Source organism: Clavibacter sp. VKM Ac-2873, from assembly GCF_015351075.1.
In the GTDB taxonomy this organism is placed as follows: domain Bacteria; phylum Actinomycetota; class Actinomycetes; order Actinomycetales; family Microbacteriaceae; genus Clavibacter.
This window is the reverse complement of sequence record NZ_JADKRS010000004.1, coordinates 168,395-225,182: the sequence shown is the minus strand read 5'-3', so window position 1 is coordinate 225,182 and position 56,788 is coordinate 168,395. Positions and strand designations below refer to the sequence as shown.

The window sequence follows — 56,788 nt, the reverse complement described above, 5'->3', positions numbered from 1 at the left end:
CTCACGGTCGAGGCGGCCTCCGCATGAGCGTCGACACGCGACCGGCCAGCGGCGCGCGCGCCGCCACCCGCCCCGCCCGCGCCCCGCGCTCGGGCGTCACGAAGGGCCAGCTGAAGAAGTCGCAGACCATCGCGCCGTGGGTCATGCTCGCGCCGTTCCTCGCGGTGTTCCTGCTGACCTTCGTCCTCCCGATCCTCTACGCGGTGTTCCAGTCGTTCACGACCGTGCGGCGGGAGGGCCTGTTCGGCGAGCAGGGCGTCACGACCGTGTTCGCCGGGTTCGAGAACTACGCGCTGGCGCTCGCGAACGACGCGTTCACGGCGTCCATCGGCCGGGTGCTGCTGTTCGGCGTGGTGCAGGTGCCGGTGATGATCATCCTCTGCACGATCCTCGCGCTCCTGCTCGAGTCGGCGTCGGCGAAGTGGCCCCAGTTCTTCCGGGCCGCGTACTTCATGCCGTACGGCGTCCCGGGCGTCATCGCGACGATCCTGTGGGGCTTCCTCTACATCCCGGGCCTGTCGCCCATCATCGACATCGGCCAGATGTTCGGGATCCAGCTCGACTTCCTCGGGGCGGGCACCGTGCTCTGGTCCATCGCGAACATCGTGACCTGGACCTACACGGGCTACAACATGCTCATCATCATCGCCCAGCTCAAGTCGATCCCCGGGGACGTCTACGAGGCCGCGCGCATCGACGGCGCGGGCGCGTGGCGCACGGCGCTGTCGATCCAGCTGCCGCTGATCCGGCCGGCGCTCGTGCTCGCGACCGTGTTCTCGATCATCGGGACGCTGCAGCTGTTCGCGGAACCGCAGGTGCTCGCCACCTCGGCCCCCGCGATCGACTCGCAGTACACGCCGAACCTGTCGGCGTACACCACGGCGTTCGCGTACAACGACTACGGCGTCGCCGCGGCCCAGGCGGTCATCATCGCCCTGGCCGCGTTCATCCTGTCGTTCGTCTTCCTCGCGATCACCAACAGGAAGCCCAAGGAGGAGCGGGAAGCCGCCGCAGCGAGGAAGAAGGGGGCGCGCGCATGACCGCCACAGAGATCCGACCCACCACGGACGAGTCCACCGCCGACAAGGCGGAGCAGAAGCGCGCGGCGCAGGCGGCCGAGGCGAAGGTGAGCCGGCCGTCGAAGGCCGGGAGCACACCGGGAGCGGGCGCGAAGCCCGCCACCCGCATCATCGTCACCGCGATCCTCGTGGTCGTCGCGCTCTACTTCCTCGTCCCCGTCTACTACATCGTCGTCGCGGCGACGAAGACGACGGCCGACCTGTTCAGCACCAACGGGTTCCTGTTCGCGAACATGAACCTCTGGCAGAACCTCACGCTGGTGTTCACGTACGACGACGGCATATTCGTGCGCTGGTTCCTCAACTCGGTGCTCTACGCCGGGGTGGGCGCGCTCATCGCGACGTACTTCGCCGCCGCCGGCGGATACGCGCTCGCCAAGTACAAGTTCCGGGGATCGAACATCGTGTTCGGCACCATCCTCGGCGGCGTGCTCGTGCCGGGCACCGCCACGGCGCTGCCGCTGTTCCTGCTGTTCAGCGCCATGGGCATCGCCAACACGTACTGGTCGGTGCTCATCCCGTCGCTCGTCTCGCCGTTCGGCCTGTTCCTCTGCCGGATCTACGCGCAGGCGTCGGTGGAGGACGCGGTGATCGAGTCGGGCCGGATCGACGGGGCGAGCGAGCTGCGCATCTTCCACACGCTGGCGCTCCGCTCCATGACGCCCGCACTCGTGACGGTGTTCCTCTTCCAGCTCGTCGGCATCTGGAACAACTACTTCCTGCCGCTGATCATGCTGGCCGACACGAAGCTGTACCCGATCACGCTCGGCCTCAACAACTGGCGGAGCCAGGTCGACCGGCTGCCGGAGTTCTACCAGCTGACCACCGGCGGCGTCCTCGTCTCGATCATCCCGCTCATCGCGGCGATGATCGTGCTGCAGCGCTTCTGGCGGGGCGGCCTGACCGACGGAGCCGTCAAGGGCTGATCCCCCGACGCGACCGATCGCGGACGGCCGGGCGGGGCGACCTGCCCGGCCGTCCGCGCATTCGGCGCGTCGCCCCCCGACCCACGATGATGGATGCGCGGCACGTCGCCGCCCCCGCCCACGCGCAAGGAAGCCCATGACGCACGCCCTCCCCTACTTCGAGGACTTCGCCCCCACCACGGGCGCGGCCCGCCGTCCCCGTTCCTGCCTGCACTCGGATGCCCCGCGCATCGTGCTGAACGGCGACTGGCGGTTCCGCCTCTCCCCCACGCCCCGCGGCCTCTCCGAGGAGATGGCCGACCCGGCGTTCGACGACTCCGGCTGGGACGAGATCCCCGTGCCGAGCCACTGGGTGCTCGGCCAGGACGGCCGCTTCGGCCTGCCCGCCTACACGAACGTGCAGTACCCCTTCCCCGTCGAGCCGCCGTTCGTGCCGGACGAGAACCCCACGGGCGACTACCGCGTCGAGATCGACGTGCCCACGGACTGGCAGTCGCTCGAGCGCGTCGTGCTCCGCTTCGAGGGCGTCGAGTCGGCCTTCAAGGTGTGGCTGAACGGCGACGAGGTCGGCACCGCGATGGGATCCCGCCTCTCGCACGAGTTCGACGTCACCGCGTCGCTGCGCCCCGGATCCAACGTGCTCGCCGTGCGCGTGCACCAGTGGTCGATCGCCAGCTACCTCGAGGACCAGGACCAGTGGTGGATGCCCGGCATCTTCCGCGACGTCACCCTCCTCGGGCGTCCCACGGGCGGCATCGACGACGCGTGGACGCGCGCCGAGTACGACCACGAGACGGGCGCCGGCACGGTGCACGTCGAGGTCGACGCCGAGCCCAGCGCGTTCCCCGTCACGTTCGAGGTCGAGGATCTCGGCATCCACGTCACGTGGGACACCCCGGCCGACGTCGCGCCCGTGCACGTGGACCGCGTCGAGCCGTGGAGCGCCGAGAGCCCCAGGCAGTACCAGGGCTTCCTGCGCACCAACGTCGAGGCGCTCTCCATCCGCCTGGGCTTCCGCACCGTGCGCATCGAGGGCGACCGGTTCCTCGTCAACGGCCGCCGCGTGGTCTTCCACGGCGTCAACCGGCACGAGGCCCACCCGGAGCGCGGCCGCGTCTTCGACGAGGAGCACGCGCGCGCCGACATGCTGCTCATGAAGCAGCACAACGTCAACGCGATCCGCACCAGCCACTACCCGCCGCACCCGCGCGTGCTCGACCTCGCCGACGAGCTCGGCTTCTGGGTCATCGACGAGTGCGACCTCGAGACCCACGGCTTCGAGTTCGGCGGCTGGGTCGGCAACCCCAGCGACGATCCCCGCTTCGCCGACGCCTACCTCGACCGCATCGAGCGCACCATCGAGCGCGACAAGAACCACCCGTCCATCGTCATGTGGTCGCTCGGCAACGAGTCCGGCACGGGACGCAACCTCGCCGCCATGTCGGCGTGGGTCCACCGCCGCGACCCGGGACGCCCCGTGCACTACGAGGGCGACTACACGGGCGAGTACACCGACGTCTACTCGCGCATGTACTCGAACCTGCAGGAGACCGAGTCCATCGGCAGCGACGCGATCCCGGGCGACCTGCTCGGCTGCACGCCCGGCGAGGGCATGCGCCAGCGCACGAAGCCCTTCATCCTGTGCGAGTACGTGCACGCGATGGGCAACGGCCCGGGCCAGATCGGCGAGTACGAGGACCTCGTGCTCCGCTACCCGCGCCTCCACGGCGGCTTCGTGTGGGAGTGGCGCGACCACGGAATCCTCACCGAGACCGCGGACGGCGAGGCGTTCTACGCCTACGGCGGCGACTTCGGCGAGGTCGTGCACGACGGCAACTTCGTGATGGACGGCCTGGTGCTGCCCGACGACACCCCCACGCCCGGCCTCGCCGAGTACAAGGCCGTCGTGCAGCCGATCGCGTTCGCGCTCGAACGCGACGGCGGATCCGCGTCGCTCGTGGTCGAGAACCGGTACCACTCGATCTCCACCGCGCACGCGAGCCTCGTCTGGGTGCTCGCGGTCGACGGCGACGACGTGGCGACCGGGGTCCTCGACGCCGATGCCGTGGCCGCCGGCGAGACCGTACGGATCCCGCTGCCCGCCGACGCGCTCGACGCGGGCGAGCTCGCGGGCGACGGCGCCGAGGGCTCCGCGCCCGAGGTCTGGCTGACCGTGCAGGCGATCCTCCGCGACGACGAGCCGTGGGCCGAGGCCGGCCACGTGGTCGCCGTCCAGCAGTTCGACCTCACGCCCGCGCCCCGCCCGGCCGTGCCCGCGCGCTGGGTCGACGCCGACGAGGAGACCTACCCCGCATCCGGCGCCACGCGCCTCACGCTCGGCGACGGCGAGTTCGACCTCGCCACCGGGCGCCTCGTGCGCCTCGGCTCGCTCGAGGTCGACGGACCACGCCTGGAGCTGTGGCGCGCGCCCACCGACAACGACCGCAGCGACAGCAGCGGCTCGTACGAGCTGGCGGATCCGCGCCTCACCTTCGGGAAGGGCGTCCCCGGCCCGTCGAGCGAGGCGCGCTGGCGCGGGGCGGGCCTCGACCGGCTGACCCACCGGGTCCGCTCGGTGAAGGTCGGCTCGGGTTCGCTCACGGTCGTCGTGCGCACGAGCGCGGCGCAGTCCTTCGACTCGGTCGACACCACGTACTGCTGGACCGAGGGGGCCGACGGCGCGCTGGACGTGCGCGTCGACATCGTGCCGAGCGCCGGGTGGGCCATCACCTGGCCGCGCGTCGGGATCCGCATCGACCTGCCCGCGAGCGTCACCAACGCGGAGTGGTTCGGCACCGGGCCGTTCGAGTCGTATCCCGACTCACGCCGCGCGGCGCTCGTCGGCCGGTTCTCGTCGCTCGTCGACGACCTGGGCGCCGTGTACTCGATGCCCCAGGAGACCGGCCACCGCAGCGACCTCCGGGAGCTGGAGCTCGGCACGTTCGACGGCGAGGGCGGCATCGTGATCCGGGCCCGGCCCGACACCGCAGGCCGCCGCCCCGGCTTCACGGCCTCGCGGCACACGCCGCAGGAGCTCGACCGCGCGACGCACCCGCACGAGCTGCCCGCGAGCGAGGCGGTGCACCTGTACGTCGACGCCGCGCAGCACGGGCTCGGCTCCCGCGCGTGCGGCCTCGACGTGCTGCCCGAGCATCAGCTCTGGCCCGCGCAGCGCACGCTGGAGCTCAGCATCCGCAGCCGCTGACGGACCGGCGGCGGGCCTCCCGGGGCCCGCCGCCGCGCCCCGCGCGCATCGACCGCACGACATCGCTCGCCCTCCGACCGGAGGGCGGGCAAGCTGGAGACGACGGCGTCCGATGGCGGGCGCGAGGAGGACGCATGACCGACACCATCGAGCAGGGCACCGCGGGCACCAACTGGGCCGGCAACTACGCGTACCGGGCGAGCGGGGTCCGCACGCCGACGAGCGTCGAGGAGCTGCGGGGCATCGTCCGCGACGCGACGCGCATCCGCGTCCTCGGATCCCGCCACTCGTTCAACGACATCGCCGACTCCGACGTGCTGGTCTCGCTCGCCGAGCTGCCGGCCGACCTCGTGATCGACCGCGACGCCAGCACCGCCACCTTCTCCGCGGGCCTCGCCTACGGGAAGCTCGCCGAGCTCCTCGGCGAGGAGGGCCTCGCGATCCACAACCTCGCGTCGCTGCCGCACATCTCGGTCGGCGGCGCCATCGCGACGGCGACCCACGGATCCGGGATCGGCAACGGCAACCTCGGCACGGCCGTCGCGGCGCTCGAGCTGATCACGGCCGACGGCGAGACCGTCACGTACCGCCGCGGGGACGACGACTTCGACGGCGTCGTGGTGGGCCTCGGCGCGCTCGGCGTCGTCACGCGCGTGACGCTCGACGTCGAGCCCGCCTACCTCGTGCGCCAGCGCGTCTTCGAGGGCCTCTCCTGGGACGCGTTCGACGCGAACCTCGAGGACGTCTTCGGCGGCGCGTACAGCGTCAGCGTCTTCACGCGCTTCGGCGAGGCCACCGACCAGGTGTGGCTGAAGAGCCGCGTGCCGCTCGACGTCGACGGCCAGCCCGAGGACGAGGTGATCGTGGCCGACTACTTCGGGGCGCCGGCCGCCACCGAGGAACGCCACCCGATCCTCGGCATCGATCCGGTGAACAGCACCTCGCAGCTCGGCGTCGTCGGCCTCTGGTCCGACCGCCTCTCGCACTTCAAGATGGGCTTCACGCCGAGCGACGGCGAGGAGATCCAGTCGGAGTTCCACGTGCCGCTCGACCGGGCCGTCGAGGCCGTGCGGGCGCTGCGCGAGATGGGCGACCGGATCCGCCCGATCCTCCTCGTCTGCGAGCTGCGCGCCGTGGCCGAGGACCGCCTGTGGCTGAGCCCCCAGTTCGGGCAGACGACCATCGGCCTGCACTTCACGTGGAAGCGCGACCAGGCGGCCGTCGAGGCGGTGCTCGCCGAGCTCGAGGCCGCGATCCGGCCGTTCGGCGCGCGTCCGCACTGGGGCAAGGTCTTCACCGCCCAGGCGGCGGACATCGCCCCGCTGTACCCGCGATCGGGCGACTTCCTGGCCCTCGCCGAGCGCCTCGATCCGACGCACAAGTTCCGCAACGCGTGGTTCGCGCGCTCGATCCTCGGCTGATCCGCATCCGCCGCTGACCGGGACCGCACCCGGGGATCCGCGACGCGCCGAGCACCCGCTCGCGCGCCGCGGATCCCGGGTCGGCGTCCAGAACGGCGCGTAGGGTGAGCACCATGGCGCCCGAGACCTCCTCCTACGTACCTGCCCCCGGGCGGATCACGATGTTCTCCACCACCTGGTGCGGCTACTGCCGCCGGCTGAAGTCGCAGCTCGACAGGGCCGGCATCGGCTACGACGAGGTGGACATCGAGCAGGTGCCCGGCACCGCGGAGCTCGTGGAGGCCATCAACGGCGGCAACCAGACCGTGCCGACGGTGCTGTTCCCCGATGGCACCTCCGCCACCAACCCGTCGCTCGCCGACGTGACCGCGAAGGTGGCCTGAGACATGCAGCACCACGACCTCAGCGTCATCCCCGACTTCCTCGCCGCGTGGATGCGCGAGCAGCGCTGGTTCGCTTCCAAGGGCACCGAGCCGCGCCTCGAGCGCATCGGCGGCTGGAGCTTCAGCGACGAGGGCTGGTTCGCCCGCATCGAGACGCACCTGATCATCGACCACGGCAGCGCGAAGCCCGTGCTGTACCAGGTGCCGCTCACGTACCGTCAGGCGCCGCTCGAGGAGCTGAGGCCCTTCCACATCGGCACCACCGTCGAGGACGACGGCGTCGAGCTGCACGTCTACGACGGCCCGCACGACCCCGCGTACGCGTGGGCGCTCATCCGCACCATCCTCGACGACCGCGACGCGGACGTCGACGAGACGTCGCTCGGCGCCACCGCGCGCGGGCAGCGCCAGCCGGGCGTGGACATCGCGACGGTCGTCGGATCCCACGTGCTCTCGGGCGAGCAGTCGAACACGTCGATCATCTACGACATGGTCTCGGCTGACGGCCACGCCGTGAACCCGATGATCGTGAAGGTGTTCCGCGCCCTGCACCACGGCGAGAACCCCGACGTGGTGCTCCAGTCGGCCATCGCCGGCGCCGGATCCCGCCTCGTGCCGCAGACCATGGGCAGCGTGCTCGCCGAGTGGAGCGACTCCGGCCGCGAGGAGGGACGCGCCGTCGGGCACGTCGCCTTCGCGCAGGAGTTCCTGCCGGGCGTCACCGACGCCTGGCGCGTGGCGCTCCGCGCGGCCGAGGCCGACGCCGACTTCCAGGCCGAGGCCCGCGCGCTCGGCGAGGCGACCGCCGACGTGCACGCGACGCTCGCCGCCGCCCTCCCCACCGTCGAGGCCACGCCCGACGTCATCGAGGGGATCATGGTCAGCTTCCGCCGCCGCCACGCGACGGCGGAGCGCGAGGTCCCCGAGATCGCCGCGTTCCACGACGCCATCGCGAGCGTGTACGACGCCGCCGAGAAGGGCGAGTGGCCGAAGCTGCAGCGCATCCACGGCGACTACCACCTGGGCCAGGTGCTCTCGGTGCCGAACCGCGGCTGGGTCCTCCTCGACTTCGAGGGCGAGCCGCTGCGGCCGATGCACGAGCGCTCGCTGCCCGACGTCACGCTCCGCGACGTCGCCGGCATGCTCCGCTCGTTCGACTACGTCGCCGGCTCGTACGCGCTCGCGCACCCCGGGAAGTCGGCGGCCACGTGGGCCTCCGCCGCCCGGCGCGCGTTCGTCGACGGCTACATCGCCCGCTCGGGCACCGACCTCCGCGCGAACCGCGCCCTGCTCGACGCGTTCGAGATCGACAAGGCGGTGTACGAGGCGATCTACGAGGTCCGCAACCGGCCCGGCTGGCTGTCGATCCCGCTGCAGGCCGTCGCGCGCCTGGCCACCCGCTCGAGCACGCTCGGCGCGGCGACCACGCCGGGTGCGACCGGGCCGCGCGAGGCGGGGCCGATCACCTCCTGATCTCCAAGGACGCAGAGCGCCTGCCGTGCCGGGGCTGTGCACTTCTCCGACGCCAACACCGAAATGCCTTTTATCTTTCACCCGCAGCAACGAGGCTGCAGTGAACGGCGATCCGTGATCGCCGAGTAGAGGTAGTCATGCGTGCAAGACGCGTCATCCTGAGCATCAGTGCGGTCGGCCTGCTCACGCTCGGACTTGCGGCCCCCGCACAGGCCGAGGTCCTCGACCAGTGGGGAGAGCAGCCGACCACCTACTGCTCGTCGTCCGTAGGTTGCTACATGGATCACGGCCGCCCGGTGCACACCACCTACGGCCCGCACCTGACATTGCACGAGCAGGCCCTTCAGCGGCGCTGCTACCTGAGACTCGCGGGAACCGGATTCGCCGGTGCCGGTGGTGTGATGACGGGGAACTGGCTCGCTGTCCTCGGGGCAGCGTTCAACGGAGGAGAGGCGCTCGAGGGGGTGTGCAGTGATTTCTGGAACGCGACGTCGAGATTCAGGCACTGAAAGGCAGAGGCAGATGTCGGGTCAGATCCTCCTCGCCCTCGTGGGCATCGGATTGATCTTCCTGTCGATCCCCTACGGAGCGACTGATGGGGCAGGCAGTTGGTGGGGTGTGCTCGGTGGCGCGCTCATCGTCGTGGGTGCCGTGGTGGTCGCAGTTCGAAGACGTCGGCGTCGGCGTCGGCGTCGACCGGAGAACTGACACGCGGGTCAGCCTCGGACGGCAGCCGCGCGCAGGGGCGGGGCATGCGCACCTTCGGACCGCATCGAAGGTGCGCATGCCCCGTCGGTAGGCTGGCGGGATGACCGACCCCGCCGTCCCGGCCGTCTCCTCCCCCGCATCCGACTCCCCCTCCGTCCCTCCCGTCGCGGAGCAGCGACCGATCGAGCGCACGTTCCACGGCGACACGTTCGTGGACCGGTACGAGTGGCTGCGCGACAAGGACGACGCCCGCGTCATCGCCCACCTCGAGGCCGAGAACGCGTACGCGGAAGGCGCGACGGCGCACCTCGAGCCCCTGCGCGAGGCGATCTTCACGGAGATCAAGGACCGCACGCAGGAGACCGACCTCTCCGTCCCCGTCCGCGAGGGCGACTGGTGGTACTACGCCCGCACGGTCGAGGGGTCGCAGTACGCGATCCGCTGCCGCCGTCCCGTCGCCGGTCCCGACGACTGGACGCCGCCCGCCATCGAGCCCGCGACCGACGGCGGAGCGATCCCCGGCGAGCAGGTGCTGCTCGACTCCAACGCCGAGGCCGATGGCCACGAGTTCTTCTCGCTCGGCGCGTTCGAGGTCAGCCCCGACGGTTCCCTCCTCGCGTACTCGACCGACACCGAGGGCGACGAGCGGTTCACGCTCAAGATCCGCGACCTGGCCACGGGCGCGGACCTCGCCGACGAGATCCCGGGCACCAGCCACGGCGCCACCTTCTCGGCGCATGGCGACCACCTCTTCTACGTCACCGTCGACGACGCCTGGCGCCCCGACACCGTGTGGCGCCACCGCGTCGGCACCCCCGCCTCGCAGGACGTGAAGGTCTTCACCGAGCCCGACGAGAGCTACTTCGTGGGCTTCGGCATGACGCGCAGCCGCCAGTACCTCGTCATCCAGGTCGGCTCGAAGATCACGACCGAGGTGCTGCTGCTCGACGCGGGCGACCCGACGGGCGCGTTCCGCCCGGTGTGGCCGCGCCGCCACGGCGTCGAGTACGACGTCGACCACGCGGTCATCGACGGATCCGACCGGCTCCTCATCCTGCACAACGACGGCGCCACGAACTTCGAGCTGATCGACGTGCCGGCCGACGACCCGACCTCCACGACCGATCGCCAGGTCGTCATCCCCCACGACGACGACGTGCGCCTCGAGGACGCCAGCGCGTTCGCCGACCACGTCGTCGTCTCCTACCGCCGCGAGGGCCTCACGCGCGTCGGCGTGATCCCCTTCGACCGCGTCCTCGACGGCGAGCAGCTGCACGAGATCGCGTTCGACGAGCCGATCTACACGGTCGGCACCGCGGGCAACCCCGAGTTCGCGCAGCCCACGATCCGCCTCGGCTACACGAGCCTCGCGACCCCGGCCACCACCTACGACTACGTGCTCGCGACCCGCGAGCTCCGCCTCCTCAAGCAGCAGCCCGTGCGCGGCGGCTTCGACGCGGACGACTACGTGCAGGCCCGCGAGTGGGCGACGGCGGAGGACGGCACCGAGATCCCGCTGTCCGTCGTCTACAAGCGCGGCCTCGTGCACCCGGGGACGCCGGCGCCGCTCCTGCTCTACGGCTACGGCTCGTACGAGGCGAGCATCGACCCGTCGTTCTCCATCGCCCGGCTGTCGCTGCTCGACCGGGGCATGGCCTTCGTCATCGCGCACGTGCGCGGCGGCGGGGAGATGGGCCGGCTCTGGTACGACGAGGGCAAGACGCTCACGAAGAAGAACACCTTCACGGACTTCGTCGCCGCAGCCGACCACCTCATCGCGCGCGGGTGGACGAGCCCGGAGAAGCTGGTGGCCGAGGGCCGCAGCGCCGGCGGCCTGCTGATGGGCGCGGTGGCGAACATCGCGCCGGACCGGTTCACCGGGATCCTCGCGGGCGTGCCCTTCGTGGACGCCCTCACGAGCATCCTCGACCCGTCGCTGCCGCTCACCGTGATCGAGTGGGACGAGTGGGGCGACCCGCTGCACGACCCCGAGGTGTACGCGTACATGAAGTCGTACACGCCGTACGAGAACGTGCGCGAGGGCGTGGAGTACCCGCGGATCCTCGCGGTCACGAGCCTCAACGACACGCGCGTGCTCTACGTCGAGCCGGCCAAGTGGACGGCCCGCCTCCGCGAGGTCGGCGCGCCCGTGCTGCTGCGCACCGAGATGCAGGCCGGCCACGGCGGCAAGTCGGGCCGCTACGACGCGTGGCGCGAGCGCGCCTCGGACTACGCGTGGGTGCTCGACGTGGCGGGGCTGGCGTAGCGCGCCCGGCGACCTCCCACCGCCGATCGACCGGGCGGGTGCGACGCGTCTGCCCCTAGGGTGGATCCCTGACACGGGGTGCCCACGAGGGCTGAGATCAGACCCGTCGCACCTGATCCGGTTCGCACCGGCGGAGGGATGTCATCATGAGCGCTGCGCGCCCATCGGCCCACGAGACCACGGGGACGGGGACCGCCTCGGCGGATCTCCTCCTCCTGCTGCGGGAGCGCGTGCCGCTCGTGCAGTGCATCACGAACGCCGTCGTCACCGGCTTCACGGCGAACGTCCTCCTCGCGCTGGGCGCCGCGCCCGCGATGACGGACGTGCCGACCGAGGCGGGGCCGTTCGCCCGGATCGCCTCCGGGGTGCTCGTCAACCTCGGCACGCCGCATGCGGAGCAGCGGGAGGCCGCGGTCGAGGCGGCCCACGCGGCGCGCGCGGCGGGCACGCCGTGGGTGCTGGATCCCGTCGCAGTCGGCGCCCTGCCGGTGCGGACCCGGCTCGCGCACGAGCTCGTGGCGCTGTCGCCGACCATCGTCCGCGGCAACGCGTCGGAGGTCATCGCGCTCGCGACCGGCGGGGCGGGCGGCCGCGGGGTCGACGCGACCGACGAGGTGGAGGCGGCGCTCGACGCCGCGACGCTGCTCGCGCGCACCTTCGGCACGGTCGTCGCCGTGTCCGGACCGGTCGACCACATCACGGACGGGACGCGGGTCGTGCGCGTGCACACGGGCGATCCGCTGCTGACGAAGGTCACGGGCGGCGGCTGCGCGCTCGGCGCCGTGATGGCGGCGTTCGCGTCGCTGGATCCGGATCCGCTGCGGGCCGCCGTCGCCGCGACGAGCGTGTACACGATCGCCGCGGAGGTCGCCGCCGAGGGCGCGCGCGGGCCCGGATCCTTCGCGGTCGCGCTGCTCGACGCGCTCGACGCCGTCACGCCCGAGCTGGTCGCCCAGCGCGAGCGCCTCTCGTGAACGGGCTCGACCTCTCCGTCTACCTCGTCACCGATCCCGCCCTGTGCGGCGAGCGCGGCGTCCCCGCGGTCGTCGCCGCGGCGGTCGCGGGCGGGGCGACGGCCGTGCAGATCCGCGACAAGCGCGCGAGCGCGGCCGAGCTGCTGGCGACGGTGACCGCGGCGGCCGCGGCCGTCGACGCGCACGCCTCCGCGCACCCCGGCGCCCCTCGTCCGCTGCTGCTGGTCGACGACCGCGTCGACGTCGTCCTCGCGGCCGTCGCCCGCGGCGTGCGCGTGGACGGGGTCCACGTGGGCCAGTCGGACGTGCCGGCCGACCTCGCGCGGCGGATGCTCGACGCGGCCAGCCCGGACCGCCGCCTCGTCGTGGGCCTCACCGCGAACGCGCCCGAGCACGTCCGGGCGGTGCGCGCGCTCCCGGCGGGCACGGTCGACTACCTCGGCGTCGGCGTGATCCGCCCCACGACCACCAAGCCCGACCACCCCGCGCCGCTCGGGCACGACGGTTTCGGGATCATCGCCGGCCTCTCCCCCGTCCCCTGCGTCGCGATCGGCGGCGTGGACGTGGGCGACGTGGAGGCCATCGCGGCAGCGGGCGGCGCGGGCACGGCCGTCGTGTCGGCGATCTGCGCGGCCGAGGATCCGGAGGCCGCGGCGCGCGAGCTGGCGGAGGCGTGGGCGCGGGCGCGCTCGGAGGCGGACCCCGCGACGGCTCCCGACGCGGCCGGCGCGGATCCGAACGGGGCGACGACCCCCGAGCCGGTCACGCCACCCGCGGCAGCCGACCCCGCGCGCGTCCCCCGCGTCCTCAGCATCGCAGGCACGGATCCCACGGGCGGCGCGGGCATCCCGGCCGACCTCAAGTCCATCGCGGCGAACGGCGGCTACGGCATGGCCGTGGTCACGGCGCTCGTGGCGCAGAACACGACGGGCGTGCGGGAGATCCACGTGCCGCCCGTCGCGTTCCTGCGCGCGCAGCTCGACGCGGTGTCCGACGACGTCGTGATCGACGCCGTGAAGATCGGCATGCTCGGATCCGCCGCGGTCGTCGACGAGGTCGCCGACTGGCTGCGCGCCACGCGGCCGCCGGTCGTGGTGCTGGATCCGGTGATGGTCGCCCAGTCCGGCGACGCACTCCTCGACGCCGACGCGACCGACGCGCTCCGCCGCCTGCTGCCGCTCGCGGACGTGGTCACCCCGAACCTGCCGGAGCTCGCCGCGCTCCTCGGCGAGCGCGAGGCCGACGGCTGGGAGGCGGCGCTCGCGCAGGGCCGGACGCTCGCGGCGCGCCACGGTGTCCGGGTGATCGTCAAGGGCGGGCACCTCCGCGTCGACGACTGCCCGGACGCGCTCGTCGTCCCCGGCGCGGGCGACGCGGATCCGAGGGTGCACGTCGTCGACGGCCCGCGCATCGCGACGACCAGCACGCACGGCACCGGCTGCTCCCTCTCCAGCGCGCTCGCGACCCTGCGCCCGCGCCGCGGCGACTGGCTCGCAGCGCTCGCGGAGGCGAAGACCTGGCTCACCGGATCCCTCGCGCACGCCGAGGACCTGGAGGTGGGTGCCGGCGCGGGCCCGCTCGACCACCTGCGCGCGCTGTGGGACGCGGCCGGCACCCACGCGGGTCCGATCTCCGCCGAGATGTGGGCGGGATCCGCCGACCTCCGCGCCGAGATCGACGACCTCCCCTTCGTCCGCCGGCTCGGCGACGGCACGCTCCCCGAGGCGTGGTTCTCGCACTACCTCGCGCAGGACGCCATCTACCTGCGCGCGTACTCCCGCGTCCTCGCGCGGGCGAGCCAGCTCGCGCCGACGCCGGACGCGCAGGTGGAGTGGGCGCGCTCCGCGGCCGACGCGATCGCCGCCGAGTCGGCGCTGCACGAGGAGTGGCTGTCCCGGCATCCCGCGGAGATGGTCGCCGGCCCCGTCACGCGCGCCTACGTCGACCACCTGCTCGCGCACGCGGCCGGCAGCGACTACGCGGTGCTCGTGGCGGCGCTGCTGCCGTGCTTCACGATCTACGCGGACGTGGGCACGCGGCTCCGGGCGGCGGGATCCGCGGCGGCGGCCGCGGGCGACGCCCACCCGTACGCGGCGTGGCTGGCGACGTACGCGGATCCGGAGTTCGCGGCCGCCACCCGGCGCGCGTGCGAGCTGGTGGACGAGGCGGCGGTCATCGCGGGACCGCTCCGGCGCCCGGCCATGCTCGAGGCGTCGCTCCTGTCGTCCGCGTACGAGCGCGACTTCTTCCGCGCCCCGGAGGCGCTCGGCTGACCCGGCGCGCCCCGGCCCGGCTCCCGCCGCGCGCGCCCGCCGCGCGCCCGCCCTGGGGACGCCCGGCCGCGTCCCCCGCCGCACCCGCGGGAGGATGCCCGTGCCCCGACGCGACCACCGCGCCGGGGCTCCCCGTTCCACGACCCGGGCATCCCGCATGCCCGACAGAGAGGACTCCGCATGCGCGTCGAAGCCGAGACCCCCGCCACCACGATGCCCGCCGACCAGGTCACGGGCGAGGCCCGCCTCCGCTGGCTCTCCACCCCGCAGACGCCCGAGCAGCGCGCGGTCGTCGCGTCCGTCGCGTTCGCCGCCGGCGCCCGCACCGTGTGGCACTCCCACGTCCTCGGCCAGACGCTGCACGTGACCTCGGGCATCGCCCGGGTGGGCACGCGCGGCGGCGAGGTGGTCGAGGTCGGACCCGGCGGATCCGTGTACATCGCGGCCGGCGAGGAGCACTGGCACGGCGCCACGGCCCACGCGCCGATGGAGCACGTCGCGGTGCTGGAGGACGGCGACGACCCCGTCGACGCGACCACCTGGGGCCCGCACGTCACCGACGAGGAGTTCCTGCGGCCCGCCGCCCCCGCGTCCGTCGCCGCGCCGACCGCCACCCCGGCCGCCGCGCTGCCCGTGCCGCTCGGCGCGCCCGTCCTCGTGCACGCGCTGCACTACACCGCCATGTTCGGCGAGAAGCCGTTCGACGAGGCGCTGCTCGTGTACCTCGACAACGGCTCGTACAAGATCCTCTCGCCCGGCGAGGAGCACTACGGCAGCTACGTCTCCGCATCCGGGACGGGCGTCGCGCCCCGCCACGTCGCGTTCCTGTCGTGGCCGTCGGACGACTGGCACCGCAACGTCGCGAGCCACACGCTCACCTTCTCGGAGGACACGGGCGCCTTCATCCAGTCGCTCGTGCTCCCGGGCGACGCGGTGCCGCGCGCGCAGCACGGCTTCGCCGAGGTGGTCGCGGATCCCGAGCGCGTCGACATGACGGCGTCGTGGGATGCGCTGCGGGTCACGCACGCCGAGGTGTTCGACCGCCTGCGGGAGCACGCCCACCGCTGATCGAGCCGGCTCGCGGAGGAGGCCGATGGGCGGCGCGCCCTGCGGGACGCGTCGCCCGTCGGCCTACTCCGCGGCGGTGACGGCGATCGTGGCAGCGGCGCGTGCGGCCCGGCGGCGGCGCAGCAGGAGCACGACCACGAGCGCCACGAGGAGCGCGATCACGGCGGCAGCCACCCCGAGGACGAGCGCGAGATCCGGCCCCCGCGCCTGCTGCACGGCGGTCGTGCTGCCGACGTCGGGGAACGTCACGTCCGCCGTCGTCGCGTGGGCGACCAGGCCGCTCGTGAGCGCGAGCTGCGCGGTCCACGGCCCGGCCGGTATCCCCGCGGCGAGCGTGAACGCCACCTCCCCCGTACCCCCGGGAGCGATGGTCGTCACGGCGTCGACGGGCGACGGCCCGGCCGAGAGACCACCGGGACCGCCGGACAGGGCCAGGGTGCCGGACACGTCGACGGCGCGCCCACCCGTGTTGGTCACGGAGGCGACGAGGCGCGGGGCACCGGCGTCGTCCCGTCCCGCGACGACGGACCCGATGGCGAAGTCGGCGGGCGGGCCGTTCCCCGGCCCGACCGAGAGGTAGACCCGGACGCCCACGCGGCTCGCGGCCGCGATGGTGGCACCGGCCTCGGCGGGCACGGCGACCTCCGCCCAGACGGCGGCGTAGCGCTCGCCCTCCGCGGCATCGTCCGGGACGGCGATCGTCACGGGCACGTCGGCCGTCGCGCCGGGCGCGAGCTGCAGGGTGGGCTGCGCGACGGCGATCCACGAGGTCAGCTCGTCCGGCGTCGCGCCGTCGAGGCCCACGAACGAGCCGCCGTCGATCCGGGCGCCGCCCGCGTAGACCTTCACCGACTGCGGCGCGGATGTGCCGTTCTGCACCTGCACGCGGCGGGTGATCGTCGCGCCGGGCTGCACGCGGTCGACGACGTAGGAGCGCGCCCGCGGGTCGTCCTGCGTGGCGACGGGGATGTCGAGGAGGCGGATGCCGATGCCGTCGGCCATCGCCGGTGCGGGCGACGCCGCCGACGCGGATGCGGCAGGACCGAGCGCGAGCGCGGTGACGATGAGGACGATGCGGAGGTGACGGCGCACGACGGGCTCCCGATGCTGGTTGCGGGCAGGTCGACCGGCCGGGCGACATGCGGACGGGGACGACCGCGGATGCGGACGCCCCCGTCTGGTGCGCGTGCTACAGGACGGACTGCGTCAGCGTGGCCGTGTAGTCGGTCGCCGCGAGGGCGTCGGCGGGGACGGCGACGGCGACCGTCGCGCCCCAGGTCGCGGTGTTGTTGCCCGTGACCGCGGTGGCGGTCTGGACGGCGCCCGTGCCGGCGGCCGCGGCGGCCGCCGCGACCGCGACGGTGCCCGTGGTGGTGGCGGTCGTCGGCGTGTAGGTGATGCCCGCGACGGGGATCGAGGTCTTCGTGGTGGCGGACGCGAACGGCGTGATGCTGACCGACGAGGTCCAGCCGATCGTGTCGGCCGTGAGGTCGGAGACCTGGACGCCGGCGAGCGTGCCGGTGGAGGTCGACCCCGGGGCGACCTTGGAGAGCGCGACCGCGGCGGGGGCCGTGATGCTCAGGGCGCCGGCGGTCACCTCCATCGTCGCGGTGGTGGTCGCCGCGGACGCGGGGAGCGCGGTCAGGCCGGTGAGGGCCAGCGCTCCGACGACGACGGTGGTGGTGGTGATCAGGGACTTGCGCATGCTGCCGCCTTGTGGGCTCGTACTGCACGGGTGTCGGGGATCGCCCCGACGAGCCGAACCGTATGCCCCTTCTCGGGCGCCGCGTACCGATCCGGGGCTCCGGCGCCACCCGAAAGGGGGGACATCGGCCCACGGCCCCGGAGAACCGCGGGAGCAGTGGGTGCGGAAGCGGGTGGGGAAGGTTCCCATCCCGGCGCCGGGGCATGTCGTCCCGGGCGCGGCGGATGCCGGATCCCGCTCTGCTCCCTGGCCCGTAGGCTGGCGCCACCCGACCCGAGGAGCCCGCGTGGAGCTGTCGATCCTGATCTACCTGGTCTTCATCCCGATCGTGATCCTCCTCGTCTTCGCCGTCATCGGCACCAGGCGCTCGAACCCGACGCAGGACGCGCAGGACGCCGTCGCCCGTGAGCGCCGCGCGGCGCGGAAGGCGGAGCGGGCGCGGCGGAAGGCCGAGCGCGGCTGATCCGCGCTGGGGAGGATCCGCATCCCACGCGCGTCCGACGCGCATCCTGGGCGGATGACCCCGGAGGACATGAGGCGCCGCCGCATCCGAGCCGCACGCGACGCCGCGATCCTCTCCGCCGTCTACCTCGTCTCGCAGCTCGTGATCGTGCCGGTGGCCTCCGGGCGCCCCGCCACCGAGCAGGCGGCCCCGGCCGCGGTCTGGGCCGTCCTCCTGTTCGCGTTCGCCTACTCGATCAGGGTGGCCCGGCACCGACGCAGCCGGGACGGCGACTAGCCCGCCCCGGCTACGCGGCCAGCGCCTCCTCGAGGAGGTGCGACAGCGCGTCGAGCTGCACGGACGTGGATCCGGCCTCGTCGAAGTCCTCGCCGTCGAGCGCGCGCGCCGCGAGGCCCGCCTTGCTGTCGATGAGCTCCGCGATCTTCGCGTCGATGGTCTGCGCCGCGATGATCCGCCACGCGGTGACGGGCTCCTCCTGGCCGATGCGGTGCACGCGGTCGATGGCCTGCGTCTGCTCCGCGCTCGTCCAGCTGAGCTCCGCGAGCACCACGTTGGACGCGGCCTGCAGGTTGAGGCCGACGCCCGCCGCGGTGAGCGAGCAGACCACGACCTTCACCTCGGGGTCGTTCTGGAAGGAGTCGATCGCGTGCTGGCGCGCCGCCGGGGTCTGGTCCCCGCGGATCGACACGCTCTTCAGCTCGCGCTTGGCGAACGTGGCCTCGGCCTGGTCCATCACGTCGACGTGCTTCGCGAAGAACACGACCTTGCCCACCGAGCGGGCGAGCTGCGCGGCGTAGTCGGCCGCGAGCACGGCCTTGGCCTGGCCGATGCGCCGCACCATGGTGAACACGTTCTCGCCGGTCTTCTGCGCCTTGGCCTCGTCGAGCTCGGACTGCGCCACGAGCCGCACGAGGCTCGCGCGCTCGGATGCCGGTCCGTCCATGACGTCGGCGACCGTGGTGCCGCGCGCGCCGACGAGCGCCGTGAACCGCTTCACGAGGCGCGCCGCGAGCTCGCGCTCGGCCTGGCGGATGGAGCGGCCCAGGTCGTCGTCGAGCTCGACGGGCAGGTCGGCGATGCGCTTGGACGGCAGGTCCGTCGCCACGTCGATCTTGCGGCGCCGCACGATGCCCAGGTCGATGACCGCGCGCCTCGCCTCCGCGAAGAAGCCGGGGTCGGCGGGCGTGAGACCCGCCTCCTCCAGCTCGCCCATGAGGCGCGAGGTGGGCTTGTCGCCGTCGATCCAGCCGAGGAACTGCCAGATCGCGCGGAAGTCGTCGATGTCGTTGATGAGCGGCGTGCCCGTCAGCGCCATGAGCAGCGGGTTCGACTGGCGCTGCCGGATGCTCTCGGCGAGCGCCAGCACGAACTTCGAGCGCTGCGACTGCAGGTTCTTGATGAAGTGCGCCTCGTCGACGACCATGCCGCGGAAGCCGAGCGTCCGCAGCCAGCCGATGTGCCGGTCGAGCACCTCGTAGTTGACGATGACGACGTCCGCGAACGCGTCGAGCCCCGCGCCGTCGCCGTGGATCACGGTGGCGCGGCGGTGCGGCGTCCAGCGCTCGACCTCGCGCTTCCAGTTCATCTTCACGACGTTCGGGACGACGACGAGCAGCGGGTAGGCGTCGGCGACCGACGCGCCGAGCAGCGCCTGCGCGGTCTTGCCGAGGCCGGGCTCGTCGGCGAGCAGGAACTCGCGGTGGCCGAGGCGCACGCTCTCGAGGAAGCGCGCCTGGTGGCGCATGAGCTCGAGGTTCTGCGGGGAGAGGCGGTCGATGCGGGGACTCTCGGGCAGGTCCATGCTCGCGATGCCGCCGCCGGCGCCGTACTCGAACGACTTGAACAGCGGGCCGAGCAGCTCCCAGTTCGCCAGCAGGCGGGTGGGCGGCGCGGCGGGCGCGGGCCGGTCGAGGTCGGGCTCGAGGAACGGGTTGGCGAGGACGCGGGCCTTCACCGAGGGCGGCACGACCTGCCGCTCGTGCAGCTTGGCGAGGGCGGGATCCTCGGGCTCGGGCTCCGGCTCCTCCTCCACGACCATCTCCACGCCGCCGTCGAACAGCATGTGCTTGCGCATGGCGCGGGCGGTCTCGGAGAGCTTGGCGTCGGGATCCAGCAGCGGCAGCACCGAGGTGTCGCGCGCGGCCGTGCGGGCGAGGATGCTCGCGATGCCGTCGAGGCGCTTCAGGGTCTCGGCGCGCTCGGGGTCGCTGAGCGGGGTGGCCGGGTCCTTCGCGTGCGTGCGCTCCTCGCGCATCAGCACGGCGATGACCTGGAACTTCGTGCGGTTGACGGGCTTGAGCTTGCCGCGCTGCGCGGCCTGCTCGATCTCGCGCACGGCGCGCGCCAGCACGGGGATGAGCCCCTCGTTGTCGATCGTGCGCGTGCGGGCGGAGGACCGCCGCTGGCCGGTGCGAGCCATGCAACTCCTTGTTCACTGCCGGGGCCAGGCGCTGCCTGCGCTCCCGGATCGGAAGGACGTAAGCCCGTCGCGCACGGTGACGCGTGCGGTCGGACGGTGGCGAGGGGACCTGCCTCGAGCAACCGGGGTTCCGGGTCGGGGATGGGATGAGGGTCCGCCGCCTGCGCCCGGCCGCCTCGGGGAGGACGGGCACGTAGAGGAGTTTACGGTACGCGGGCGGCGATGCGCGCCGGTGTGCGCGGTGCGGCTGGACGCGGCCCGGTCGCCGTGGGCGGCCCGGCCTAGGGTGGATGCATGACGGATCAGGCGACACCCGCAGGCAGCAACGAGGCGGGCGCTCCCGGCCGCTACGTCGAGGAGGGTGAGTTCACCCGCGACACGAACTACATCGAGGACCGGATCCTCCGCGACGGCTCGCAGGGCTGGCCCGTCGAGGCCGGCCGCTACCGCCTCGTCGCGGCGCGCGCGTGCCCGTGGGCGAACCGCTCGGTGATCGTGCGGCGGCTGCTCGGCCTCGAGGACGCGATCTCGCTCGGCCTCCCCGGCCCCACGCACGACGCCCGCAGCTGGACCTTCGACCTCGACCCCGACGGCCGCGACCCGGTGCTCGGCACCGAGCGCCTGCAGGAGTCGTTCTTCCGGCGCTTCCCCGACTACCCGCGCGGGATCACGGTGCCGGCGCTCGTCGACATCCCCTCCGGCCAGGTCGTCACCAACGACTACCCGCAGATCACGCTCGACCTCTCCACCGAGTGGACCGAGCACCACCGCGAGGGCGCGCCCGACCTCTATCCCGTCGCGCTGCGGGCGGAGATCGACGAGGTCGCCGACCTGGTCTTCCGCGACGTGAACAACGGCGTGTACCGCTGCGGCTTCGCGGGATCCCAGGAGGCGTACGAGAAGGCCTACGACCGCCTCTTCTCCCGGCTCGACTGGCTGAGCGACCGGCTCAGCACGCAGCGCTACCTCGTGGGCGACACCATCACCGAGGCCGACGTGCGCCTGTTCACGACGCTCGCGCGCTTCGACGCCGTCTACCACGGGCACTTCAAGTGCAACCGGCAGAAGCTCGACGAGATGCCCGTGCTGTGGGCCTACGCGCGGGACCTCTTCCAGACGCCCGGCTTCGGCGACACCATCGACTTCGTGCAGATCAAGCAGCACTACTACCTGACGCACACCGACATCAACCCGACCCGCGTCGTGCCGGTCGGCCCCGAGACGTGGGGCTGGCTCGAGCCGCACGGGCGCGAGGAGCTGGGCGGCCGGCCGTTCGGCGACGGCACCCCTCCCGGCCCGGTCCGCGAGGGCGAGCGCGTGCCCGAGGGCCACGGCGCGGTGCCGCGCGGCGGCCGCGAGACGCGCCCGTCCGAGGCGCGCGCCGCGGTCTCCGGGACGCCCGTGCCCGGCTCGGCCGGCGCCGGTCCCGCGAGCACGTCCTGATGGCGGCGCGCACCGCCGCCCGCGTCACGCCGCGTCGTCGCCTGCTCGGCCTCGCGATCCGGCACGTCCCCGCCGTCGCGCGCTCCCTCCGCGGCACGCCCGCGGCCGGCACGCACGTCACGCGCTTCCCCGCCGGCCAGCAGGGCCTGCCGCTCGACGTCGCCGTCTGGACGCCGCCCGGGCACGACCGCTCGGCGACCGGATCCCCCGTGCTCGTCGTCCTCGCCCGGCACGACGGCGACTGGCTGCCGTCCACGCTCGCCAAGGACCTCCGCGCGGTCGTCGTGACCATGGCGCCCGACGACGACGCGCAGGCGCTCGCGACCCTCTCCTGGATCGCGTCGCACGCGGCCGGGTGGAACGGCACGGCGGAGCGGCTCGGGATCCTCGGCGACGGCCCCGGCGCCGACCGCGCGCTGCGCGTCACCGCGCTCGCCCGCGACGCCGGCGGCCCCGCCGTGCTGCGGCTCGTGCTCGTGAGCCCGTCCGGCGACGTGCCGAGCCCCGGGTCCACCGACTCCCGGGGCCGCGACCGCGACGGGATGCCCGACGCGCTCGTGCACGTCGGTGCCGCGGACCCGCGCATCGACCACGTCGTCGAGGGCGTCGCGGCGCTCAAGGCGGCGGGCGCGAAGGCGCGGCTCATCCGGATCCCGCAGGCCGACCAGGGTTGGCTCGCCTACCCGGCGGCCGACCCCCGGCTCGCCCGCCGGTCGCTCGACGAGATCGTCGCCTACCTGCGGCGGGGTCTCACCGAGGAGCGCGCGTTCGGGGTCGGCCCGGCGTAGGGGCGGCCTCCGCGGGCACCTTCACGAGGATGCCCGCGGCGATGAACACGATCGCGGCCACGTACTGCAGCGACTGCCACGTGACGGCCTCGACGGGGATCACGGCGACGGGGTTCCACATGACCGCGACGGCCGCGAGCAGCACGGCGCTCCACCAGCTGCGGGCGCGCACCGAGAACACGATCATGATGAGCGCGAGGATCGCCACCGCGAAGCGCACGACCGTGAAGAACTCCCCGTCGATGACCGCGAACCCGGCCAGCAGCACGATGGCGCCGAGGAGCCCGGGCGCGAGCGACGGACGGGTGAACGCGGGGGCGGCGGGGGTGCGGGTCACCCCGTCAGTCTGTCAGCGCGCGCCGGGAGCGGGACACGGCACGGGGCCGCCGGTCCCCCCGCGCGCCGGGTGAGGTCCCCGCTCGGATAGCGTGGACGAGCCCGTCCCGCCCCGATCCCGAGGAGCCCCCATGCGCGCCGTCGTCTACGAGAGGTTCGGCGAGACGCCCGTCGTCCGCGAGCTGCCGGATCCCGCGCCGTCCCCCGCCGGCGTCGTCGTCCGCGTCGAGGCCACAGGCGTCTGCCGCAGCGACGCGCACGGCTGGCTCGGGCACGACGACGGCATCGCGCTCCCGCAGGTGCCGGGCCACGAGCTGGTCGGGCGGATCCACGAGGTCGGCCCCGAGGTCACGCGCTTCCGGGTCGGCGACCGCGTGACCGTCCCGTTCGTCTGCGCGTGCGGCCGCTGCGCCGAGTGCCGCGCGGGCAACGGCCAGGTGTGCCGGGACCAGACGCAGCCCGGCTTCACGCACTGGGGATCCTTCGCCGAGCTCGTCGTGCTGCACGACGCCGACGTGAACCTGATCCCCGTGCCCGACGACCTCGACGCCGGCGCCGCGGCGCTCCTCGGCTGCCGCTTCGCCACCGCGTTCCGGGGGCTCGTGCACCGCGCCCGGATCCAGCGCGGCGAGCGCCTGCTCGTCATCGGCTGCGGCGGCGTCGGCCTCAGCGCCGTGATGATCGGGGTCGCGGTCGGCGCGGAGGTCATCGCGGTCGACGTGGATCCCGCCGCCCTCGCGCGCGCCTCGGAGCTCGGCGCCGAGTACACGATCGACTCGTCCGACCTCTCGGAGCTCGACGTGCTCGACGCGATCCACGCGGTCTCCCCCGACGGCGTCCAGGTCTCGGTGGAGGCGCTCGGCCGCGAGTCCACGCTCCGGATCAGCCTGCTCGCGCTCGCGCCGACGGGCCGGCAGGTCCAGATCGGCCTGTTCCCGAGCGAGCCGACGGTGCCCGTGCCGTTCATCATCAGCCAGGAGCTGAGCCTGCACGGCAGCCACGGCATGCCCGCGCACGACTACGCCGAGCTGATGGCCCTGGTCGCCTCGGGCGCGCTGAAGCCCGAGCTGCTCATCGAGCACCGCATCACCCTCGACGAGGCCCCGACCGCGCTCGAGGCGCTCGCGTCGGGCGACCGCTCGGCGGGGATCACGCTGGTCGAGGTCGGCTGAGCGGAGCGCGGATCCCTAGAGCGCGCCCTGCAGCTCCGAGCCGGCCGGGATCGGTGTGAGCCGCGTGACGACGGCGGGCCCGGTGATGAGGCCGGCGAGCGACGCGCCCATGCGGGCGACGGCCTCGCCCGTGCCGTGCGCCTCGAGGTCCGCGACGGACGACCACTTCTCGAGCATCACGATGGTGCCGTCGGGCGCGTCGTGGATCGCGTAGACCTCGCAGCCCTCCTCCTCGTGCACGCCGGCGATGCCGCGCGAGAGGGCGGCGACCGCCTCATCGTGCTTGCCCTCCACGGGCGTGAAGACGGCGGTGACGACGACGGGCTGGGACATGGGATCTCCTCGGGGTGGGACGGGCGATGGGACGGGTGCGGGGACGTCAGGGGAACCGCTCACGGCCGCGGGATGTTCCGCAGGTTCGAGCGGGCGAGCTTCACGGCTTCGCCGACGCCGCCGTTCATCACGATCTTCGACATCGAGAGCGCGAAGCCCTTCACCTGCGCGGCCGTGATCTCCGGCGGGATCGAGAGCGCCATCGGGTCGGTCACGAGGTCCACGAGCGCGGGACCGTCGTGCGCGAACGCGGCCTCCAGCGCGCCGCGGATGTCGGCCGGGTCCTCGACGCGCTGGGAGTGGATCCCCAGGGCGGCGGCGACCGCGGCGTAGTCGACCATGGGCACGTCCACCCCGAAGTCGGGGATCCCGTCGACCAGCATCTCGACCTTCACGAGCCCGAGCGTCGAGTTGTTGAACACGACCACCTTCACGGGCAGGTCGTACGCCGCGACCGTCACGAGCTCGCCCATGAGCATCGCCAGGCCGCCGTCGCCCGAGACCGAAACGACCTGCCGCTCCGGGTACGCGACCTGCGCGCCGATGGCCATCGGGAGCGCGTTCGCCATGGACCCGTGCACGAGCGAGCCGATCATCCGCCGCCGCCCGTTGGGGGTGAGGTAGCGCGCGCTCCACACGTTGCACATGCCGGTGTCGGCCGTGAACACGGTGTCGTCGCCCGCGACCTCGTCGAGGATGCTGGCCGCGTACTCCGGGTGGATGGGCCGCAGCTCCTCCGCCTTCGTCGTGTACGCGCCGACGACCTGCTCGACCTTCTTCTCCTGCTCCGCGAGCAGCTTCTCCAGGAACTTCCGATTCGTCTTCCGCTCGACGAGCGGCAGCACCGCGCGGATCGTGGAGAGCGCGTCGCCGTGGATCGCGATGTCGACGTCGGTGCGGCGGCCGAGGCGCTCGGGCGCGACGTCGATCTGCGCCGTCCGCACGTCCTTGCCGGGCAGGAACTGGTCGTAGGGGAAGTCGGTGCCGATGAGGATCAGCAGGTCGGCGCCCGAGATGCCGGCGGCCGCGGCGCCGTAGCCGATGAGGCCCGTCATGCCGACGTCGAACGGGTTGTCCTGCTGGATCACGTCCTTGCCGCGCAGCGAGTGGCCCACCGGCGCGGCGATCTTGTCGGCGAGCTCCAGGAGCTCGGCGTGCGCGGATCCCGCTCCCCGCCCCGCGAAGATCGCGACGGTCCGCGCCTCGTCGATGGCGGCGGCGAGCGCGCGCACGTCCTCCTCCGCCGGCACGACCGCGGGACGCCGCGGCAGCGAGAACGCGGGGGCCGCCCCCTCGGCGGGGAACTCCGCGACGTCGCCCGGCAGCGTGATGACGCTGACGCCGCCGAGCGCGAGGGAGTGCCGCATCGCCTGGTCGACGACGCGCGGCGCCTGGACGGCGGTCGAGATCATCTCCGTGTAGTGCGAGCACTCGACGAAGAGGCGGTCGGGGTGCGTCTCCTGGAAGTAGCCGGAGCCGATCTGGTTCGTCGTGATGTGGCTGGCGATCGCGAGCACGGGCGCGCCCGAGCGGTGCGCGTCGTACAGGCCGTTGATGAGGTGGAGGTGGCCGGGGCCGCAGGATCCGGCGCACACGGCGAGCCTCCCGGTCAGCTGCGCCTCGGCGGAGGCGGCGAACGCGCCCGCCTCCTCGTGGCGCACGTGGATCCAGTCGATGCCGCCCTTGCGGCTCCCGCCCGTGCGCCGCACCGCGTCGACGACCGGGTTGAGGCTGTCGCCGACGACCCCGTAGATGCGGCTCACCCCCGCCTCGATGAGCTGGGCGATGAGCTGGTCGGCGACCGTGCGTGCCATGGGTGCGTCCTTTCCGTCGGTGGATCCAGTCAATACCCGGTGCCTCCGCGCGACCTCCGCGGCGGCCCCGGCGCCCGTCGGGAATGCCGCCGGACGTCCCGCACGTTGACCCGGGGTGACCGACACGCGAGAGACCCCCGCCCGCCCCGCCGCATCCGACGACCTCGCCGCGTACGACGCCTGGCACCGCGCCCGCCTCGCCGCCGTGACGAGCCCGTTCGGCAGCCTCGCGCTCATCCAGACGACCTGGCTCGAGCCCGGCCGCGAGGTCAGCGACCTCGAGGCGCTCGACGGCCAGCCCGACACCGTGCAGCTCACCCGCATCGAGCGCACCTCGCTCGACACCGGCGAGCCCGAGCACGGCTACCGGCTGTGGGACGCGGCGTCGCCGAAGAACCAGGCGTTCGAGGACATCGAGGTCTACCCGTACGCGCCCGAGTGGATCCTCGAGGGCCGCTTCGAGCGCGTCGACGACGACCGCGTGATCCCGTTCGAGCACATCGCCGACGCCGGCCGCACGCGCGAGCTGCCGGTGCCCGGCGACATCGTGGTGGAGATCGAGGGGCGCGAGGTGCGCCTCAGCGCGTTCGCCGACGGCGACCGCCTCCAGCTCGTCTTCGCGGATGCGACCACCGGCCGCGAGAGCTACGCGCCCAGCCGCTTCCTCTTCCTCCCGCGCCCCGACGGCGACGGGCCCGTGACGCTCGACTTCACGCGCGCCGTCGTCCCGCCGTGCGGCTTCTCCGACTGGATGAACTGCCCGCTCCCGCCCGCCGGCAACCGCCTCGCCGCGGCCGTGCGTGCCGGCGAGCGCCGGGTGCTCTACCGCGACGAGGCCTAGGGCACCAGCACGACCTTGCCGGGCGCGTGGCTCCGGCGCGCGAAGCGGTGCGCGTCCGCGGCGTCGGCGAGGGCGAAGGTCCCCGCGATCCGCACCCGGAGGCGCCCCGCACCCGCATGGTCGGCCAGCGTCTGCCGCACCGACGCGCGGTACTCCGTGCCCGCGTCCTGCCCGGGGCCGTAGCCGAGGAGGCGGATGCCCGCATCCGCCCTCCGGTCGGATCCCGTGATGGAGGCGATCCGCCCGCGGTCCGCGACGAGCTCGACCGACACGTCGAGCGCCTCGTCCGTGCCGACCGTGTCGACGGCCGCGTCGATCCCCCGCGGCGCCGCCGCGCGGATCCGGTCGGCGAGCCCCGGGCCGTGGGCGACCGGGATCGCGCCGAGGCCGCGGAGCACCTCGTGGTTGCGGTCCGACGCAGTGGCGACGACCGTGGCGCCGGCGATGCCCGCGAGCTGCACGGCCATGAGCCCCACGCCGCCGGATCCGCCGTGGACGAGGACGGTGTCGCCCGCCCCCGCGCCGACGGCGTGCAGCGCGTGCGCCGCGGTGGTGCCGGCGAGCATCAGGCCAGCGGCCTCCTCCTCGCCGAGCGCGGCCGGTCGCGGGATGAGCGAGGACGGCGGCGCGACCACGTGATCGGCGTACGCGGCGGTGACCGGGTAGACGACGACCTCCTCGCCGACGACCACGTCGCGCACGTCCGCGCCGATCTCGACGACCACGCCGGAGCACTCGAGGCCGAGGGTCGGCAGCGCCTCCGTCATGCCGGCCTCCGCGCGCTGATCGTCGTCGACGTCGTGGAAGGCACCGCCGTAGAGCTTCCAGTCGATGGGGTTGACGCCCGCCGCGCGGACGCGGACGACGACCTCGCCGGCTCCCGCTCGGGGTGTGGGGACGTCGACGACGGTGAGGACCTCGGGTCCTCCGTGCTGGCGGGGGCGGATGGCTCGGGACACGGGTGCTCCTTCTCGTGGGCGGCGCCTCCATCGCATCCGGATGGATGCGCCATGCGCCTCGGCCAGTCTCGGCCCGCACCTCCCATGCGTCCAGTGCAATCGTGGTAAGCATGCATTGCACTTGATGCAACTGGAGGACGCATGGCACAGCTCGACCTGAACCTGCTGCGCGTGCTCGACGCCCTGGTCGCGACGAGCAGCGTCACGGAGGCCGCGGCCCGCCTCGGCCTCTCCCCGCCCGCCGCCAGCCGCGCGCTCGGCCGCCTCCGCGTGAGCATGGGCGACGAGATCCTCGTCCGCGCCGGCCGCGGCATGGTTCCCACGCCGTTCGCTCTGCGCGTCGCCGCGTCTGTCCGCGCCCTGCTGGACGAGGCGGACGGCCTCACCCGCGCCGGGGAGGACGACCCGTCCACCTGGAACCGGGCCTTCACCATCCGCATGAACGAGTCGCTGATCCCCGTGCTCGCGCCGGCCCTGTCGGAACGCGTCGTCGCGGAGGCGCCTGGCGTGCTGCTCCGCTTCGTGCCGCAGGAGTCGAAGGACGCCGGGGGCCTCCGCGACGGGACGCTCGACCTCGACGTGGGGATCCGCGTGGCCTCGCCGCCCGACGTGCTCGCCGCGCCGCTCCTCACCGACCGCTTCGTCGCCGTCGTGGGCGCGCGCGCGGCCCTCGGCCGGAAGGCGCGGCTCACGCTCGACGACCTCGCGTCCCACCCGCACGTCTCGGCGTCACGGCGGGGCCGCGCGCGCGGGCCGGTCGACGACGCGCTGGAGGCCACGGGGCGGACGCGCCGCGTGGTCGCGGTCGCGCCCACCTACGCGGTGGCGGCCCTCATGGTCGTGGGCAGCGGATCCATCTGCCTGCTCCCGGAGCTCATGACCGAGCGCCTCATCGAGGGCGGCGTCCCGCTCCGGGCGCACCGGCTGCCGCTCGACCTGCCCGAGGTGCAGGTGGACCAGCGCTGGCACCGCCGCGCGGACGCGGATCCCGCCTCCCGTTGGCTCCGCCGCTCGCTCGACGCCGTGGCGATCGACGTCACGGCCGGACGCCGACGCCGCCGCTAGCCGAGCGCCTCGGGACGGACCCAGTCCTCCCCGTGCACGTGCTGGTCGAGGAAGGCGAGCACCGTCCGGTACCAGACCACCGACTGCTGCGGCTTCAGGATCCAGTGGTTCTCGTCCGGGAAGACCAGGAGCTTGTGCGGCGTGGTGCCGTCGTCGGCCGCGTGGTGCTCCGCGAGCTCCGACCAGAGGCGCAGGCTCTCGCCGATGGGCACGCGGTAGTCGCGGTCGCCGTGGATCACCAGCATGGGCGTCACGATGTCGCGCACGGAGTGGTGCGGCGAGTTCCGGTCGAGCCCCTCGGCGGAGAAGATGCTCTGCCAGTACTGCGACGAGTCGGTCGTGGGCCCGAACTGGTCGAGCGCCCACAGGCTCGCGTGGCTGACGATCGCGCGGAAGCGGTCGGTGTGGCCCGCGACCCAGTTGGCCATGTAGCCGCCGAACGAGCCGCCCATCGCGGCCGTGCGCGTCTCGTCGACGTCGTCGCGCGCCTCGACGGCGTCGGTGATCGACATGAGGTCGGTGAAGGGCGCCTCGCCCCACGCGTCCCAGCCGCGGGCGATGAAGTCGAGGCCGTAGCCGGTGCTCAGCGCGGGATCCGGCAGCAGCACCGCGTAGCCGCGCGCCACCATCACCTGCGGGGTCCAGCGCCAGCTCCACGCGTTCCAGCTGTTGAGCGGGCCGCCGTGGATCCACAGCAGCAGCGGTGCGGGCGCCTCGGCCGACGCGCCCTCCGGCAGCAGCAGCCAGCCGCGCACGCGCGCGCCGTCGGCGGCCGTCGTCTCGACCTCCGTCATGGTGCCGGTCGTCGCGGGGACGGGCGCGGGCGTGACCAGCTCGGCCACGGATCCGTCGGCCGCCGAGACGCGCACGGGGTGCGCGGGCGCCATCCACGAGGAGCGGAGGGCGAGCACGTCGCCGGTCTCGGGGTCGACCTGCACGTCCGTGTAGGAGTGGTCGTCGGTCGTGAGCTGGGTGACGGAGTCGTCGAGACCGATGCGGAAGACCGGTCCACGACCGTCCTGGTCGGCGGTGACGACGAGCGCCTGCGAGTCCGCGTCGAAGCGGAGCGACGACGGCCAGCGGTCCCAGCCCGCGGCGACGCGACGGGCGTCGGATCCGTCGAGCGCCGACACCCAGAGCTCCTGCTGCGTGGGCGCGGCGGGCGTCGCGCGGTCGGTGCGGACGTAGGCGACGAGCGCGCCGTCCGGGCTGATGGCGGGCATCTCGAGGTCGACGCCGGGCAGGTCGAGGAGCGTGGTGCGCTCCCCGGTCGCGACGTCGATCGACACGAGCGCCTGCCGGAAGCCGCGACGCTCCTTCACGCCCACCGCGACGACGAGGGTGCGGCCGTCCGGCGCGAGCGCGGCGGACGCGTGCTCGAGCGTGCGGCCGGGACGAGGGGTGAGGTCGCGCGGGCGCGGCAGGGAGGTCGGGTACGGCTGCGCGGTGGCACCGGGCGCGGCGGCCGCGGATCCGCCGTCCTCGGTCGCGGCCTCGGCGGCGAGCGCGGTCGCGGAGTCGGCCGTCGTGGGCCGCGCGGGCTCCTCCACGAGCGCGTCGGCGAGGTCGAGCGCGAACAGGTGCGGCTCGTCGGGGCCGAGGTCGTGGTCCCAGTAGCGCACGGGGTAGCTCTCGTGCAGGATCGCGTTCACCTGGAGGTCGGCGCGGGCCTTCCGCGCCACGGCGTCGGCCTCGAGCGAGGTGGATCCGGGCAGCAGCGGCGCCCGCAGGATCACCGTGGCGGCGTCGCGCGCGACGGCCGCGATGCCGTCCACGCCGCCGGCCAGGCGCGTCAGCGCGCGGGCCTCGCCGCCGGCGGCCGGCAGGATCCACAGCTGCGCGGCGTCCTTCTCGTCGGCGTCGTCGGCGTCGGGCCGGGAGGAGACGAACAGCAGGTCGCCGGTCGCGGTGAACGCCGCGCCGGCCTCGCTCCTCGCCGAGCGGGTGAGGCGCCGCGGCACGCCGCCGCCCGTCGCGGGGACGACCCAGAGGGCGTGGCGGTAGCCGGTCCGCGCGGCGTCGAGGGTCGTGACGGTGAGCACCGCGCGGCCTCCGTCGGGCGAGAGCACGAGGCCGCCGAGGCGCGGGATGGCGATGAGGTCGTCGAGCTCGGAGAAGGGGGTGCGGGTGTCGGGCATGCTCCCACGCTAGCCGCGGCGCGCGAGGAGCCGATCCTTTGGGCCCAAATGGCTGGCGCCGTCCCGGTATGATCTCCTGCATGGAGCGGCCAGCCGGTCGGGTCGGGAGGCCCGCGCGCGTCTCGCGGAGGCTCATCGCGGAGGCGGCCCTCGAGGTCGGCCTCAGCACCCTCACCCTCACCTCGCTCGCGCATCGCCTCGGCGTCGACCACTCGACGCTGTACCGGCACGTCGCGAGCCGGGACGACATCGTCGTCCTCGCCTGCGACACCGCGGTCGCGCGCATGGACTGGCCGCAGGTCCCCGACGCCCCCGCCGCCGTGCTCGAGTCCGCCGACGACTCCTCGTGGCGCACCTACCTCGCCCAGGCCGTCGAGCGCATCTGGGACATGTACGACCGGCACCCGGGCCTCGCCAGCGCGATCCACCACCTCGACACGGCGCCCGACCAGGTCGTGCTGCGCTTCACCGGGGCGATCCGCGACCTCACCCGGATGGGCTTCGCGGAGGCGGAGGCCGTGCTGGTCCTCGACACCGTGCTCGACATCGGGGTCGAGTCCTACGTCGCCTGGGAGCGCGCGCTCACGGCGGGCGCGGGCGCGGCCGCGCGGCCCTCGTCGTCGTCGCCCATCGCCGACGCGACGCTGCCGGCCGCGGTGGGACGCGGGCTGCTCGCGCTCGCCGCCGACGGGATCGCCGCCGAGCACGCGGCCGACGCCGGCGCCGACGCGGCCGCCCCCGCGTCCCGCCGCGGAGGCCCCGCGCACTCCGCGGGCGCTCCCGACGCGGTCCACGCGCGCGAGGAGGAGGACCAGCGCGACGCCCACGGCACGGCGCACCGCGTCACGGCCCGGTTCTCGGGCCAGGTGCCGACGGAATCCGCCGCGACGCCGCGCGACTGGTGGCGGCGCAAGCTCGGCGTGATCCTCGCGGGCGTGGGCGAGCTGCGCTCCCCCGGCCCCGCCGCGGCCGAGCGCTAGGAGCGGTCCGGGCCGTCCGCCTCGTCCTCGGCGTCCGAGGCGTCCCGCGCGGCGAGGACGGGCGCGAGGACCGCGCCGACCGCCGCCGCCCCGTCGTCGTTCAGGTGCAGGCGGTCGTCCGTGAGGGTGGGGGCGAGCTCCCCGTCGCCGAAGCCGAGGGCGGGCCACAGGTCCACGTGCTCGGCGCGGACCGCCGGCGCGTACTGGCGGATGTGCACGTTGACCACCCGGATCCGCTCGGCGTGCTCGCGCCCGCGGGGCGGCACCGACAGCACGACGATCCGGGCCGCGGGCAGGTCGCGTCGGAGGTGCGCGAGGATCGTCTCCAGCGCGCGGACGGTCTGCTCGGGGCCGCGGCGCGCGGCCCCGAGGTCGTGGGTGCCGCAGGACACCACGAGCGTCGACGGATCCGCGGCCACCGCCTCCGGCAGGAGCGCGAGCACGTCGTCGGTGGTCTGGCCGGCCCGGCCGAGGTCCACGATCCGCGCCGCCCCGTCATCCCCGTCGGGACCGGGGACGATGCCGCCCCAGCCGCCGTCCCCCGTGAGGCTGTCGCCCAGGAGGACGGTCGTGCGCGTGCGCGGTGCCATGGATCCGCCTCTCGTCGTGCCCATCATGGTCCCCGCGCCCGCGGAAGTCACCGGGACGAGGCGCGGCCTCAGCCGTGCTGACGGCGCGCGACCCGGCGCCACCAGCGACGGCGGCGCGGGGAGAGCACGAGCACGGCGACCGCGATGAGGAGCGGGAGGGACAGGATCGTCGCGACCAGCGCACCCGCCTGCCCGGGGTTCAGGGGGATGCCGAGCACGTCGATGGTGACGCGCGAGGCGGCGCCGTCGGTGAGGTCGGTGATGCCGCGATCCCCGGCCGCGTCGACCGGCACGGGCTTCCACGCCTCGGACGCGGCCGGGTCGGGCGTGCTCCTGGCCGAGGGCGTGCGCGAGGCGGCGGAGGGATCACCGGCGATGGTCGTCAGGTCGGCGCGCGCCTGCACGGGCGCCGACACGCTCATCGTCACGGCGGTCGCGAGGCCGGCCGACGCGAGGGCGATGCCCACGAGGGTCAGGAGGATCAGGCCGATGCGCGGGGCCCCGATCCTCCGGCTCACCGTGCGGCCCCCTCGAGGGCGCGCTCGGCCTCGCGGCGCTCCGTCGCGGCGAGCGCCTTCGCGGTGATGCGCGTGGCCATCGACGTGAAGATCACGCCGTGGAAGGGCAGGATCGAGAACCAGTAGAGCCGGCCGGCCAGGCCCGAGGGGAAGAAGATCGCGCGCTGCCGGTAGTCGCTGCCGCCGCCCTCGCGGGGCGTGGAGCTGAGCTCGAGCCAGGCCTCGCCCGGCACCTTCATCTCGGCGCGCAGCCGCAGCGATGAGCCGCGCTCGATGTGCTCGACGCGCCAGAAGTCGAGCGCGTCGCCCGTCTGCAGGGTCGTCGCGCTGCGGCGGCCGCGACGCAGCCCCACGCCGCCGACGAGCTTGTCCATCCAGCCGCGGGCCGCCCAGGCGACCGGCAGCGAGTACCAGCCGTTGTCGCCGCCGATCCCCTCGATCACGGCCCAGAGGTCCTCGGGGGCCGCATCGGTCGCGCGCTCCTTGAGGTCGAGGTAGACGGTGTGGCCCGACCACTCGGGGTCGCTCGGCAGCAGGTCGCTGGGGGCGCCGACCACGGCCGAGTCCTTCCAGCTGGTCTCGACGACGCCGTCGCGCATCCGGCCGAGCGCGAGGCGGACCGAGCGACGGTAGCCGGTGAGGCCGCCATCGGGGTCGGGGATGTAGCTCGAGATGTCGTGCTCGCCCATCACGCAGTCGTACTGCAGCGACTCGATGATCGGCACGGCCAGCGTCCGCGGGATCGGCGTGACGACGTTGACCCAGTGCGCGGCGAGGCGCGGGGCGAAGATCGGGATGGACGCGATGGGCCGCTGCGGCAGGCCGGCCTCGACCGCGTACCCGTTCATCATCTGGCCGTAGCGGAGCACGTCCGGACCGCCGATGTCGAACGTGCGGTTGAGGCCGTCGGGGAGGTCGGCGGCGGCGACGAGGTAGTAGAGGACGTCGCGGATCGCGATGGGCTGGATGAAGTTGCGCACCCAGCCGGGCGCCGGCATGAAGGGCAGCACCTCGGTGAGGTGGCGGATCATCTCGAACGACGTGGAGCCGGATCCGATGACCACGCCCGCCTGCAGGGCGATGGTCGGCACGCCGCTCGCGAGGAGCACGTCGCCCACGACCTTGCGGCTCGCGAGGTGCTTCGAGAGCACGTCGGCGTCGGGGTGGAGCCCGCCGAGGTAGACGATGCGCCCCACGCCCGCGGCCTTCGCCGCCGTGGCGACGTGCTCGGCGGAGGCGCGCTCCGACGACGCGAAGTCGCCCTTGGATCCCATGCCGTGCACGAGGTAGTAGAGGACGTCCACGCCGTCGACCGCGGGCACGAGGGTGGACGCGTCCGCGAGGTCGCCGCGCACCACCTCGACGTCGTCGCGCCAGGGCACGTCGGTGAGCCGGCGCGGGTCCCGCACGAGCACCCGGACGCGGAAGCCGGCCTCGAGGAGGCGGGGCACGAGCCGACCGCCGATGTAGCCCGTCGCTCCGGTCACGAGGGCGAGACGGGAGGCGGCGCTCGGCGAAGTCATTCCCTCACGCTAGGCAATCAGCCTGGCAAGCGGCTCCCAGGAGCCGGGACGGAAGGTGGGCGGGATCGGAGGATCAGCCCTCTGCGGACTCGAGCTCGGCGAGGTACCTGCGCCAGGTCGCGCCGTGCTCGACCTCGCACGTCGTCCAGTCGACCGGGCGGCCGTGCACGAGGTCCTCGAGGAGGTCGAGGTGCAGGCGCCAGCTCGCCTTCAGCACGTTCGCGATGCCGGCGGGGAGGTACCCGGAGACCGTGACGCCGAGCTCCGTCTGCCGGTCGCGCGGACCGCCGGCCACCTCCTGGAGGCGGAGGAGGAAGCGCGCCGAGACCTCGCCCTCGTGCACGAACGTGTAGTCGATCGCCCGCCCCTCCTCGAAGCGCGTGATGACGCCGCCGGAGGCGGAGGCGAGGCTGCGGTCCGGCTCCGTCATCCACTCGAACCAGAAGTCGCCGCCGTCCATCTGCTCGATGGACGCCTCGGCGAGCCAGCCGGAGACCATGTCGGCGTCGGAGACCGCGTCCCACACGATGAGCGCGGGCAGGTCGATGAGCCGGCGGAAGACGAACTCGTACGGGAGGAAGACCGTGTTCTCGCGCGCCTCCGAGAGGAAGGCGCCGGGCAGAGAGGGGAACCGGGTGCGATAGGACTCCTGCTCACCCGCCTGGCCGTCGTCGAGGCCGGCGGAGGCGGGCATCCCCTCGTCGAGCTCGCGGGAGGCGAGGCGCGACTCGGCGGCGTCGGTGTGCTCGAGGGCGGTGGCGCCGCCCCGTCGGGAGGGCGTGGCGCCGTCGGCGCGCGGGTCGGACGCCTCGCGGGGGGCCTGTCCGGGGGTGTGTTCGGGATCCACACGCCGAGCCTAGGTGCGGACCGCGGGTGCGGTCCGTGAATTCCACACAGGTGGCAGGGCATGGTGCTCCCGGCGCGATGCCGTCCCCGGGCCGCGCGTCATGCGGGCGCCCGCGCGGCCGCCCGTATCCTGGACGCCGGTCGACGGGCGGATCCGGGACCGGGACAGGACGAAGATGCCTCGCACGCTCGCGCTCGCCGTCGACTTCGGCGGCACCAAGGTCGAGTCCGCGCTCGTGGACGACGCCGGCCGCGTGCTCGAGGGCAGCCGCTTCCGCGGTCCGACGGGGCCCGAGCGATCCGCCGACGAGCTGCTCGACGCCGTGCTCGGGGTCGCCCGCCAGGCGCTCGACGCCCTCCCCGACGACGCCGAGCTCGTCGGCACGGGCCTCGCGGCGGCCGGTCCCGTCGACGTGCCGCACGGCCTCGTCTCGCCGCTCAACGTGCCCGCCTGGCGCGACTACCCGCTGCGCGACCGCCTCGCCGAGCTCACGCCCGACGTGCCCACGACCCTGCAGATGGACGGCCTCGCCATCACGCTCGCCGAGCACTGGGTCGGCGCCGGCCACGGCCACGACCACGTGATGGGGATGATCGTCTCCACGGGGATCGGCGGCGGGCTCGTGCTCGGCGGCCGCACCGCCGCGGGATCCACGGGCAACGCCGGCCACGTCGGCCACGTCGAGGTCGCCGGCTTCGACGACCCGTGCACGTGCGGCGGCCGGGGCTGCGTCGAGGCGATCGCGTCGGGACCGAAGAGCGTCGCGTGGGCGCGCGCGCAGGGATGGACGGGATCCACCGGCGAGGACCTCGCCACGGCCTACCGGGACGGCGACGAGATCGCGGTGCGGGCGGTGCGGCGAGCGGGCCTCGCGATCGGCCGGGCCATCGCGTCGGCGAGCTCGCTCGTGGACCTCGACGTCGTCGCGATCGGCGGCGGGTTCAGCCGCGTCACGCCCGACCTCTTCGACATGATCCGCGAGCCCATCGCCCTCCGCGAGCAGTTCGGCTTCGTCACCAAGACGCGCGTGGTGCCCTCCGGCCTCTCATCGGACGGCCCGATCATCGGCGCCGGCGCGCTCGTGCACCGCCGGGAGGTGGTCCCGAGCTTCTGACGGCGGACGCGGGAGCGGGTCAGCGCCCGCGGACGGCCTCGCGCGGCGCGCGGTCCCAGGTGTCCTCGAGCATGCGCGGCCGGGCGAGGTAGAAACCGGAGGCGGATGCGACCGCGACCATGACGAAGAGCATGAGCAGCGGCACGGTCCAGCCGCCGGACAGCTCGTGCAGCACGCCGAACATGAGCGGGCCGATCGCGCCGATCGAGTAGCCGATGCCCTGCACGAAGCCGCTGAGCGCGACCACTCCCCCGTGGGTGCGCGTGCGGAGGTTGATGAGCACGAAGACCAGCGGGAACAGCAGCGGGCCGGATCCGGCGGCGGCCACCCAGAGGAGCGGGGCGGCGGCAGGCGCGACCAGGAGGCCGACGTAGCCGACGACGAAGAAGAGCACGCCGACCTGGATCAGGATGCCGACGTTCCGCATGCGCGCGGCGAGGAGCGGCATGACGATGGCCGCCGGCAGCCCCATGAACCCGAAGACGGCCAACAGCGCGCCGGATGCCACGGGCGACTGCCCCGCGGTGTCCTGCAGGAGCGCGGGCAGCCACGCGAACATCGCGTACGCGTTGAACGACGACGCGGCCTGGATCCCCACGAGGGCCCACGCGACCGGCGAGCGGAAGACGCGGCCGGTGATGGCGGCGGGCGCCTCCTCCACCTGGTCGAGCGCGGCCGCGGCGGCGCGATCGCGGAGGGTGTCGCGGTGGTGGTTCACCAGCAGCGCGACCCACGGCACGAGCGCGACGACCGCGACCGCGGCCCACGCGCCGATCGCCACGCGCCAGCCCGCGCTGTCGGCCAGCGGCGCGGCGACGAGCGAGGGCACGCCCGTGCTGATCGAGAGCATCACGGTGGTGAGGGAGGTGAGCGGCCCGATCCGCCCGGGGAAGTACTTCTTCACGAGCGGCGGCAGGAGCACGTTGCCGAGGCCCATGCCCGCGAGCGACAGGACCGTGCCGACGCCGAAGACGACCACGGTGTCGGATCCGGCGCGCAGCAGGTGCCCGACGACCATGGCCACGAGGCCCACCACCACGGTGAGCTCGAGGCCGATGCGGCGGGAGATCGCGGGCGCGAGCAGGCCGAACAGCGCGAAGCACACGGGCGGCAGGGCGCCGAGGACGCCGATCGAGACGCTGTCGAGCGGCACGTCGCGGCCGATCTCGTCGACGATCGGCGAGAAGACGGCGACGGCCGTGCGGAGGTTGAGGGCGACCAGCACGATGCCGACCAGGGCGAGGAGCGCACCCGCGCGGGGAGCTGCGGGAGTCGTCGTCACCACCAGATTCTACGGCGGCCGGAATAGGCTCTCGGCCATGAGCGAGATCTCCCGGCACCTGCCCCTCAGCCAGCGCCCCTCCGAGCCCGAGGCGAAGGTGACGGGGGTGTGGAGCGAGGAGATCGCCGACGTCCTCGACCGCACCGCCGACCTCCTCGCGTCCCTCGACGCCGACGGGTGGGAGGCCGCGAGCATGTGCGACGGCTGGAGAGTCCGCGACGTCGCCGGCCACATCGTCTGGCGGGTCGGCGCGAGCAACGCCGCCATGCTGCGCACGGCCGTCGGCTCGATGCGCCGCCGCCCGCACCTCAACCCCATGCACGTGATGGACGACCTCAGCGCCGACGAGGCCGCGCGCTCCCCCGAGGACCTCGTGGCCCGGATCCGCGCCATCGCCGCCGACAAGCGCGCGGGGAAGGGCCGCAAGCGCCTGACCGAGCTGCTCGAGGTGGTCGTGCACGCGTTCGACATCGCGCACGCGCTCAAGGTCGATCTGGAGCTCGACCACCGCTCGACGGGCGCCGTCGCCGTCGCGCGCGCCGCGATCGCCCCCGCGCAGGTCCGCGGGGTGCTGCGGGCGCGCACGCTGCGCGCGTCGGACGCCGGCTGGAGCGTCGGCCACGGCCCCGCGATCGAGGCGACCGCGTCGACGCTGATCATGTACCTCTTCGGCCGCACGCCCCGCCCCCAGGGCGACGCGGCAGCCCCCGCGGAGGACGGCGGCTCCGGCGCCGCCTAGGAGCCGAGCACGGCCCGCGTGCGCACCACGTCGTCCGTCATCTGCGCGATGAGCGGCTCGCGCCCCTCGTAGGCGACCATGCCGCGGATCCTCGCGACGAACACGACCTCGACCTCGTGGTCGTAGAGGTCGAGCGTCTCGTCGAGGACGAACGCCTCGACGACCCGCGGCCGCTCGCCCGCGAAGGTCGGGTTGGTGCCGACGGAGATGGCCGACGGGTACGTGCGGTCGCCGTCGCGGAGCCAGCCCGCGTAGACGCCGTCGGCGGGGATGAGCCCCTCGGCCTCGGGCGACAGGTTCGCGGTGGGGAAGCCGAGCTCGCGGCCGCGCTTCTCGCCGTGCACGACGACGCCGCGGACGGCGGGCGCCCGGCCGAGGAGCTCCGCGGCGGCCTCGACGTCGCCGCGGTCCATGAGGTCGCGGATCCACGTGGACGACACCTTGCGGCTGCCGTCGGGCATGACGTCGCCGACGACGACCGTGCGGAAGCCGTGCGCGTCGCCGAGGCGCGTGAGCGTGGCGGCGTCGCCCGCGCCCTGCGCGCCGAAGCGGAAGTCCTCGCCCACGAGCACGACGCGGGCACCGAGGGCATCGACCAGCACCGAGCGGACGAACTCCTCCGGGCTGAGGCGCTGGAGGCGCTCGTCGAACGGGAGCATGAGGGTCGCGTCGACGCCGAGCTCGGCGAGCAGCTCGATCTTCTGCCGGTTGCTCACGAGGCTCTGCGGCCGCGCGGCGGGCGCGAGGAGCGCGGCGGGGTGGCGGTCGAACGTGACCACGGCCGACGACAGTCCCTCGTCGGCGGCGATGCCGATGAGGCGCCGGATCACGGCGCGGTGCCCCGCGTGGACGCCGTCGAACTTGCCGATGGTGACGGCGCTCGGCCCGAAGCCGCCCGGCACCTCGGCCGGGTCGTGGACGACGAGCACGGTCAGCGGTCCCCGGCCACGCGGCGCTCGTCGACGGCGCTCACGCGCGCGCGGCCGCCGCTCCGGAGCCACCACAGGCCGAGCACCGGCAGGACGAGCGGGATGAACACGTAGCCGTAGCCGTAGACCGACCACACGCTGTCGTGCGGGAAGAGCTGGGAGTCGACGAGGCTCAGCGTGCCCACGACCAGCACGCCGACGAGCTCGAACGCGATGGTGGCGAACGCGATCCGGTACCAGCGGCGCGCGGCCTCCGGGGTGCGCGCCGGGGCGACCAGCGCGACGGTCGCGACGATGTACACGACCGCGGCGAGCGCGGAGAGCGCGTACGCGACGGGTGCCTCGTCGAACTTGGTGAGGATCTGCGTGACCGAGCGGCCCGTGGCGGCAAGGGCCAGCAGCCCGTAGAAGAAGACCAGGACCCGTCCGAGACCGGTCATGCGCGAGGTACGGGAGTCAGTCATGGCACCTGCGATTATCCCCTACCCGAGGGAGAGGGCGGTCACGCGGACTGGACGTTCCAGATGACGTCCATCCGGTAGACCATGATCGCGATGGCCAGGCACGACGCCCCGAGGATCACCGTGCTCCAGCGCGTGCGCTCCACGAGCGCCCAGAACATGGCGAGCGGCGGGATCAGCAGCCCGCTCAGCAGGTAGGCGTAGTACTCGACGAGGCTGCCCGACGGCGGGTTGCCGACCGCGGGCGCGACGATCGCGACCACGAGCTGCGCCACGAGGAGCACCTCGACGAGCGCGGTCGGGCCCATGGTGAGGTCGCTGGGCTTGCGTCCGACGGCGCCGAGCACGAGGCACAGGACGCCCGCCACGACCGCGACGGCGATCTGCGCGACCGTGAACCAGGCGATCATGACGCGCCCGCATCGTCGGCGGGGAAGTTGACGATGGACGTGCCGGTGCGGCCGCGGAAGGCGACGAGCCCCACGAGCCGGCCGTCGGGCGCGACCGCGGCGAGCGGATCCTCCGTCGGCGCCTCGTCGGGCGTCGTGAGCTTCTTGCCGTGCCCGAGGTCGACGGCCTCCTGGTCGGTGAGGTGCAGCACGTCGAAGAGGCGCGCGGCGGCGTCCGCCGGCGGGATGAGGCGGTCGGCGACGACCATGTCGTCGACGGCCACGGCGTCGTCGACGTGGAAGGGACCGACGCGCGTGCGGCGGAGCGCCGTGAGGTGCCCGCCGACGCCGAGCGCACGGCCGAGGTCCCGCGCGAGGGCGCGCACGTACGTTCCCGAGGAGCAGGTGATGCGGACGTCGAGGTCGAGCTGCGCGCCGTCCTCCTCGCCCTCCTCGGCCTCGACCGCGTCGAAGCGCAGCACGTCGAACGCGGAGACGGTGACCTCGCGCGCGGCGAGCTCGACCTCCTCGCCGGCGCGGACGCGGGCGTAGGCGCGCTTGCCGTCGACCTTGATGGCGCTCACGGCGCTCGGCACCTGCGAGATGGTGCCGCGGAGGTCCGCGATGGCGCGCTCCACGTCGGCGACGGCCAGGTCGCGGATCCGCCCGGGCTCGGCGCGGGAGACGACCTCGCCCTCCCGGTCGTCCGTCGTGGTGGCGCGGCCGAGGCGGATCGTCGCGAGGTACTCCTTGTCGAGGCCGACGAGGTAGGTGAGCAGGCGCGTGGAGCTGTTGACGCCGAGGATCATGAGGCCGGTCGCCATCGGGTCGAGCGTGCCGGCGTGCCCGACCTTGCGGGTGCCGGCGAGGCGACGCGTGCGGGCGACGAGGTCGTGGCTCGTCCACTCCCCGCGCTTGTCGATGAGGAGCAGGCCGCTCGCGGTGGAGGGCGCGGCGCGGGGGGTCGGGGTTTCCATCGCCCACCATCATGCCGTGCCGAGGTGCCCGCCCGGCTCCCTCGGAGGCGCCCGGCCTAGGATCGGAGCCGTCGGAGGAGGACGTGTGCGGATCGGTGTCTTGGGGGCGGGCGCCGTCGGCGGCACCCTCGCCGCGCTGCTCGAGCGCGCCGGCCACGAGGTCGACGTCACCGCGCGCGGACCGCACCTCCGGGCGATCCAGGACCGCGGGCTGCGCCTCGCCGGCGGCTACGGCGACCACGTCGCGCGCGTCGCGGCGGCCGAGCGGCTGGGCCGTCCGCCCGAGCTCGCGATCGTCGCGACGAAGATCGCCGACGCCCGCGACGCCATGACGGAGAACGCGGGCTGGCTCCGCGGGATCCCGGTGCTCGTCGTGCAGAACGGCCTCTCCGCGGTCACGATGGGCGTCGAGTGCCTGCCGCGCTCGCAGGTCGTCGGCGGGCTCGCCCTCGCGGCGACGTCGCTCACCGAGCCGGGGCTCGTCACCGTCACGTCGCCCGCGGGCATCCAGATCGGCACGGCCGACGGCCCGCAGGGTGCCGGCGTCGCCCTCGTCCGCGAGGTGCTGGATCCCGTCATGCCCGTCACGGTCGCCGCCGACTTCCGCGGAGCCCAGTGGACCAAGCTCGTCATCAACGGGATCAACGCGGTGCCGGCCGTCACCGGCCTCAGCGTGCAGGCGGTCATCGCCGAGCCCGTGCTGCGGCGCATCGTCACGCGCGCCATGCAGGAGACCGTGCGCACGGGCCTCGCGCGCGGCGTGACGTTCGGCCGGCTCGGCGGCCTCACCCACCGGAGGCTCCGGCTGTTCGCGTCGCTGCCGCTCCCCCTCGCCGAGCGCCTGCCGGTCTCGCTCGCCCGGAACATGGGGCAGGTGCCGAACCCGGGGTCGACGCTGCAGAGCATCCGCCGCAACCGCCCCACGGAGGTGGACCACCTCAACGGCGCGGTCGCGGCCCTCGCGCCCGGCGCCGGGCAGGACGCGCGCGTCAACACCGCGCTGGTGCAGCTCGTCCACGGCGTGGAGGCCAGCGGGCGGCACATCTCCCCCGCGGAGCTCGCGCGGCTCGTGCCGCGCTGATCCGGCGCTCGCGCGGCGACGCCCGGGCGTCGGGGCGGGGCGGGCGGCGCGGGCCTCAGCAGCTGTCGGCGAAGACGCGGCGCGGGAGCTCGGGATCGGCGACGTCGACGATCATGGTCGCGGCCCGGCGCGGGTTCACCTGGCGGACGTAGCGCGCGTGCGCTTCCTGCGCCGCGGAGCCGGCGTCGCCGCCTTCGGTCGCGAGCGGCTCGTCGGGCAGCAGGAGGTAGACGACGGCGTTCCACAGACCGCGCAGCTCGGGGACCTGGAGGGCGTCGCCCGCGACGATCAGCACGGCGTCGTCGGGGGCGTCGGTCACGGCGTCGCCGGCGGGGCGCGACGCGAACTCGCCGCCGGCCTTGCGGAACGGCCGGACGAGCCCGTCGCGGAGCGCGTCCGCGTCGGCGACGCCGCCGTCGGGCGCGAAGTCGGCGGCCGCGGCCACGTAGGCCCCGCGTCCGTCCTGGCGCAGCACGTCGGCGAGGTCGTGCGCGAATGCCACGGGATCCGCGAGCGGACCGCCGTCGACGGCGAGGAAGGCGCGCCCCCGGCCGTAGTTGTGGAGGAACTCGTCCGCGAGCGAGGCCAGGACCTCGGCGCAGGAGGCGCGGTACAGGGGCATGCGCCGAGCCTAGGCTCATGGTCTCGTACGCTGGCCGGATGCCGGAGACCGCCATCGCCCCCCGGATCACCGCGTGGTTCCGGGAGAACGCCCGCGACCTGCCCTGGCGGCGCGAGGGGTTCGGATCCTGGGGCATCCTCGTCAGCGAGTTCATGCTGCAGCAGACGCCCGTGGTCCGCGTGATCCCGCGGCTCGAGGAGTGGCTGGCGCGCTGGCCCGAGCCGGCGGCCCTCGCCTCGACGCCCGCGAGCGAGGCCGTCCGCGCGTGGGGCCGCCTCGGCTACCCGCGGCGCGCGCTCAACCTGCACGCGTGCGCGGTCGCGATCGTCGAGCGGCACGGCGGCGTGGTGCCGGAGGACGTCGACGCCCTCCTCGACCTGCCCGGCGTCGGCCCGTACACGGCGCGCGCGGTCGCGGCGTTCGCGTTCGGGCACCGGCACCCGGTCGTCGACGTCAACGTGCGCCGCGTGCTCGCCCGAGCGGTGGCGGGCCAGGGCGATCCCGGGCCCGCGCGCACCGCCGTCGACCTCGCCGCCATGGAGGCGCAGCTGCCCGACGACGTCGCCGAGGCGCGCCTGTTCAACGCGGGCGCGATGGAGCTCGGGGCGGTGGTCTGCACGGCTCGTGCGCCGCGCTGCGATGAGTGCCCGGTGCGCGACCTGTGCGCGTGGCGCGCCGCCGGGTACCGAGCCTACGACGGGCCGGCGCGCGTCGTGCAGAAGCGGTACGAGGGATCCGACCGCCAGGTGCGCGGCCTCCTGCTCGCCGAGCTCCGGTCGAGCCACTCCCCCGTGAGCGCCGCCGATCTCGCGACCGCCTGGCCGGAGCCCGTGCAGCGCGGACGCGCGCTCGACGGGCTGCTCGCCGACGGGCTCGCGGTGCGCCAGCCCGACGGCACGTACGCGCTGCCGAGCTGACGCACGGCGTCCGCCCGACGCGGACGCCGGCCGGCCGGGTGGATCAGTGCGCGGGCGCGTACCCGGGCGCCGAGCGGTCGACGTCGTCGCCGTCCTCCTCGTCGTCGTCGTCCTCGTCCTCGTCCTCCTCGTCCTCCCCGATCACGCGGGGCTTGACGTACGGGTCCTCGTCGCCCGCGTAGACGCCGGCCTTCGCCTGCGCCTGCACGTCGGCGTCGCGGCGGCGCGCCTCCTCGAGGAGCGCGTCGATCGCGGCCGCGTTCTCCGGCACGCCGTCGAGGATGAACTCGAGCGAGGGCGTGAGGCGCGCGGTGATGTTCTTGCCGACCTCGCTGCGGAGCATGCCGGTGGCGGACTTGAGGGCGGCGGCCGTATCGGCGCGCTCCTCGTCGGTGCCGTAGACCGTGTAGAAGATGCTGGCGTGCTGCAGGTCGCCCGTGACGCGCACGTCGGTGACGGTCACGAATCCGAGACGCGGGTCCTTGATCCCCCGGTCGAGCTTGCGCGCGACGATCTCCTTGATGCGGTCGGCCATCTTCCTGGCCCTCGCGTGATCGACCATGGTCGACGTCCTTCCGTGACGGATGCGGCCGGGCGAGCCCCGGCGTCGTGCTCGTGCCCCGCGGGTCGCGGGTGCAGCCGGACAGGAGCGCCCGGGTCGTGCTGGTGCCCCGCGGGTGGCGGGAACGACCGGACGCGAGCGCCCGGGTCGTGCTGGTGCCCCGCGGGTGGCGGGACGGGGAGGGCCCCGCTCCCCTGGTGGGGAGCGGGGCCCGGATCGGCCGGGGTCAGACCCGCGGCTTCTCCTTCATCTCGATCGTCTCGATCTCGTCGCCGATCTGGATGTCGTTGAACTTGCCGAGGCCGATGCCCGCCTCGAAGTCCGTGCGGACCTCGGACACGTCGTCCTTGAACCGGCGCAGCGACTCGATGGCCAGGCTGTCGCCCACCACCACGCCGTCGCGGATGACCCGCGCCTTGGCGTTCCTGGTGATGGTGCCCGAGCGGACGATGACACCCGCGATGTTGCCGAACTTGGAGGAGCGGAACACCTCGCGGATCTCGGCGACGCCGGACTGGACCTCCTCGAACTCGGGCTTGAGCATGCCCGTGAGGCTCGACTCGATCTCCTCGAGCGCCGAGTAGATGACGCTGTAGAAGCGGATGTCGACACCCTCGCGCGCCGCACGTGCACGGGCCTTCGGGTCGGGGCGGACGTTGAACCCGATGATGATCGCGTTGTCGATCGTCGCCAGGTTGACGTCGCTCTCGGTGACCGCTCCGACGCCGCGGTGGATGATCCGCAGCTGCACGGAGTCGTCCACCTCGATCTTCATGAGCGACTCCTCCAGCGCCTCGACGGCACCGGACACGTCGCCCTTGATGATGAGGTTGAGCGACTCGACCTTGCCCTCCTCCAGCGCACGCGTGAAGTCCTCGAGGCTGATGCGCTTGCGGGCCTTGGCCAGCTGGGCGTTGCGCTCGACGGCCTCGCGCTTCTCGGCGATCTGACGGGCGGTGCGGTCCTCCTCGGTGACGAGGAAGGTGTCGCCCGCGCCGGGGACCGACGAGAGGCCCTGGACCTGGACGGGCCGCGAGGGGTACGCCTCGTGGACCGCGTCGCCGTTCTCGTCCATCATCGCCCGGACGCGGCCGTAGGCCGTGCCCGCCACGATGGCGTCGCCCACGCGGAGCGTGCCCGACTGGATGAGGACGGTCGCGACCGCACCGCGGCCCTTGTCGAGGCGCGCCTCGATGGCCACGCCGCGCGCGTCCTTGTTCGGGTTGCTGCGCAGGTCGAGCCCGGCGTCGGCGGTGAGCAGGACGGCCTCGAGGAGGTCGTCCACGCCCTTGCCGGTGAGCGCCGAGACGTCGACGAACATGACGTCTCCGCCGTACTCCTCGGCGACCAGGCCGTACTCGGTGAGCTGCTGGCGCACCTTGGCGGGGTTGGCCCCCTCCTTGTCGACCTTGTTGACCGCGACCACGATCGGCACGTTCGCCGCCTGGGCGTGGTTCAGGGCCTCCACCGTCTGCGGCATGATGCCGTCGTCGGCCGCGACCACGAGGATCGCGATGTCGGTGACCTGCGCACCACGGGCGCGCATGGCGGTGAACGCCTCGTGGCCCGGGGTGTCGATGAAGGTGATGGCGCGCTCGTAGCCCTCGTGCGGCGCCCAGACCTGGTACGCGCCGATGTGCTGCGTGATGCCGCCCGCTTCGCCCTCGATGACGTTGGCGTTGCGGATGGCGTCGAGCAGGCGCGTCTTGCCGTGGTCGACGTGGCCCATGACGGTGACGACGGGCGGCCGGATCTCCAGCACGTCGTCGTCCTCGTCCTCGAGCTCCTGGTCGAGGTCGATGTCGAAGCCCTCGAGCAGCTCGCGGTCCTCGTCCTCGGGGGAGACGACCTGGATCTTGTAGCCGAGCTCCGTGCCGAGCACCTCGAAGGTGGCCTCGTCGAGCGACTCGGTCGCCGTGGCCATCTCACCGAGGTGGAACAGCACGGTCACCAGGTTGCCGGGGCTCGCGTCGATCTTGTCGGCGAAGTCCGAGATGGACGCGCCGCGACGCAGGCGGACGATGGTGTTGCCGTCGCCGCGGGGGACGCTGACGCCACCCAGCGACGGGGCCTCGCGCAGCTCGAACTCGGCCCTCTTCGTCCGCTTCGACTTGCGCGACTTGCTCTTGCCGCCACCGCGACCGAAGGCACCAGCGGTGCCGCCGCCGGGGCCGCGGCCACGGCCGCCGCCACCGGGACGACCCGCGAAGCCGCCGGCCGGACGCTGGAAGCCGCCGGCTGCGGGGGCGCCGGGGCGTCCCGCTCCGCCGGGCGCGCCGCCGGGACGACCCGCACCCGCGGGACGCTGGCCGAAGCCGGCCGGGCGCGCGCCCTGGCCGACGCCGCCGGGACGCGGGGCGCCGGGGCGGGGGGATCCGGGACGGGGCGCGGCCGGACGGGGGCCTGCGGCTCCCGCGGCGGGGCGCTGGCCCATGCCCTGGTTGCTCGCGAACGGGTTGTTGCCCGGGCGGGGCTTGGTGCCCATGCCCTGGTTGCTCGCGAACGGGTTGTTGCCGGGGCGCGGGGCCGCCGGGCGCGGGATCCCGGGGCGCGGGATGCCGTTCGAGGGGGCGGGCGCGCTGCCGGAGTCCGCACGCGGGGCGCTCGGGGTCTCGGCGGCCGGGGCGTCGGGGGTGGCCGACGCGGCCGACTTCTCGGCCTGCGCCTTCTCCTCCGCGGCGGCCTTGCGGCTCGCCTCGGCCTGCGCCTGGCGCTCGGCGACGGTCAGCGGCTGCGCCGGGACCGGCACGTCGGACGCCTCGGGAGCCTCGGGCTCGGGTGCGGCCGTGGGCTGCGGGCCGGGGGTGGGACGGCCGCCGGGCTTGGGCGCCGACGAACGGCTCCCGGGGCGCGGGGCGGAGGACGGCGCGGCAGCGGGTGCCGCGGCCTGGCCGGTGAGACCGGCTGCCTCGAGCGCCGCCTTGAGCTTGCGGGCCACGGGGGGCTCGATGCTCGACGACGGTCCCTTGACGAACTCGCCCATCTCCTTGAGCTTGGCGAGTGCGGTCTTGCTGTCGACGCCGATCTCGGCGGCGATCTCGTGTACGCGTGGTTTTGCCACTGTTCTCCTGTCTGGGGGTCCTCTCCCAGGCAGGAGGGGACCGCTAGTGCTGGACGGATCTCATTTCGAGCCGCTCATTAGTTGTCCATGTGCCGTTCAGCCTGTTCTCTCGGATGCTCGCGCGCTCGGCTGGGCCGCGAGCCGCTCTCGTAGTCCCCCAAGAGCTGCGGGGTCGAGCGCCACGTCGCTCCGCAGGGCCCGCCCGAAGGCACGCCGCGCGATCGCTCTGTCGATGCACTCGATGGTCGGATGGATCCACGCGCCCCTGCCGGCCATCACCGCGCGCTCGTCGAGGACGAGGGAGCGGGTGGAGGTGTCGGCGACGATCCGCTGGAGAGCGGACCTCGGGGCACGCCGACGACAGCCGACGCACGTTCTTACCGGATCCATACTACCCCCTGCGTCCGGCGGCGGGGAGGCCGGGTCCCGGCGGGCGGCGCTCAGTCGTCGCCCTCGAGGATCGAGTCGGGCTGGATGTCGATCTTCGCGCCCGTGAGCTTGGCGGCGAGTCGGGCGTTCTGCCCCTCCTTGCCGATGGCGAGCGACAGCTGGTAGTCCGGCACGAGCGCGCGCACGGCCTTGGTCGCCTGGTCGATGACGAACGAGCTCGTGACCCGGGCGGGCGAGAGCGCGTTGCCGACGAACACGGGCAGTGACTCGGAGTAGTCGACGATGTCGATCTTCTCGTCGTTGAGCTCGGCCGTGACCGCGCGGACGCGCTGGCCCAGCTCGCCGATGCAGGCGCCCTTGGCGTTGATGCCCGGCTCGGTCGCGCGCACCGCGATCTTGGTGCGGTGGCCGGCCTCGCGGGCGAGCGACACGATCTCGACGAGACCCTGCGCGATCTCCGGCACCTCGAGCGCGAACAGCTTGCGGACGAGCGACGGGTGCGTGCGCGAGACCGTGATCTGCGGGCCCTTGGCCCCGCGGGAGACGCTCGTGACGTAGACGCGCAGGCGCGAGCCGTGCACGTACTTCTCGCCGGGCACCTGCTCCTCGGGCGGCAGGATCGCCTCGATGGTGCCGAGGTCGACGTGGATCATGCGGGGGTTCGGGCCCTGCTGGATGACGCCGGCGACGATGTCGCCCTCGCGGCCCTTGAACTCGCCGAGGATGCGGTCGTCGCCGATGTCGCGCAGGCGCTGGTTGATGACCTGCTTGGCGGCGAAGGCGGCGATGCGGCCGAAGTCGCTCGGGCTGTCCTCGGACTCGCCGATGACGAGGCCGTCCTCGTCGAGCTCGGGGACGTGCACGGAGACGTGGCCGGACTTGCGGTCCAGGTGCACGCGGGCGGGGGGCACGCCGTCGGCGACGGGCTTGGCGTCGGCCTGGTCGGTGTGCTTGAGGTAGGCGGTGAGGATGGCCTGCTCGATGATCGAGACGAGCTCCTCGAACGGGATCTCGCGCTCGCGCTCCATCAGGCGCAAGACGCTCAGGTCGATGTCCACGGTGCGACTCCTCTATTCGGTTGGAAACACTCGAGGCTACCCGACCGGGAGGGGTCGGGCAGCCTCGAGCGGGGGCGCGGTGCGGATCAGCGGTCGGCGGTGAGCGCGCCCACGACGTCGGCGAGCGCGAGCGGGGTGCGCTCGTTCGTCCGGCGGTCCCAGAGCTCGGCCATGCCGTCGACGGCGCCGCGGCCGACGATGACGATGGTCGGCACCCCGATGAGCTCGGCGTCGCCGAACTTCACGCCGGGCGAGACCTTGGGCCGGTCGTCGAAGAGCACGTCGAGGCCGGCGGCGTCGAGCGCGTCCACGAGCTCCTCGCTCGCGGTCCTGACGCCCTCGTCCTTGCCGGTCATGACGACGTGCACGTCGAACGGGCTGATGGACGCGGGCCAGAGGAGGCCGCGGCCGTCCTGCGTGGCCTCGGCGACGAGCGCGAGGTTGCGGGTGATGCCGATGCCATAGGAGCCCATCGTGACGGTGACGAGCTTGCCGTTCTCGTCGAGCACCTTGAGGCCGAGGGCCTCCGCGTACATGCGGCCGAGCTCGAACACGTGGCCGATCTCGGTGCCGCGCGCGGTGCTGATGGGGCCGGATCCGTCGGGCGCGGGGTCGCCGTCGCGGACGTCCGCGGCCTCGACCACGCCGTCGGGCGTGAAGTCGCGGCCGGCGACGAGCGAGAGGACGTGCTTCCCGGCGACGTTGGCGCCCGTGATCCAGGAGGTGCCGTCGACCACGCGGGGGTCGACCACGTAGCGCACCTTCGTGCTGGACGTCGATCCGAGGACGGGGCCGTCCGCCGACCACGGGCCGATGTAGCCCTTCACGAGGCCCGGCTGCTTCGCGAGGTCGCCCTCGGTGGCGGGCTCCACCTCGGCGGGGAAGAAGGCCACCTCGGCGCGCTTGAGGTCGATGTCACGGTCGCCGGGGATCCCGACGACGACGAGCTCGCGCGTCCCGTCCAGGTGGGTGAGCGCGAGCACGATGTTCTTCAACGTGTCCGCCGCGGTCCAGGCGCGGCCGTCCTCGCGGGGCTCCCGCGCGTTCGCGAGGTCGACGAGGGTGGCGATGGTGGGGGTGTCGGGCGAGTCGAAGACGCGCGCGGCGGGCTGGCCCTCGACGGGGATCGCGTCGGGGACGAGGGTGGTGAAGGCCTCGACGTTGGCCGCGTAGCCACCGGGGCTGCGCACGAAGGTGTCCTCGCCGATGGGCGTGGGGTGCAGGAACTCCTCGCTCTTGGACCCGCCCATGGCGCCCGCGTCGGCGGCGACGATGACGTACTCGAGGCCGAGGCGCTGGAAGATCCGCTCGTAGGCGTCGCGCTGGGCCTGGTAGCTCACGGCGAGGCCCGCGTCGGTGTGGTCGAAGGAGTAGGCGTCCTTCATCGTGAACTCGCGGCCGCGGAGGATGCCGGCGCGGGGGCGGGCCTCGTCGCGGTACTTGTCCTGGATCTGGTAGATCGACAGGGGCAGGTCCTTGTAGCTCGAGTAGAGGTCCTTCACGAGCAGCGCGAAGAACTCCTCGTGCGTGGGCGCGAGCACCATGGGCGCGCGCTTGCGGTCCTCGAGGCGGAACATCCCGGGCCCGTACTCGTCGTAGCGGCCGGTGGCCTGGTACGGCTCGGCGGGGAGCAGCGCGGGGAAGTGCACCTCCTGGGCGCCGATGCGCTCCATCTCCTCGCGGACGATGGCCTCGACCTTGTTCTTGACGCGGAGGCCGAGCGGCAGCCAGGCGAAGATGCCGGGGGCCTGGCGGCGGATGTAGCCGGCGCGCACGAGGAGGCGGTGGCTGGCCACCTCGGCGTCGACGGGGTCTTCCCGGAGGGTGCGGACGAAGAGCTTCGAGAGGCGTGTGGACACCGGATCAGCCTAGCGATCCGCCCGGGCCGGCTCCGCGCGCGGCGGCGTACGAGAGGCGCAGGCGCTCGAAGCCCTCGTCGAGGGAGACGGCCGGCGTCCAGCCGAGCGCGCGGCGGGTCTCCCGCTGGTCGAACCAGTGCGCGGTGGAGAGCTGCTCCGCGAGGAAGCGGGTCATGGGCGGCTCGTCGGATCCGGGGCGCACGGCCCAGACGCGCTCCACCGCTCCCCCGGCGGCGTGGGCGAGGGCGGCGGGCACGCGGATCCGGGGCGCGGGCACGCCGGCCGCGCGGCACATGCCGGCGAGCAGCTCCGCCACGGGACGCGGCTCGCCGTTCGTGACGACGTAGGCGCGGCCGTGCGCGGTGTCCGCTGCGTCGAGCGCGGCGACGATGGCATCGGCGGCGTTGTCGCGGTAGACGGTGTCGATGAGGGCGGCGCCGTGGCCGAGGAGCGGGAGGCGGCCGCGGGCGGCGCGGTCGACGATGCGGGCGACGAGCTGCGGGTCCCCCGGGCCCCAGACGAGGTGCGGGCGGACGGCGAGCACGCGCATCGTGGGGTCGTCCGCGGCCAGCGCGATCAGCTCGCCCTCGGCCTTGGTGCGGGCGTAGTCGCCGCGCGCGCGGACGGGATCCGCGGGGCCGGCGCCGTCACCCGTGATGGAGAGGCCCGTGTGCGCGACCGACGGCGAGGAGACCTGGACGAACCGCGTGACGCCGGCTGCGCGGGCTGCCTCGAGGAGCGAGCGGGTGCCCTCGACGTTCACCGCGCGGAAGTCGGCCGGATCCCCCGCGAGCGAGACCTTGGCGGCCAGGTGGATCACGGCGTCGACCCCGTCGACCGCGCGGACGACGGCGGCCGGGTCGGTGACGCTGCCGCGGAGGTCGACGACGGCTCCGGGCACCGGCGCGGTGCCGGTCCCCGCGAGGCCGGACGGCTGGCGCTGGAAGGTGCGGACCGCGTGCCCCGCGGCGGCGAGGCGCTCGGCGACGGTGCGGCCGAGCATGCCGCTCGCGCCCGTGACGAGGACGATCACGGGGCGCTCACGCGGCCGCCCGCGAGGATCCCGGCAGCCCAGCGGCCGAGCCCCGCGCGATCGACCTTGGAGTTGTGGCGGACGTCGGTCGGCAGGACGGGGACGACGATCACCGCGGCGACCGGCAGACCGACCGCGGCGCGCACGGCGGACGCGAGGTCGGGGTCCGCGAGCCCGACGCGCCGCGCGGCCGGCGCGGTCTCGACGACGAGCACGAGCTGCTGCACGCCCGCGGGTCCGACGCCCACGGCGGCGGCTCGCCCGACGCCCGGCGCGGACTCGGCGCGCTGCTCGGGGCCGACGGGCGTGAGCACGCCGTGCGATGCGGTGATCACGTGCGGCAGCCGGCCCTCGACCCAGAGCGCGCCCGTGGCGTCGAGGTGGCCGACGTCGCCGGTCCGGTGGCGGCGGATCCCGTCGGCCGAGTCGCGGCGGGCCGCGCGGTCGGTCACGTGGATGCGGTCGTACCTGTCGTGCTCGTGCGGCGCGGCCACGACGATCTCGCCCGTGACGCCGGGCGAGTCGGTGAGCGCGCCCGTCGCGGCGCCGTCGGCGCCGAGCGGGCTGATGCGGACGGCGACCGGGCCGACGGGCGCGCCGACGCAGACGCCGGCGTCGCCGCGGAGGGCTGCCGCGCGGATCCCCTCGAGCGTCACGTCGGTGAGCAGCAGCCCCTCGGTCATGCCGTAGGGGGTGTGGACCTCGGCGGCGGGGACGAGCGCGGCGGCGCGCGTGAGCAGGGCCTCCGAGAGCGGGGCGCCCGCGGAGAGCAGCGAGCGGACACGGGCGAGCGCCGCGCGGTCGTCGACGGTGAGGTCGCCCGCGGTGGCGACGACGTTGGCGAGCGCGGCCGGCGACGCGAAGACGACGGTCGCGTCGGCGGCGCGGGCCGCGGCGGCCAGGGCCGACGCGGTGAGGTCGCGCGGCCGGGTCACGTCCATGTCCGGCGTGACGCTCGTGGCGCCGAGGGCGGGGCCGAGCAGCGCGAACGGGGCGAAGCCCGCGACGAGGCCGGTGCCGACGCCCACGTCGAAGCGGGAGCCGAGGGTGTCGCGGAGGGCGGCCAGCTGGCGGTTCGTGTAGACGACGCCCTTGGCGGGGCCGGTGGATCCCGAGGTGAACAGGATCGCGGCGTCGTCGTCGGCCGCGGGCTCGGGCGGCAGGACCTGCGCGCGGCCCGCGCGGGCGATCTCCGGCAGGCTCGCCGCGACGCCCAGCGCCCGGGCGACCGGCGGCGCGAGGGTGGTGACGGAGATCCTCTCCCCCGGCCAGCGGAGGGCGCGCGCGAGGGCGAGGCCCGCGGGGATGCCGACGACCATGTCGGGCCGGGATCCCGCGACCGCGCGCCCGAGGCCCTTCACGCCGAGGCCGGCGTCGGCCACCACGACGATCGCGCCGATGCGCAGGCACGCGTAGAGGAGGGCCGTGAGGTCGGCGCCGGGCGGCACGAGGAGTGAGACGCGGTCGCCGGCGCGGAGCCCGCGGGCGTGGAGGCCCGCCGCGATCTCGCGGACGCGGCGCGCGAGCAGCCGCCACGAGACGGTGCGCGGCGAGCCGCCACCGCGCGGCGCCATCTCCACGAGCACGGGTGCGTCGCTGTCGCGCAGCTCCTCGAGGAGGGCGCCGAGCAGGCGGACCGGTGCGGCGTCGGGGGCCTGCGACGGAGCGGGACGCGCGGCGGGACGCGCGGCGGGCGCGGATCCCGGCGCGATCCGGTCCGCGAGCCAGTCGAGCGCGGTCGACGCGTAGTCGTGGTCCTCGGCGACGAGGTGGCCGGCGCCCTCGACGCGGTGCACGTCGGCGTGCGGCAGGCGCTCGAGGAGGTCGGAGAGGTAGACGTCGGAGAAGATCGGGTCGCGCGGTCCCCAGACGAACAGGGTCGGCAGGTCGAGGTCGCGGAGGCCCTCGGCGATCGTGGTGAGGGTCGCGTGGCTGGGGTGCGCGGGGCCGACGGGGATGTCGGCGACGAAGCCGCGGATCCCAGCGCGGCGGTCGGCGCCCCGGTACGGCGCGGCGAACGCGCGGCGCACGGCCGGCTCGAGCGGGGGGTGCGCGAGCGCGAGCGTGGTGGCGAGGAAGCCCGGCGTGCCCCGCGTGGCGGCGTCATGGATCCCCGTGGCGAGCGCCAGGCGCAGCGGCCACGGGATGGGCACGCCCTCCTCCTGGTGCACGGCCGTGTTGAGCGCCATGACCCCGGCGAGCACATCGCGGTTGCGGAGCGCCCAGCCGAGGCTGACGACCCCGCCCCAGTCGTGGCCGAGCGTGACGACGGGCGCCGTGGCGCCGGATCCCGAGAGCCCCAGCTCGTCGGTGAGCGCCTGCAGGTCGTCGAGCCGCGTCGGCAGCGTGCGGGCCGTGCCCGTGCGCTCGGAGAAGCCCATGTCGAGCTGGTCGACCGCGACCACGCGCCATGCCGGCCTCGACGGATCCCGCTCGGCGCGCGCCAGCGACTCCGCCGCGATGCGCCGCCACAGGTACGACCAGGTCGGGTTGCCGTGCACGCACAGGATCGTGCCGGCGACGGGCGCGCCCGTCGCCGCCAGCCGCTCCCCCGTGTCGAGCAGGTGCCAGCCGTGCCCGCCCGCGCGCACGACGCGCGACCAGGCGGGGTCGAGGCCGGGCAGCGGCCGACCGTCCGGCCCGGCCGCGGGGAGGGTCGCCGGCGCGGTCGCGGCCGATGCGCTCACGCCGCGGCTACCAGAGGATCTCGGTCATGGCCGTGTTGAGGCCGGAGCCCACGCCCATGCAGAGCACGCGGTCGCCGCGGCTGAGGCTGTCCGCCTGGTCGGCGAGCGTGATGGGGATGCTCGCGGGTCCGACGTTGCCGTAGCGCGGGTAGGTGAGCGGCACGCGCGACTTGTCGAGCTTCGCCGCCTTGACGATGGCGTTGGTGTGCACGTCCGACACCTGGTGGAGGATGTATCGGTCCATGTCCGACCAGTCCCAGTCGTCCTGGGCGGCTTCCTTCCACGCGTCGACGACGAGCTCCATGCCGCCGCGGAGGAGCTCCTTCGTGTCGGTGAACATGCCGTCCACGTCGCCGATGCAGAGCTCGTGGTGCTGGGTGGCGGCGCGCGTGACGCCGCCGAGGATCCGGTGGCCCTCGGGGTGGTCGCTCGTGCGGCCGAGCACCGCCGCCGCCGCGCCCGCGCCGAGCGTGAGGCTCGGGAACTCGCTGAGGAAGTCGGCGCGGGTGGTCTCCGGGCGGAGCAGGCGCGCGACCGTGTTGTGGCGGATCTCGCCGGCGTCCTCGCCGTCGACGATCATCGCGTAGTCGATCTGGCCCGAGTCGATGAGGTGGCCCGCGAGCGTCATGGCGTTGACGAAGCCGAGGCACGCGTTGGCGATGTCGAAGTTGAGGGCGGACGACGGCAGCCCGAGCCCGTTGTGGATGCTCACGGCGACGCTCGGCTCGAGGTGCGCGCGCGTCACCGACGTGTTGATGAGCAGCCCGATCTGCGACGGCTGGACCCCGGCCTGGGCGAGCGCTTTGCGGCCGGCCTCCGTGGCGGCGGCGTCGAAGGACATCGACGCGTCCCAGTTGCGGCGCTCGAGGACGCCCGCGACCCGCTGCAGCAGTCCGGTGGGGAGGCGGAGCCGGGAGAGCACGGGCTTCAGGCGGTCGTCGATCTCGACCGACGTGACGGTGTGCGGGGCGAGGACGCTGGCGAGCCCCAGCAGGGAGGTGTTCCGATGCCGGAAAGTGGCGTTACCGTTCAACAGCATCCTCAGTTCGTGGGGCGGTCCGCCGGGCGGACGACTAGCAGAGCCTACGCGCAGCCGGCGCGCGCGGGCGCACGGCCGCCGCGCGGTCGGGTGGGGAAGGGTGGGGCTAGACGAGGATCTCGGGGCTGCCGATGGATCCCGCGGGCATCTCCGCGGCGAGGCGGTTCGCCTCCTCGATGAGCGTCTGCACGATCTCGGCCTCGGGCACGGTCTTGATGACCTCGCCCTTGACGAAGATCTGCCCGCGGCCGTTGCCGGACGCGACGCCGAGCTCGGCCTCGCGGGCCTCGCCGGGTCCGTTGACGACGCAGCCCATGACGGCGACGCGCAGCGGCACGTTGACGTGCTTGAGGCCCTCGGTGACCTGCTCGGCGAGCGAGTAGACGTCGACCTGCGCGCGGCCGCAGCTCGGGCAGGAGACGATCTCGAGCTTGCGCTCGCGGAGGTTGAGCGACTGCAGGATCTGCAGGCCCACCTTCACCTCCTCGGCCGGCGGCGCGGAGAGGGAGACGCGGATCGTGTCGCCGATGCCCTCGGAGAGCAGGATCCCGAACGCCGTGGCGCTCTTGATGGTGCCCTGGAACGCGGGGCCGGCCTCGGTGACGCCGAGGTGCAGCGGCCAGTCGCCGCGCTCGGCGAGCAGGCGGTAGGCCTTCACCATGATGACGGGGTCGTTGTGCTTGACCGAGATCTTGAAGTCGTGGAAGTCGTGCTCCTCGAAGAGGCTGGCCTCCCAGACGGCCGACTCGACGAGCGCCTCGGGCGTGGCCTTGCCGTACTTCTGCAGCAGGCTCGGGTGCAGGGATCCGGCGTTGACGCCGATGCGGATCGAGGTGCCCGCGGCCTTGGCGGCCTTCGCGATGGCGCCGACCTGGTCG

At 74.0% G+C, this 56,788-nt stretch carries 51 protein-coding genes and 1 riboswitch (2 of these 52 cut by a window edge); of the genes, 24 read left to right on the top strand and 27 right to left on the bottom strand.

Annotated features, from left to right (window positions below; translation table 11 throughout):
• From ITJ44_RS12790 to ITJ44_RS12735, 12 genes are all read left to right on the top strand, one after another.
• A protein-coding gene (locus ITJ44_RS12790; RefSeq protein WP_194635934.1) for an ABC transporter substrate-binding protein crosses the window boundary here: on the top strand, positions 1-27 show its 3' portion. Its footprint begins 1,329 nt before the window's first position; the window shows 27 of its 1,356 coding nt (coding positions 1,330-1,356); its start codon lies beyond the left edge, outside the window; its stop codon occupies positions 25-27.
• Complete coding sequence (locus ITJ44_RS12785; RefSeq protein ID WP_194635933.1) at positions 24-1,040, top strand: carbohydrate ABC transporter permease; 1,017 nt, start codon at positions 24-26, stop codon at positions 1,038-1,040. The genes ITJ44_RS12790 and ITJ44_RS12785 overlap by 4 nt, the downstream gene beginning before the upstream one ends.
• Positions 1,037-2,005 carry a carbohydrate ABC transporter permease gene (locus tag ITJ44_RS12780; protein WP_194635932.1) on the top strand — a complete coding sequence of 323 codons (969 nt, stop codon included), beginning with the start codon at positions 1,037-1,039 and terminating at the stop codon, positions 2,003-2,005. Before ITJ44_RS12785 ends, ITJ44_RS12780 begins: the two co-directional genes overlap by 4 nt.
• Positions 2,006-2,141: 136 nt before the next feature.
• A complete protein-coding gene (locus ITJ44_RS12775) occupies positions 2,142-5,210 on the top strand; it encodes a glycoside hydrolase family 2 TIM barrel-domain containing protein (protein ID WP_194635931.1) in 3,069 nt (1,022 codons plus the stop codon).
• 134 nt (positions 5,211-5,344) lie between these two features.
• A complete protein-coding gene (locus ITJ44_RS12770) occupies positions 5,345-6,631 on the top strand; it encodes a D-arabinono-1,4-lactone oxidase (RefSeq protein WP_194635930.1) in 1,287 nt (428 codons plus the stop codon).
• A 113-nt stretch (positions 6,632-6,744) separates the two neighbouring features.
• Entirely contained in the window at positions 6,745-7,014 is a 270-nt protein-coding gene (locus ITJ44_RS12765; protein WP_194635929.1) for a mycoredoxin, read from the top strand.
• A gap of 3 nt (positions 7,015-7,017) precedes the next feature.
• Positions 7,018-8,487: a phosphotransferase gene (locus ITJ44_RS12760; RefSeq protein ID WP_194635928.1), complete on the top strand. Its 1,470-nt coding sequence runs from the start codon at positions 7,018-7,020 to the stop codon at positions 8,485-8,487.
• Positions 8,488-8,624: 137 nt separating this feature from the next.
• On the top strand, positions 8,625-8,996 hold the full coding sequence (locus tag ITJ44_RS12755) for a hypothetical protein (protein ID WP_194635927.1): 372 nt from the start codon (positions 8,625-8,627) through the stop codon (positions 8,994-8,996).
• Positions 8,997-9,295: 299 nt separating this feature from the next.
• Positions 9,296-11,461 (top strand): S9 family peptidase, encoded by a 2,166-nt coding sequence (locus ITJ44_RS12750; RefSeq protein ID WP_194635926.1) that lies wholly within the window; start codon positions 9,296-9,298, stop codon positions 11,459-11,461.
• A gap of 64 nt (positions 11,462-11,525) precedes the next feature.
• Positions 11,526-11,617: riboswitch (TPP riboswitch) on the top strand.
• A complete protein-coding gene (gene thiM, locus ITJ44_RS12745) occupies positions 11,608-12,435 on the top strand; it encodes a hydroxyethylthiazole kinase (protein WP_194635925.1) in 828 nt (275 codons plus the stop codon). (Overlaps the previous riboswitch by 10 nt.)
• Positions 12,432-14,708, top strand: a complete 2,277-nt coding sequence (gene thiD, locus ITJ44_RS12740) for a bifunctional hydroxymethylpyrimidine kinase/phosphomethylpyrimidine kinase (RefSeq protein WP_194635924.1) — start codon at positions 12,432-12,434, stop codon at positions 14,706-14,708. The genes thiM and thiD overlap by 4 nt, the downstream gene beginning before the upstream one ends.
• Positions 14,709-14,888: 180 nt before the next feature.
• Positions 14,889-15,776, top strand: a complete 888-nt coding sequence (locus ITJ44_RS12735; protein ID WP_194635923.1) for a cupin domain-containing protein — start codon at positions 14,889-14,891, stop codon at positions 15,774-15,776.
• 63 nt (positions 15,777-15,839) lie between these two features.
• Here the strand turns inward: ITJ44_RS12735 and ITJ44_RS12730 are convergent, their stop codons facing one another.
• Together ITJ44_RS12730 and ITJ44_RS12725 are read right to left on the bottom strand one after the other, a co-directional pair.
• Positions 15,840-16,868 (bottom strand): hypothetical protein, encoded by a 1,029-nt coding sequence (locus tag ITJ44_RS12730; protein WP_194635922.1) that lies wholly within the window; start codon positions 16,866-16,868, stop codon positions 15,840-15,842.
• A 97-nt stretch (positions 16,869-16,965) separates the two neighbouring features.
• Positions 16,966-17,481: a hypothetical protein gene (locus ITJ44_RS12725; protein ID WP_194635921.1), complete on the bottom strand. Its 516-nt coding sequence runs from the start codon at positions 17,479-17,481 to the stop codon at positions 16,966-16,968.
• 286 nt (positions 17,482-17,767) lie between these two features.
• Here ITJ44_RS12725 and ITJ44_RS12720 point away from each other — a divergent pair, with 286 nt between their 5' ends.
• Together ITJ44_RS12720 and ITJ44_RS12715 are read left to right on the top strand one after the other, a co-directional pair.
• Entirely contained in the window at positions 17,768-17,944 is a 177-nt protein-coding gene (locus ITJ44_RS12720) for a hypothetical protein (RefSeq protein ID WP_194635920.1), read from the top strand.
• 54 nt (positions 17,945-17,998) lie between these two features.
• A complete protein-coding gene (locus ITJ44_RS12715; protein WP_194635919.1) occupies positions 17,999-18,220 on the top strand; it encodes a hypothetical protein in 222 nt (73 codons plus the stop codon).
• 10 nt (positions 18,221-18,230) lie between these two features.
• Here the strand turns inward: ITJ44_RS12715 and ITJ44_RS12710 are convergent, their stop codons facing one another.
• Positions 18,231-20,363 (bottom strand): DEAD/DEAH box helicase, encoded by a 2,133-nt coding sequence (locus ITJ44_RS12710; RefSeq protein WP_194635918.1) that lies wholly within the window; start codon positions 20,361-20,363, stop codon positions 18,231-18,233.
• 294 nt (positions 20,364-20,657) lie between these two features.
• Between ITJ44_RS12710 and ITJ44_RS12705 the strand changes: the two genes are divergently transcribed.
• Complete coding sequence (locus tag ITJ44_RS12705) at positions 20,658-21,806, top strand: glutathione S-transferase family protein (protein WP_194635917.1); 1,149 nt, start codon at positions 20,658-20,660, stop codon at positions 21,804-21,806.
• Entirely contained in the window at positions 21,806-22,594 is a 789-nt protein-coding gene (locus tag ITJ44_RS12700) for an alpha/beta hydrolase (RefSeq protein ID WP_194635916.1), read from the top strand. Before ITJ44_RS12705 ends, ITJ44_RS12700 begins: the two co-directional genes overlap by 1 nt.
• Here ITJ44_RS12700 and ITJ44_RS12695 read toward each other — a convergent pair.
• Positions 22,557-22,931, bottom strand: a complete 375-nt coding sequence (locus ITJ44_RS12695) for a DUF6804 family protein (protein WP_194635915.1) — start codon at positions 22,929-22,931, stop codon at positions 22,557-22,559. The two genes, ITJ44_RS12700 and ITJ44_RS12695, sit on opposite strands and share 38 nt — an antisense overlap.
• Positions 22,932-23,061: 130 nt before the next feature.
• On the opposite strand from ITJ44_RS12695, the gene ITJ44_RS12690 reads away from it, so the two are divergent.
• On the top strand, positions 23,062-24,102 hold the full coding sequence (locus ITJ44_RS12690) for a zinc-dependent alcohol dehydrogenase family protein (protein WP_194635914.1): 1,041 nt from the start codon (positions 23,062-23,064) through the stop codon (positions 24,100-24,102).
• Between the two features lie 15 nt (positions 24,103-24,117).
• Here the strand turns inward: ITJ44_RS12690 and ITJ44_RS12685 are convergent, their stop codons facing one another.
• Positions 24,118-24,435 carry a putative quinol monooxygenase gene (locus ITJ44_RS12685; RefSeq protein WP_194635913.1) on the bottom strand — a complete coding sequence of 106 codons (318 nt, stop codon included), beginning with the start codon at positions 24,433-24,435 and terminating at the stop codon, positions 24,118-24,120.
• 59 nt (positions 24,436-24,494) lie between these two features.
• The gene (locus ITJ44_RS12680; protein ID WP_194635912.1) at positions 24,495-26,249 is read right to left on the bottom strand and encodes a pyruvate dehydrogenase; all 1,755 of its coding nucleotides are present in this window, start codon (positions 26,247-26,249) and stop codon (positions 24,495-24,497) included.
• Between the two features lie 115 nt (positions 26,250-26,364).
• On the opposite strand from ITJ44_RS12680, the gene ITJ44_RS16190 reads away from it, so the two are divergent.
• A complete protein-coding gene (locus tag ITJ44_RS16190; protein WP_194635911.1) occupies positions 26,365-27,090 on the top strand; it encodes a DUF1684 domain-containing protein in 726 nt (241 codons plus the stop codon).
• Here ITJ44_RS16190 and ITJ44_RS12670 read toward each other — a convergent pair.
• Complete coding sequence (locus ITJ44_RS12670; RefSeq protein ID WP_370551694.1) at positions 27,087-28,049, bottom strand: NADP-dependent oxidoreductase; 963 nt, start codon at positions 28,047-28,049, stop codon at positions 27,087-27,089. The two genes, ITJ44_RS16190 and ITJ44_RS12670, sit on opposite strands and share 4 nt — an antisense overlap.
• A gap of 141 nt (positions 28,050-28,190) precedes the next feature.
• On the opposite strand from ITJ44_RS12670, the gene ITJ44_RS12665 reads away from it, so the two are divergent.
• The gene (locus ITJ44_RS12665) at positions 28,191-29,114 is read left to right on the top strand and encodes a LysR family transcriptional regulator (RefSeq protein WP_194635909.1); all 924 of its coding nucleotides are present in this window, start codon (positions 28,191-28,193) and stop codon (positions 29,112-29,114) included.
• On the opposite strand, the gene ITJ44_RS12660 is transcribed toward ITJ44_RS12665, so the two are convergent.
• Positions 29,111-31,252 carry a prolyl oligopeptidase family serine peptidase gene (locus ITJ44_RS12660; protein ID WP_194635908.1) on the bottom strand — a complete coding sequence of 714 codons (2,142 nt, stop codon included), beginning with the start codon at positions 31,250-31,252 and terminating at the stop codon, positions 29,111-29,113. The two genes, ITJ44_RS12665 and ITJ44_RS12660, sit on opposite strands and share 4 nt — an antisense overlap.
• Before the next feature lie 80 nt (positions 31,253-31,332).
• On the opposite strand from ITJ44_RS12660, the gene ITJ44_RS12655 reads away from it, so the two are divergent.
• The gene (locus ITJ44_RS12655) at positions 31,333-32,232 is read left to right on the top strand and encodes a TetR/AcrR family transcriptional regulator (protein WP_194635907.1); all 900 of its coding nucleotides are present in this window, start codon (positions 31,333-31,335) and stop codon (positions 32,230-32,232) included.
• Here ITJ44_RS12655 and ITJ44_RS12650 read toward each other — a convergent pair.
• The 4 genes from ITJ44_RS12650 to ITJ44_RS12635 all read right to left on the bottom strand — a co-directional run bounded on the left by ITJ44_RS12650 (position 32,229) and on the right by ITJ44_RS12635 (position 35,710).
• The gene (locus ITJ44_RS12650) at positions 32,229-32,822 is read right to left on the bottom strand and encodes a GDSL-type esterase/lipase family protein (RefSeq protein WP_228495046.1); all 594 of its coding nucleotides are present in this window, start codon (positions 32,820-32,822) and stop codon (positions 32,229-32,231) included. The genes ITJ44_RS12655 and ITJ44_RS12650 overlap by 4 nt on opposite strands.
• A gap of 68 nt (positions 32,823-32,890) precedes the next feature.
• On the bottom strand, positions 32,891-33,340 hold the full coding sequence (locus tag ITJ44_RS12645; protein WP_194635905.1) for a hypothetical protein: 450 nt from the start codon (positions 33,338-33,340) through the stop codon (positions 32,891-32,893).
• Positions 33,337-34,863, bottom strand: a complete 1,527-nt coding sequence (locus tag ITJ44_RS12640; protein WP_194635904.1) for an SDR family oxidoreductase — start codon at positions 34,861-34,863, stop codon at positions 33,337-33,339. Before ITJ44_RS12640 ends, ITJ44_RS12645 begins: the two co-directional genes overlap by 4 nt.
• A gap of 73 nt (positions 34,864-34,936) precedes the next feature.
• A complete protein-coding gene (locus ITJ44_RS12635) occupies positions 34,937-35,710 on the bottom strand; it encodes an SRPBCC domain-containing protein (protein WP_194635903.1) in 774 nt (257 codons plus the stop codon).
• Positions 35,711-35,885: 175 nt separating this feature from the next.
• On the opposite strand from ITJ44_RS12635, the gene ITJ44_RS12630 reads away from it, so the two are divergent.
• A complete protein-coding gene (locus ITJ44_RS12630; protein WP_194635902.1) occupies positions 35,886-36,824 on the top strand; it encodes an ROK family protein in 939 nt (312 codons plus the stop codon).
• A gap of 19 nt (positions 36,825-36,843) precedes the next feature.
• Here the strand turns inward: ITJ44_RS12630 and ITJ44_RS12625 are convergent, their stop codons facing one another.
• On the bottom strand, positions 36,844-38,106 hold the full coding sequence (locus ITJ44_RS12625) for a CynX/NimT family MFS transporter (protein WP_370551693.1): 1,263 nt from the start codon (positions 38,104-38,106) through the stop codon (positions 36,844-36,846).
• A 37-nt stretch (positions 38,107-38,143) separates the two neighbouring features.
• Between ITJ44_RS12625 and ITJ44_RS12620 the strand changes: the two genes are divergently transcribed.
• A complete protein-coding gene (locus ITJ44_RS12620; protein WP_194635900.1) occupies positions 38,144-38,845 on the top strand; it encodes a maleylpyruvate isomerase family mycothiol-dependent enzyme in 702 nt (233 codons plus the stop codon).
• Here ITJ44_RS12620 and ITJ44_RS12615 read toward each other — a convergent pair.
• From ITJ44_RS12615 to truB, 4 genes are read right to left on the bottom strand one after another with little or no spacing between them, the layout of a single operon-like run.
• A complete protein-coding gene (locus ITJ44_RS12615; protein WP_194635899.1) occupies positions 38,842-39,774 on the bottom strand; it encodes a bifunctional riboflavin kinase/FAD synthetase in 933 nt (310 codons plus the stop codon). The two genes, ITJ44_RS12620 and ITJ44_RS12615, sit on opposite strands and share 4 nt — an antisense overlap.
• A gap of 2 nt (positions 39,775-39,776) precedes the next feature.
• Entirely contained in the window at positions 39,777-40,238 is a 462-nt protein-coding gene (locus ITJ44_RS12610; protein ID WP_194635898.1) for a hypothetical protein, read from the bottom strand.
• Between the two features lie 38 nt (positions 40,239-40,276).
• On the bottom strand, positions 40,277-40,645 hold the full coding sequence (locus ITJ44_RS12605) for a hypothetical protein (protein WP_194635897.1): 369 nt from the start codon (positions 40,643-40,645) through the stop codon (positions 40,277-40,279).
• Positions 40,642-41,601: a tRNA pseudouridine(55) synthase TruB gene (gene truB, locus ITJ44_RS12600; protein WP_194635896.1), complete on the bottom strand. Its 960-nt coding sequence runs from the start codon at positions 41,599-41,601 to the stop codon at positions 40,642-40,644. The genes ITJ44_RS12605 and truB overlap by 4 nt, the downstream gene beginning before the upstream one ends.
• An 85-nt stretch (positions 41,602-41,686) precedes the next feature.
• Between truB and ITJ44_RS12595 the strand changes: the two genes are divergently transcribed.
• Complete coding sequence (locus ITJ44_RS12595; protein WP_194635895.1) at positions 41,687-42,682, top strand: 2-dehydropantoate 2-reductase; 996 nt, start codon at positions 41,687-41,689, stop codon at positions 42,680-42,682.
• A 55-nt stretch (positions 42,683-42,737) separates the two neighbouring features.
• Here the strand turns inward: ITJ44_RS12595 and ITJ44_RS12590 are convergent, their stop codons facing one another.
• Positions 42,738-43,304 (bottom strand): hypothetical protein, encoded by a 567-nt coding sequence (locus tag ITJ44_RS12590; protein ID WP_194635894.1) that lies wholly within the window; start codon positions 43,302-43,304, stop codon positions 42,738-42,740.
• 38 nt (positions 43,305-43,342) lie between these two features.
• Here ITJ44_RS12590 and ITJ44_RS12585 point away from each other — a divergent pair, with 38 nt between their 5' ends.
• Complete coding sequence (locus ITJ44_RS12585) at positions 43,343-44,221, top strand: A/G-specific adenine glycosylase (RefSeq protein ID WP_194635893.1); 879 nt, start codon at positions 43,343-43,345, stop codon at positions 44,219-44,221.
• A 43-nt stretch (positions 44,222-44,264) separates the two neighbouring features.
• Here ITJ44_RS12585 and rbfA read toward each other — a convergent pair whose 3' ends face one another.
• The 9 genes from rbfA to ispG form a co-directional block, all read right to left on the bottom strand.
• A complete protein-coding gene (gene rbfA, locus ITJ44_RS12580; protein WP_194635892.1) occupies positions 44,265-44,783 on the bottom strand; it encodes a 30S ribosome-binding factor RbfA in 519 nt (172 codons plus the stop codon).
• A 226-nt stretch (positions 44,784-45,009) separates the two neighbouring features.
• Positions 45,010-47,844 (bottom strand): translation initiation factor IF-2, encoded by a 2,835-nt coding sequence (gene infB, locus ITJ44_RS12575; RefSeq protein ID WP_194635891.1) that lies wholly within the window; start codon positions 47,842-47,844, stop codon positions 45,010-45,012.
• Positions 47,845-47,940: 96 nt separating this feature from the next.
• Entirely contained in the window at positions 47,941-48,234 is a 294-nt protein-coding gene (locus ITJ44_RS12570; protein ID WP_194635890.1) for a YlxR family protein, read from the bottom strand.
• Positions 48,235-48,284: 50 nt separating this feature from the next.
• Positions 48,285-49,292 (bottom strand): transcription termination factor NusA, encoded by a 1,008-nt coding sequence (gene nusA / locus ITJ44_RS12565; RefSeq protein WP_045528674.1) that lies wholly within the window; start codon positions 49,290-49,292, stop codon positions 48,285-48,287.
• A gap of 86 nt (positions 49,293-49,378) precedes the next feature.
• On the bottom strand, positions 49,379-51,151 hold the full coding sequence (locus ITJ44_RS12560; RefSeq protein ID WP_194635889.1) for a proline--tRNA ligase: 1,773 nt from the start codon (positions 51,149-51,151) through the stop codon (positions 49,379-49,381).
• Positions 51,152-51,155: 4 nt separating this feature from the next.
• Positions 51,156-52,184, bottom strand: a complete 1,029-nt coding sequence (locus ITJ44_RS12555; RefSeq protein WP_194635888.1) for an NAD-dependent epimerase/dehydratase family protein — start codon at positions 52,182-52,184, stop codon at positions 51,156-51,158.
• A complete protein-coding gene (locus tag ITJ44_RS12550) occupies positions 52,181-54,871 on the bottom strand; it encodes an alpha/beta fold hydrolase (RefSeq protein WP_194635887.1) in 2,691 nt (896 codons plus the stop codon). Before ITJ44_RS12550 ends, ITJ44_RS12555 begins: the two co-directional genes overlap by 4 nt.
• A gap of 7 nt (positions 54,872-54,878) precedes the next feature.
• Complete coding sequence (locus ITJ44_RS12545; RefSeq protein ID WP_194635886.1) at positions 54,879-55,910, bottom strand: 3-oxoacyl-ACP synthase III; 1,032 nt, start codon at positions 55,908-55,910, stop codon at positions 54,879-54,881.
• A gap of 106 nt (positions 55,911-56,016) precedes the next feature.
• Positions 56,017-56,788, bottom strand: partial view of a flavodoxin-dependent (E)-4-hydroxy-3-methylbut-2-enyl-diphosphate synthase gene (ispG, locus tag ITJ44_RS12540; RefSeq protein WP_172405931.1) — the 3' portion only. The gene runs 374 nt beyond the window's last position; 772 of the gene's 1,146 nt are visible here — the last part of the coding sequence; the start codon falls outside the window, past its right edge; its stop codon occupies positions 56,017-56,019.

What these genes read in the sequence shown, in the direction of transcription:
- ITJ44_RS12640 (WP_194635904.1), bottom strand. Translation starts at nt 34,863, where the DNA reads ATGACTTCGCCGAGCGCCGCCTCCCGTCTCGCCCTCGTGACCGGAGCG.
- ITJ44_RS12785 (WP_194635933.1), top strand. Translation starts at nt 24, where the DNA reads ATGAGCGTCGACACGCGACCGGCCAGCGGCGCGCGCGCCGCCACCCGC.
- ITJ44_RS12665 (WP_194635909.1), top strand. Translation starts at nt 28,191, where the DNA reads ATGGCACAGCTCGACCTGAACCTGCTGCGCGTGCTCGACGCCCTGGTC.
- ITJ44_RS12610 (WP_194635898.1), bottom strand. Translation starts at nt 40,238, where the DNA reads ATGACTGACTCCCGTACCTCGCGCATGACCGGTCTCGGACGGGTCCTG.
- ITJ44_RS12770 (WP_194635930.1), top strand. Translation starts at nt 5,345, where the DNA reads ATGACCGACACCATCGAGCAGGGCACCGCGGGCACCAACTGGGCCGGC.
- ITJ44_RS12725 (WP_194635921.1), bottom strand. Translation starts at nt 17,481, where the DNA reads ATGCGCAAGTCCCTGATCACCACCACCACCGTCGTCGTCGGAGCGCTG.
- ITJ44_RS12750 (WP_194635926.1), top strand. Translation starts at nt 9,296, where the DNA reads ATGACCGACCCCGCCGTCCCGGCCGTCTCCTCCCCCGCATCCGACTCC.
- ITJ44_RS12545 (WP_194635886.1), bottom strand. Translation starts at nt 55,910, where the DNA reads ATGCTGTTGAACGGTAACGCCACTTTCCGGCATCGGAACACCTCCCTG.
- ITJ44_RS12650 (WP_228495046.1), bottom strand. Translation starts at nt 32,822, where the DNA reads ATGGCACCGCGCACGCGCACGACCGTCCTCCTGGGCGACAGCCTCACG.
- ITJ44_RS12590 (WP_194635894.1), bottom strand. Translation starts at nt 43,304, where the DNA reads ATGCCCCTGTACCGCGCCTCCTGCGCCGAGGTCCTGGCCTCGCTCGCG.
- truB (WP_194635896.1), bottom strand. Translation starts at nt 41,601, where the DNA reads ATGGAAACCCCGACCCCCCGCGCCGCGCCCTCCACCGCGAGCGGCCTG.
- ITJ44_RS12775 (WP_194635931.1), top strand. Translation starts at nt 2,142, where the DNA reads ATGACGCACGCCCTCCCCTACTTCGAGGACTTCGCCCCCACCACGGGC.
- ITJ44_RS12700 (WP_194635916.1), top strand. Translation starts at nt 21,806, where the DNA reads ATGGCGGCGCGCACCGCCGCCCGCGTCACGCCGCGTCGTCGCCTGCTC.
- rbfA (WP_194635892.1), bottom strand. Translation starts at nt 44,783, where the DNA reads ATGGTCGATCACGCGAGGGCCAGGAAGATGGCCGACCGCATCAAGGAG.
- ITJ44_RS12755 (WP_194635927.1), top strand. Translation starts at nt 8,625, where the DNA reads ATGCGTGCAAGACGCGTCATCCTGAGCATCAGTGCGGTCGGCCTGCTC.
- ITJ44_RS12705 (WP_194635917.1), top strand. Translation starts at nt 20,658, where the DNA reads ATGACGGATCAGGCGACACCCGCAGGCAGCAACGAGGCGGGCGCTCCC.
- ITJ44_RS12690 (WP_194635914.1), top strand. Translation starts at nt 23,062, where the DNA reads ATGCGCGCCGTCGTCTACGAGAGGTTCGGCGAGACGCCCGTCGTCCGC.
- ITJ44_RS12685 (WP_194635913.1), bottom strand. Translation starts at nt 24,435, where the DNA reads ATGTCCCAGCCCGTCGTCGTCACCGCCGTCTTCACGCCCGTGGAGGGC.
- ITJ44_RS12710 (WP_194635918.1), bottom strand. Translation starts at nt 20,363, where the DNA reads ATGGCTCGCACCGGCCAGCGGCGGTCCTCCGCCCGCACGCGCACGATC.
- ITJ44_RS12660 (WP_194635908.1), bottom strand. Translation starts at nt 31,252, where the DNA reads ATGCCCGACACCCGCACCCCCTTCTCCGAGCTCGACGACCTCATCGCC.
- ITJ44_RS12570 (WP_194635890.1), bottom strand. Translation starts at nt 48,234, where the DNA reads ATGGATCCGGTAAGAACGTGCGTCGGCTGTCGTCGGCGTGCCCCGAGG.
- ITJ44_RS12735 (WP_194635923.1), top strand. Translation starts at nt 14,889, where the DNA reads ATGCGCGTCGAAGCCGAGACCCCCGCCACCACGATGCCCGCCGACCAG.
- ITJ44_RS12605 (WP_194635897.1), bottom strand. Translation starts at nt 40,645, where the DNA reads ATGATCGCCTGGTTCACGGTCGCGCAGATCGCCGTCGCGGTCGTGGCG.
- ITJ44_RS12765 (WP_194635929.1), top strand. Translation starts at nt 6,745, where the DNA reads ATGGCGCCCGAGACCTCCTCCTACGTACCTGCCCCCGGGCGGATCACG.
- ITJ44_RS12585 (WP_194635893.1), top strand. Translation starts at nt 43,343, where the DNA reads ATGCCGGAGACCGCCATCGCCCCCCGGATCACCGCGTGGTTCCGGGAG.
- ITJ44_RS12620 (WP_194635900.1), top strand. Translation starts at nt 38,144, where the DNA reads ATGAGCGAGATCTCCCGGCACCTGCCCCTCAGCCAGCGCCCCTCCGAG.
- thiM (WP_194635925.1), top strand. Translation starts at nt 11,608, where the DNA reads ATGAGCGCTGCGCGCCCATCGGCCCACGAGACCACGGGGACGGGGACC.
- ITJ44_RS12655 (WP_194635907.1), top strand. Translation starts at nt 31,333, where the DNA reads ATGGAGCGGCCAGCCGGTCGGGTCGGGAGGCCCGCGCGCGTCTCGCGG.
- ITJ44_RS12780 (WP_194635932.1), top strand. Translation starts at nt 1,037, where the DNA reads ATGACCGCCACAGAGATCCGACCCACCACGGACGAGTCCACCGCCGAC.
- ITJ44_RS12715 (WP_194635919.1), top strand. Translation starts at nt 17,999, where the DNA reads ATGACCCCGGAGGACATGAGGCGCCGCCGCATCCGAGCCGCACGCGAC.
- ITJ44_RS12630 (WP_194635902.1), top strand. Translation starts at nt 35,886, where the DNA reads ATGCCTCGCACGCTCGCGCTCGCCGTCGACTTCGGCGGCACCAAGGTC.
- ITJ44_RS12760 (WP_194635928.1), top strand. Translation starts at nt 7,018, where the DNA reads ATGCAGCACCACGACCTCAGCGTCATCCCCGACTTCCTCGCCGCGTGG.
- ITJ44_RS12680 (WP_194635912.1), bottom strand. Translation starts at nt 26,249, where the DNA reads ATGGCACGCACGGTCGCCGACCAGCTCATCGCCCAGCTCATCGAGGCG.